The following is a 50,321-nucleotide window of genomic DNA, read 5'->3' as shown; positions in this document are numbered from 1 at the left end:
TGGCGGCGACGGACGCGTGCGCGCCGTCTTCGGCGAGCACGTCGCGGGCGGCCTGGAGCAACGTGCGGTCGTTGCGTTCGGCGATGTCTTTGCGTGTGGTCATCGCCGCACACTTTAGCAGTTGCGGAGCGATTCGCTCCGGCGTAGTCTCATGGCGGAGCGAATCGCTCCGCAAATTGAGGAGATACGACATGAACCCCGATATCGAGGCGATCGAGCAGGTCGTCCGCGACGCCGAAGATCTGCAGAGCGACGTGGCCGGTTTCACCGGGTTGCTGACCGATGAGGTGGCCCTGGTCAATTTCACCGGGATCCGGCTGCGCGGCCGCGACCAGGTCAGGGAGGTCATGGCCAAGGCGCTGCGCACCCCGCTCAAGGACGTCCTGACCAGGAACGAGCTTCTCGACATCACGTTCCTGCGACCGGACGTCGCGCTGGTCGACCTGATCAAGCACGTCCACGACGGCCGCACGGGAGCGCTGACCTTCGTGCTGGTCAAAGACGACGGCCCCTGGCGGATCGCGCTGGCCCAGACCACCCCGGTGGTGACGGCATGAGCGTGGCCCTGGTCATCGGCGCCACCGGCCAGCAGGGCGGCGCCACCGCGCGTCACCTGTTGAGGCGTGGCTGGCAGGTCCGTGCCTTGGTCCGCGACCCGAGCAGCCCGGCCGCCGCCCGGCTGACCGGTGCCGAACTCGTGGTCGGCGACCTGGATGATCCCGCGTCCCTGGAGCGGGCCATGCGAGGCGCGGACGCCGTGTTCAGCATGCAGGCACTGGCGTATGAGCCGGAAACCCTCAAGGCCGAGGTACGGCAGGGCATGCGCGTCGCCGACGTCGCACTGGACGCCGAGGTCGGGCACCTGGTCTACAGCTCGGTCGGCGGTGCCGAGCGGCACACCGGGATCGAGCACTTCGAGAGCAAGGCGGCGATCGAGGCGTACATCCGCGCCCTGGGGCTGCCCGCGACCATCCTGCGGCCGGTGTTCTTCATGGACAACCTGCTGCACTACGCCGACGCCGACGCCGACGCCGGAGGGGAACGGCTGATGGAGCTCCCGGTGCTCCCCTACCGGCCGATGCAGCTGATCGCCACCGACGACATCGGCCGAATCGCCGCGCAGGTCATCGACCACCGGGACGACTACCTGGGCGTGGAACTAGAGATCGCCGGCGACGAGCTGACCTTCGCCGAGGTGGCCGGAATCTACGAGAGGGTCACCGGAGTGCCGACGCGCCTCGTCCCCTTGCCGCTCAAGGAAAGGCTGTTCGAATGGTTCGCCGAGAGCGGCTACCATGCCGACCTCGCCAAGCTGCGCAAGGACTTTCCTGGCCTGCTCACCTTCCAGGACTGGCTCGGCGAGCAGGTCCGCTAGACGTCACTGACACTCACCACCGAAGGAATGGCGTCAAGGTGATCGGTTCTGGTCGCGTTATTGGCGCGAGAGCGCGCGAGTGAGGCCTGCCAGGATGGTCGTCGCGAGGATCCACCCCGCAGCGATCATCGCCGCGGCGAGCCACTGTTGTGCGCCGCGCGGGCCGAAGGCGCTCTCCTGCCCGAAGCCGATGATCGGGAGGAGCAGGTCCAGGGTGTAGAGGAAGGCGTTGAAGGGGGGAGCCTCGCCTGGCTTGAAGGCCGGCGGCTGGTGGGCGGTGAAAACGACCGTGCCGATCAGGAGAAGGGCGGCGAGCCAGAGCGCGGCGCGGAAGGGGCGGTAGCCGTACCCGACGGTCCAGTCCTGCACACTTCCCCACAGCCGTGCCCCGAGCCGCCGCCCCGAGCGGCGGCGACGCTGTTTGGCCAGCAGCACGTCGCGAGCGGCCTCATCGTGCCCCTGCCAGCGGTAGACGGCGGCCAATTGCTCATAGGGCTGAGGCTGGTAGTCCTCCCCGGCCAGCCAGTCGAGTCGCTCCTGGACAGGCAGGGGAGCCTCCAGGCTGTCATAGGTGAAGCCGTTCATCAGGACGTGAGCAGGCCACCGGCTGGGAGCGTCATCCAGTACGCCGACCCGGCTGTGGCGAAGGTCGACGGCCCGCAGCAGTTGCGTCTGGGGCCCGATCTTCAGCGAAGCCGCCTCTACACCACGAAGGTGCAGGTCACCGTCGATGGTGGTCTCCGCGAGGCACAGTGTGGCGGCGATCTGGGAGTTCCTGATCGAGACGTCTCCCGTGGCCGCGAAGCCTTCGCAGCAGTCGATGCCCCCGCCCGCGATCACCTCCCACAGGGACAGAACCCGCCCGCCGGGATTACTGAGGGCGGCACCGTGAAACGCCAAACCGCCCTCGATTCGGGCGTTGATGAGCACGATCTCCCCGTCGGCACGGAAGCCTTCGCCGCAGCTGAGCCTGCCGGTGACCCCCAGCCGACGCAGGGAAAGCGCCGTCGCACCCGGGTTGGACAACGTCCCGCCGTCGAGGTTGACCGATCCGCGGACCTGGGTGGAGTCCAGGAAGACCTCTCCGTTCGCCGCGAAACCTGGTGTGAGCCGAAGTCCGCTGCCGATCTCCATCAGTGGCGCGTTCAGCGCGCGTCTTCCCGGATTGGCGAGGCTCGCCTGCGCGAAACGGAGCGACCCGGCCACGCGGGCTCCGCGCAGCAGGACTTCACCTTCGGCCGAGAAGCCATCATCGATGCGCAGCCCGCCCTCGACACTGAGTCTCTCCGCGTTCAGGGCGATGCCGTCCGGGTTGGACAGCCGGGCTCCGCTGAAGACGCATCGGCGCCCTATCCGGGCCTCCTGCACGCTCAGCTCCCCCCAGGAACGGAAACCTCGGGCACACGACAACCCGCCGTCGATGACGACCCCCTCGGCGGTGAGGCCGAAGCCGCCTGACCGCCCGACCCGTGCGCCGTCGAGGTTCATCGTCCCGCCGATCCTGGCGCCGACGACGCGTAACTCACCGTCGAGGACGGCGTTCGCGCACAGAAGATCACGGTCGACGATCAGGCCGTCGGCGTGGATGGCCTGAAGTGCGTGGGTCACTGCGCCGCTGAGATCCAGCGTCCCGGACACATGGGCCCCGGCGAGCTGGATCGGGCCGGCCATCTCGCAGCCTTCCAGGCGCAGTGCCCCGCCGATCACAGCGTCCACAGCCTGCAGTCCGGGTGCCCGGGAGGCCGCGAGGTCCACCAGACCGGTGCGGGCTCCGGTGAAGACCGGTGCTTCCTCGAACTCGCACGCGGTCAAGATCAGAGGGTGCTGTACTTCGGCGTACGACAGGTCCAATCGGCCCGTGATCCGGGCGCCGGACAGGTGCATGCCGGGCGTCTGCCCGGCAACGCGTTCCTGGGCGCCGAGCAACATCCTTGCGATGATCGCGGCCCGAACGGGAGTGCCCGGAAGATCCACGGGACGCGCTGCGGGAAACGCCTCCCAGAGGGCGAGTTCCGGCTCGGACAGGTCCTCGATGATCACAGGGCACTCCTGGAAGGTCGCACGCCTCGGTAAGGAGAGCCTCCAAGGTCACAACCTGTCGTGGCAACCTTCATCCCCGGCCCATCCCTTGAATCGCAAAGCGCGCGATCCGCAGAAACATTCAATTCTGCGGGACCGGAGCCCGTTCGCGTGGACGTGACCGCCGCGTTCGCGCAGGTGGCTGTCCTACCGGTCTACCGGCGGGCCGCCACAGGCGCGATTGCGACGCGACGCGCCAGAGACATAGCGCTTCGCTGCCTTGCGGCCGGACTCACGGAGAAACCCATGGTCAAGGCACGCACGGCCAGTTACACAGCGTTATTTTGCGTCTGGTGGCATGGATCCTTGCGACATGAGGTCGCGCGTGGCGAGTGACTGCGTTGAAGGAAGATCGATCATGTCGGGAACGTAGTCCAGGTCAGTGTTCGAGACCTGTCCTCACTCTGACGTGCGTCGCGGGTAACTGCGGGGTGCGAAGCTCAGGGGAAAGCCCAAGGGCCGCCGTCCGTCCGGTGGCCACAGGTGAGAGGAAGGCTGGGAGGGGCGAATGATCGTGAATCCTCGCTGATGCCTCGTTATGTCAACGCTCCGGGACGGAAGGCCAGACCGGAGTGCCAGGGACCAGCCGTTGAGAGACGGCAGGCGGCGGTCGGAGAGGGTCTCCGGCCGTGGGAACACCGCCGTCCCCGGGGTGCAGAGGACGCCCGGCCCCAGCCGTGTCTCGCGCGCGCGGAACATGGAAACCCCGTCGGGGTCCGCGCCCGGATGGTCGGGCGTGGTAGGCCGACCGCAAGGAGAGCTGAACTCCCCGGCGGGAACAGGATGCCCAAGAAGCGAACGCCGGTGGCCGAAAGGCAGCGGGAAACCGAGACGGTTAGAGTCGCTCCTCCAGCGGATGGTCTCGGATAACCGGCCGGATACCGGGCCTGGTGCCCGGCCCGAAAGGGAGCTGACGTGGGCAGGTGAGCCTTTGACGACCAAGCGCCGGATCCGCCGGCACCGAGGGACAAGTTGGACGCCGCATGGTGAACGGACCCGAGGGCCTGCCCCTGGACATGGACGCCGATCGATGGGAACGCATCGACTGGCGCAACCAGGAGGGGCAGGTACGACGGCTGCGGAGCAGAATCTTCAAGGCGGTTCAAGAAGGGGACTGGCCCAAGGCCAGGAACCTGCAGAAGCTGATGCTGCGCAGCCGAGCCAACACGCTCATCAGCGTGCGCCAGGTGACGCAGCGCAATGCTGGCCGCATGACCGCGGGCATCGACGGGGAGGTCGCGCTGACCTCCGGGGCCAGGGCCGAGGTGGCGATGCGCGTGCACGCCACGATGGGCTCCTGGAACCCGCGCGCGGTCAGGCGGGTACACATCCCGAAAGCCGGTAACGCGGCGAAGCTGCGCCCGCTCGGCATCCCGGTGGTCATGGACCGGTGTCATCAGGCACGGATCCGTAACGCGCTGGAACCCGAGTGGGAGGCCCGGTTCGAGCCCCGATCCTATGGGTTCAGACCGGGCCGGAGCTGCCAGGACGCGATCGAATCCATCTTCCAGGCCACTAGCCAGAAGCTGGCGAAACGGCTCTGGGTGCTGGACGCGGACCTGGCGGCGGCATTCGATCACATCGACCACTCCCGACTGCTGGAGGCCATCGGATCCTTCCCCGCCAGGGACATGATCCGGGACTGGCTGAAGGCCGGGATGTTCGAGGCAGGCAAGGGATTCTCACCCACTGACGAGGGGACACCCCAGGGTGGCGTGATCTCACCGTGTCTGCTGAACATCGCGTTACACGGGTTGGAGGAGGCCGCCGGGGTCCGCTACCGCACCGGCTCACGGGCCGGGGAAACGGTGGCGGGCTGCCCGATCGTGGTCAGATACGCCGACGACATGATCGTGCTCTGCCACAGCCAGCAGCAGGCCCACCAGGTCAAGGCGCGACTTGCCGAGTGGCTGGAGCCCAGGGGTCTGGTCTTCAACGAGGACAAGACCCGCATCGTCCACCTCCGCGAAGGGATGGAGTTTCTGGGCTTCCACATCCGCCGCTACCCCAACGGTAAGACACTGACCATGCCGAGCAGCACGGCGGTCAGGCGGCTGAAGCTGCGGCTGGCGACCGAGACGCGTAGCCTGCGCGGCTCGAATGTCAAGGCGGTCATCGCCCGGCTCGACCCCATCGTGCGGGGCTGGGCCGCCTACTACCGCAGCGTGGTGTCGTCCAGGACGTTCGCCGCCCTGGACCACTACGTGTGGCAGCTCACTTTCAAGTGGGCCACTTACAACCACCCGAACAAGCCGACGCGCTGGATCGTCGACCGGCATTTCGGCAGGTTCAACAAGTTCAGGAACGACCGGTGGGTGTTCGGCGACCCGGACACGGGCGCCTACCTGCCCAAGTTCGCCTGGACCAGCATCGTCCGGCACACCCTCGTCCTGGGCCGGGCATCCCCCGATGATCCCGCCCTGGCCGAGTACTGGGCCAAACGGCGCACGCGGGTCGAGCCTCCGCTCGATCGGTATACGTTGCGCCTGCTCACCAGGCAGGACGCGCGCTGCCCGCTCTGCGGAGACCACCTGCTGACCGCCGACCAGCCGCCCGAGTCCCCCGATCAATGGACGCGATGGTGGCTGCACGTCGTCCGCCGCGCGATAGCCGCCGACCATCTCGTGCATCACGGGCGACCCGGCTCGCCGGACGGTGACCAGACCCGCCTTGTTCACGCCTCCTGCCACCGGAGCTACCTCGCCCGGCGTCGCAGGAGCCCAGCACAGCGAATCTGAACCGCCCTTCGGGGCTTGCTTGAGCCGTGTGCCGCGATGAGTGGCCCGCACGGTTCTGAGGGGGCCTCGGTCCAGCAATGCACCGGGGCTACCCGGCGAGCGGGAAGCCGCGAAGGCCCGGTTCTCGCGAACTGAAGGTTCTTCAGCGGGAACTCACGTGGGTTCGGCGTCTCAACGCCTGTTCGCCTCGTGAGTTCAGCGCATTGAACATCGCCAAGAGGGTGTCTCTGATCCCTCTGGCTTTGATCCTTTTCGTGCATGGGCCGGAGCTGGGACACCAAGATCCAGTCCTTGATCTTGCCGGGATGGCCTGGCTCCCAGCGTCGGCCCGTCCCCCGGGGCGGTCGAACCTCGCCGCCGACCTTCCGGCCGGCCGGTCGTCGGACAACGTGTCGGCTATGTCAATCGGTTGTGCCGGCGTGCACGGCGATGATTCGCCAGCCGTGGGTGTCGTCGTACAGCCAAGTACGGGTGTAGCGCATCCTGGCCGCGAACGGCGCACCGGAGACGGTCCCTTCGACGGTGCCGAGAAACCACGTCACCCCGGTGCGCCCATCGGCGAGCACGGTCAACTCCTCCTCGGCCACCCTCGTCATCACCTGCGTCCGAGTGCGGTGCAGCTCCAGGTCGTCCGCCTTGGTCGCAACGTTCGCACCGAAGGTAAAGATCAGCCGATCATCCAGCAGCCGATCCAGCGCCTCGACATCTCCAGCGAGCTGCGCGGCCTGGAGCCGGCGCTCGGCGTCCCTCAAGTCTTCCATCATGAGGTCCACCCTCCCAGCCGGCGCCGTACCCGCGCCAGGACGTTCACGCTCGGCTGAGCCTCGCAGTCCGATCCAGGGACTCCGATCGTGGGTGGGTGTCGGGTTTAGCAGGCTTCCCGACAGGGCGTTGAAGTGCTGCGCGGCGGCCCGCGCCAGGAAAGGGGCGTCAGAGCGCAGCGCGGCCCACTGGGCGTGCGTCAGCGCGGCCACCCGGCCGAAGGGCGGAGCACCGGCCCGGAGAACGGGGCCGGTGGTGGTGCGTCCGGGGCGATGGCGCGGTCGCCTTGCCGAAGGGCGGGGGCTTCTGGCCGGTGCTGGAGCGGTGGGATGGGGGTGCGCTCGGTGGGTGCGGCACGGGGAGGTGGCCGGCACACGGGCGGGTGGAGGGGGCTTGCCCTACCTGGTCGGGGGACCCGGGCGGGTCCCCCGACCAAGGTGATCAGGCTCCCAGGCAGGCCGGGCCCAGGAGTTGTTTGAGGTCGCCCATCAGGGCCGGGGACGGCGAGACGCGCAGCCGGTCGTCGAGGCGCAGGACGGTGGTCTTGGGGCCGTTGTGGACCTGGAGGTGGATCTCTGTCGTGCCCGGGTGGGTGGACAGGACCTCCTTGAGGCGTCCGACCAGCGGCGGGGTGCAGCGGGCCAGGGCCAGGCTCACCAGCAGGGGGCCGCCCGCCTCCTGGGTGAGGTCGGGGGCGGTCACCTCCATCGCGATGATCTTCGCGACGTCTTCCCGCTTGTCCAGGCGGCCCTTGACGAAGACGATGGCGTCTTCGGCCAGGATCGTCGAGCAGAGCTGGTAGGACGACGGGAAGATCATTACCTCGATCGAGCCCTCAAGGTCCTCAAGCTGGGTGAGCACCCACGTGTCACCCTTCTTGGTGACCTTGCGCTGCAGGCCGGACAGGATGCCGCCGACCGTGATGACCTGGCCCTCCGGGCGTTCGTCGGCCTGCAGGGCGGCGATCGAGCAGTCGGCTCCCTGCGACAGGATGTGCTCCACGCCCAGGAGCGGGTGGTCGGAGACGTACAGGCCCAGCATCTCCCGCTCGAAGGCCAGCACCGTGCTCTTGTCCCACTCCCCCGGCGGGATCTGCACGTCGAAGGTCTGGTCCTCGACGCCCTCGACCGCCCCGAACAGGGAGTCCTGGCCGATCGCCTCGTTCTTCTTGATGTCGATGATGGCGTCCACCGACTGCTCGTGCACCATGACCAGGCCCTTGCGGACGTGGCCGAAGGAGTCGAACGCCCCCGCCTTGATCAGCGACTCGATGACCCGCTTGTTGCAGACCGTGGCCGGGACCTTGCGCAGGAAGTCCTTGTAGTCGGTGAACCGGGTCTTGTCGCGGCGGGCGGAGATGATGCCGTCCACCACGTTGCCGCCCACGTTGCGGATGGCCGACAGTCCGAACCGGACGTCGGTGCCGCGCGGGGTGAAGTCGAAGTCGGAGTCGTTGACGTCCGGTGGGAGGACCTTGATGCCCATCCGGCGGCACTCGTTGAGGTAGAGGGCGGACTTGTCCTTGTCGTCCTTCACCGACGTGAGCAGCGCGGCCATGTACTCGGCGGGGTAGTTGGCCTTGAGATAGGCGGTCCAGTAGGAGACCAGGCCGTACGCGGCGCTGTGCGCCTTGTTGAAGGCGTAGTCGGAGAAGGGCAGCAGGATGTCCCACAGCGTCTTGATCGCCACGCCGCTGTAGCCGTTGTCCTTCATGCCCTGCTCGAAGGAGGCGAACTGCTTGTCCAGTTCGGCCTTCTTCTTCTTGCCCATCGCGCGGCGCAGCAGGTCGGCTTTGCCGAGCGAGAACCCGGCGACCTTCTGCGCGATGGCCATGACCTGCTCCTGATAGACGATCAGGCCGTAGGTGGTGCCGAGGATCTCGGCCAGCGACTCCTCGAACTCGGGGTGGATCGGCTCGATCTTCTGCTGGCCGTTCTTGCGCAGCGCGTAGTTGGTGTGCGAGTTGGCGCCCATCGGACCCGGCCGGTAGAGCGCGCCCACGGCGGAGATGTCCTCGAAGTTGTCGGGCTTCATCAGCCGCAGCAGCGAGCGCATGCCGCCGCCGTCGAGCTGGAACACTCCCAGGGTGTCGCCCCTGCCCAACAGCTCGTACGTCTTGCGGTCGTCGAGCGGGAGCTTGAGCAGGTCGATCATCTCGCCGGTGTTGCCCTCGACCATCTTCAGGCAGTCGTCGATGATCGTCAGGTTGCGCAGGCCCAGGAAGTCCATCTTCAGCAGGCCGAGCGTCTCGCAGGTCGGGTAGTCGAACTGCGTGATGATCGCGCCGTCGGAGTCGCGGCGCATGATCGGGATATGGTCGGTGATCACCTCGGCGGACATGATGACGCCCGCCGCGTGCACGCCGGTCTGCCTGATCAGCCCTTCCAGGCCCTTGCCGAGGTCGATCGCGGACTTGACGTCCACATCCTCCTCGTAGAGCTTGCGCAGCTCGCCCGCCTCGTTGTAGCGGGGATGGTCTGCGTCGAAGATGCCCGACAGCGGGATGTCCTTGCCCATGACGGCGGGCGGGAACGCCTTGGACACCTTGTCACCGAGCGCGTACGGGTAGCCCAGGACGCGTGCGGCGTCCTTGATGGCGGCCTTCGCCTTGATGGTGCCGAAGGTGGCGATCATGGCGACCTTGTCGGCGCCCCACTTCTCGGTCACGTACCGGATGACGTCGCCGCGCCGACGCTCGTCGAAGTCGATGTCGACGTCGGGCATGGACACGCGGTCCGGGTTGAGGAACCGCTCGAAGATCAGTCCGTGCGGGAGCGGGTCGAGGTCGGTGATGCCGAGCGCGTAGGCCACCAGCGAGCCCGCCGCCGACCCTCGCCCCGGCCCGACCCGGATGCCGTTCTCCTTGGCCCACATGATGAAGTCGGCGACCACGAGGAAGTAGGACGGGAAGCCCATCTGCTCGATGATCCCGATCTCGTACTCCGCCTGGGTGCGGTGCGTCTCGTCGAAGCCCTCCGGCCAGCGGCGGGACATGCCCTCCCAGACCTGGGAGCGGAAGAACTCCACCTCGCTCATGCCGTCCGGGATCGGATAGGTGGGCATGAGGTTCCGGAACCCGAAGAACCCCTCCGGATCGACCCGCTCGGCGACCAGGAGGGTGTTGCGGCAGCCCTCCTGCCACAGCTCCTCGTTCGGGTGGATCGCCCGCATCTCGTCGGCGGTCTTGATGTAGTAGCCGCTGCCGTCGAAGCGGAACCGGTCGGGGTCGGCGAGCTGCTTGCCGGTCTGGATGCACAGCAACGCGTCGTGGCCGGTGGCGTCGGACTCGTAGGTGTAGTGCGAGTCGTTGGTCACCAGCGGCGGGATGTCCAGGTCGGCGCTGACCCGGGTCAGGCCGTCACGAACCCGGCGCTCGATGTCGAGGCCGTGGTCCATGACCTCCAGGAAGTAGTTCTCCTTGCCGAAGATCTCCTGGAACTTCGCCGCCGCGCGGACCGCCTCGTCGTACTGGCCGAGGCGCAGGCGGGTCTGCACCTCGCCGGAGGGGCAGCCGGTGGTGGCCATCAGGCCGTCGGCGTGCTCGGCGAGCACCTCGGCGTCCATCCGCGCCCACTTGCGGACGAAGCCCTCGGTGTAGGCGCGCGAGCTGAGCTTCATCAGGTTGTGCAGGCCCGTACGGTTACGGGCCCAGATCGTCATGTGGGTGTAGTAGCCACCGGCGGAGACGTCGTCCTTCTTCTGATGCGGCTCGCCCCACAGGACCGGCTTCTTGTTCTGCCGCGCCTCGGGCGCCACGTACGCCTCGATGCCGATGATCGGCTTGATCCCGGCGGCGGTGGCCTGCTTGTAGAAGTCGTAGGCGCCGTGCATGTTGCCGTGGTCGGTGATCGCGATCGCGGGCATGCCCAGATCACCCACCTGTTTGAACATCTGCTTCAACCGGGCCGCACCGTCGAGCATGGAGTACTCGGTGTGGACGTGCAGATGGACAAACGACTCGCTCATGCGGCTCCCTCGATCACCCTCGCGAAAGGCGGCGGACAAGAGCCTACGCGCGTTCGAGCCCCCATGTGCCCACCCCGTGCCCGCCATTCGGACACCCGGCGGCCCCCGCCCCGCCACCTGCGCGAAAGCTCGGTTTCGGGCCGACACGCCGCCGGAATCCGAAGTCTCAGCCGCTCGCGGCCCCGCGCCGCTCCTCGGCCAGGAGCAGGCCGGCCTCGATCACCGCGTTCATCACCGGGGCGAGGCGGTCGGCGCCCAGGGACGGCGCGCGCCGCGCCATGGCCGCCACGAGAGCGCGCTCGCGGTCCATGTCGCGCCCGGCGAACCCGCCCACCGGCTTCAGCCGCTGCACGATCCCGGCCAGCTCCGCCCGCCGTTCCAGCAAGGTGGCGAGGGCCGCGTCCACGCGGTCGATCACCGACCGCGCGCCGGCCACGGAATCCGGCGCCTCGCGCCGCACCAGCGCGCCGACGACCGTCGCCGCCTCACAGGCCGCCGCCACCGCGTCACGTCCCGCGCCGGACGCGAGCATCAGCCCGTCCGCCCCGGACGCGATCGCCGCCGCGGCCAGCGAGGCGTCGTCGCCGAGGGCGACCAGCACCGGCCGCCCCGTGCGCTCCCCCGCCTCCGCCGCCATCCCCAGGTCCAGGGTGGTGGTGCCGCCGGGCAGGCTGGGACGGCCGCCGCACTCGCACAGCACCACCTGGTCGTTGCCCTCGGCGGCGCAGTAGTCGGCGATCGCCAGCCACTCCTGGAGGGTCGCCGCCGGGCCGCGCTGCACGACCACGGGCAGTCCGAGCCGGGCGACGGCCCGCACGAGCTGGTAGTCCTGCATCCAGGCCGCGCCCACGATCACGCCGTCGGCCATGGCCGCCACGTCGGCGAGGTCCGCCGCCGAGAACGGCTCGACCAGGAGCGGACCGCCGCACTGCGCGCGAGCCTCGGCGATCACCTCCGCCGCCGGACGGCGCCCGTGGTGACCGCGCAGGCTGATCCACCGCGCGTCCGGCTCACCGCCGGTCGCCTCGCCCTGGGCCGCCTCCACCGGCGCTCCCCCGACGACCACCGCGGGCACGTCCCGCCCCAGCGGCACCTCACCGACCCGTACGGCCCGACCGGCCCGGGGACCGGAAACTTCAACACTCACGAGTCGGACCTTCCCTGCGGGGCATTCGACGACATCTCGGCTCCTGTATCAGTAGGCCGGCCGCCCTTTCCCGCGAGCCGGCAGGTGAGAGTTGGGGGTAAAACAAAAGGCAGAGACGTGATGTCTCTGCCTTCGCCGGCTCCGGTCGATCGCTAGTTCACGCAGGTGCGACCGGCCCTTCCGGAGCCGGCTCGATAAACGCGAAGTAACGGACCACGTCCCCGACGATAGGCCATCACCTCGACCGCACGCCACTTCACGAAAGATCCGTCTCGCCATGTGGACATCGATCACACGCGGCCGAGCCGCTTCCGGTCGCTCCGGATCCCCCGCTATGGGAGGATTTTTAGCTCCGAGAGGGGGTTCAATTCGGTGATGTCGGAGGGGCAGCGCGGCGATCGTGTGGTAGCGAACCGTTACCACCTGCTCGAACCCATCGGCCGGGGTGGCATGGGCGTGGTCTGGAGCGCCCACGACAAGGTCCTGGACCGGAAGGTGGCCGTAAAGGAGGTCCGCTACGCCAGCGTGCTCGGCGATGAGGTGCAGCAGCTCAACCGGCGCACCATGCGCGAGGCGCGGGCCGCGGCGCGGCTGGATCACCCCAACGTCGTGGTCGTCCATGACGTGATCGAAGAGGACGGTCGTCCCTGGATCGTCATGCAGCTCGTCCCTTCCAGGTCCCTCGGGCAGGTCATCAAGCAGGAGGGGCGGCTGCTCTCGCAGCGGGTCGCCAAGATCGGCCTGGAGGTCGTCAGCGCCCTGCGCAGCGCGCACAAGGCCGGGGTCCTGCACCGTGACGTGAAGCCGGAGAACGTGCTGCTGGCCGACGACGGCCGGGTCGTCCTCACCGACTTCGGCATCGCCACGCTGGAGGCCGAGACCGCGCTGACCATGACCGGGCTGGCGGGCACCCCCGCGTTCATCGCGCCCGAGCGCCTGCGGGGGCGTCCGGCCCGCCGGGAGTCCGACCTGTGGTCGCTCGGCGCCACGCTGTACGCGGCGGTCGAGGGCCGGTCCCCGCACGACCGAGGTACGGCGATGGCCACCATGCACTCGGTGCTGATGGACCCGCCCGACCCGGCGCCGCACGCCGGAGCGCTACTGCCCGTGATCGAGGGGCTGCTGGTCAAGGAGCCGGTACAGCGCCTCGACCACGACGAGGCCACGCGCATGCTGCGGCAGGTCCTCGACGGCCGCAGTCCGACGCGCATAATGCCCGCCATCCGGCCGGTACGGCGTGACCCGCAGGGGCCGGTCCAGGGCGGACCACCGGCCGGGCCCGGCGTGGCACAGGGGCCGGGCCACCAGAATCCGCAGCGTCCGGCACCGCGACAGCAGCAACCGCCGCCGCCTGCGGCACGGCCGCAGGCCGTACCGGGGCCGGTCTCACGGGAGGCGCCGCGCCCGCCCGCGCCGGGACAGAGCCCGCCGTACGGCGGCGCCCCCCGGCCCCCAGCCGCGCAGAACCCGGCTCGCAACCCGGCCCAGAACCCGGGCCAGAACCCGGGGCAGGCGGGCCCGCGCCCACCTGTTCCGCCGGTTCAGGGCCCGCCCCGGCCCCAGGCCGCCTCCCGGCAGCGGCCCCCGACCGCGCAGAGCCCCGCCGTCCAGGGGCCACCACGCCAGCCGACGGCACAGACCCCTGCGGCACAGCCCCCCGCCCCGCAGAGATCGCCCCAGCAGCCACCACCGGCCCAGGGAACACCAGGCCAGCCGATGGCACAGACCCCTGCGGCGCAGGGATCGCCGCAGCCCTCGACCGGGCAGAGCCCTGCCGCGCAGGCTCCCGCCGGGCAGGGGGCGGACGTCGGGAAGGCGGCGAGTCCGCCGCCGAGGCGGATGAACGCGTTCCAGGAGGGGGCACGGCTGCCCGGTGCGCCCGCCGATCTGCCGCCGCTTCCGGCTTCCGGCCCGGAGGCGGGGCGGCCGATCGTGCCTACGGCGAGCAAGCAGCCTCCCCCGCCGTCGCCCGAGCCGAAGTCCGAGCCGCCCCAGCCCCGTGTCCCGCAGGCGGGCACGCCGTCCGGCGCTCCGGCGGACGCGGCCCTCGCGCCGCCTTCAGCACCGCCCACGCCGAAGATCGCGCCGCGTCCGAGTTCGGCCGCGAAGGACGAAGCCCCTCCGCCGCCCTCTCCCGACGCGACCGCACTGCATCCGGCCCGCGCGACGAGCCCCTTGCCACAGGCGGGAGACGCTCCCCCCTCTCCGCGCCGCCGTCCGCCCTACGCCCGGACGGCGACGCCGAAGCCCGCCGTCTCACCAGAGACGGCCGAGAAGCCCGCAGAGCCGCAGCCCGAGGCCGACCGGCCCGACCCGACGGCCACCACGAAGGTCGCCACCCCCGCCCAGAAGGGCAAGAAGCCCGCCGCACCCGCGAAGGCGAAGAAGGCGCCCGCCAAGCCGAAGAAGGGCGCGGCGGCGAAGGCGGCCGACGCCGACCCGGAGACGCCCGCACAGCCTGCCGAGAAGAGCGGCAAAGAGGCGGCCGGCAAGCCGGGTGAGAAGGCCAGCGGCACAGGCGGGGCGACGGCGGCGTCCGCGAAAATCCGGGCCACGAGCGACGTAAAGACAGCAGGGAGCGCCGGCGCGACGGACGAGACTCCCGCGCCGGATGAGGAGAAGCGCGGCGGTACCAGCGCGTCAGCGGGGGACGGGGAGAAGGACGACGGCACCAGCCTGCTGCGGTCCAGCGCGCGCCCGGCAATGGATGACAGCCCTACGCCGACTGAGGGGAAGAGCGGCAGTGCGGGTGCGTCTGCGGCAGCCGACAGTGCCCCCGTGCCGGCTGCCGACGACGGCCCCGAGCAGGGTGGCAATGAGAACGCCGGTCCGAGCGCGTCTGCGGTGGCCGCCGCGTCGCAGGATGGGCACGAGAGCGACGGTACGAGCGCCTCCGCAGCCCAGGGCACGGCGGTAGCGGACGACGAGACGGACGGCGGTGCCTCGCTCGGTCCGGTGGCGAGCAAGGAGAAGGACGGCGGCACCAGCGACCTCGGCACGACGGCGAGCACGGGGAAGGACGGCGGCACCAGCGACCTCGGTACAGCGGCGGGCAGCGGGAAAGACGGCGGCGCCAGCGGCCTCGGTTCGGCGGTGGGCGGCACCGGTGCCCAAGGTTCCGGGGCGGCTTCGGTGGGAGGCGATGACGACACCGATCCCGGGCTTGTCGCCGTGACCGACCAGGACGGGCGGATCGGCGCACTCCCGGCGGCCGACGGGGACGAGAGCGACGGGACCGTCGCGATCGGTTCAGCGCCCGGGGGCGAGCGGGGCGACGGCGGTGGCGCGGCAGGCGAGGACAGGACCGCCGCGCTGATCCCCGCTCGCGACGAGAAGCCGCCCGCCCCGAAGAAGGGCGCGGCCAAGGGGCCCGGCGGTGGCGGTAGGACGCCCGCCGCGCGGAAACCCGCTCCCCTGAGCATCGATGAGGAGCTGGAGGGCTGGTTCAGGAAGGACCCGCCCAAGAGGACGCCGGTGGCGCGGGAGCCCGCGCAGCCGACGCAGGTGGGGATGCCCGTGTCGTTCGACGCCGGGCGGCTGCCGCCCGCGGGGCCTCCGGCCGAGCGTCCGGGGCAGTTCTCCATGGGGCAGGTCAAGAAGGCGCTGCCGCTGCTGGTGCTGGCCGTGGTGATCGTGGCGCTGGTCGCCTGGTGGCTCGGGATACGGAGCGCCGGGGGCGGCGGCACCGGGGTCGCCGAGGTTACGAGCCGCCCGACGCCCGCCGTCACCGCGTCTCACACGAAGTCCGACGACAAGGACAGCGAGAGGGACAAGGAAGACAAGACGGAGCCGAGTACGTCGGCCGGGCCGAGCCAGCCTGCCGAGTCCGCGCCCGCCAAGTCCGAGGAGGCCGCCCCGCCGCCCCAGACGACGGCCCCCGAGGAGTCGAAGCCCCCGAAGGAGGAGGACGAGGCGCTGCCCGAAGGCTGGTTCACCCACAAGGACGGCCGGGGCTTCTCCATCGCCCTCCCCAAGGGATGGTCGGTCTTCAAGCAGCAGGACCGCTCCGTCTGGTTCCACGGCCCCGGCGCCGCCAAGGGGAGCTACCTGCTGGTGGAGGAGGCGTCCGATCCCCGCTCCGACCCGCTGGAGGACTGGTACCAGCAGGAGAAGGCCGTCAAGGGGAACTTCAACGACTACAAGCGGGTGAAGATCGAGAAGGTGGACTACATGAAGGCCGCGGCCGACTGGGAGTTCACCTGGCGGATGAGCTCCGGCAAGGCGCACGTGCGCAACCGCGGGTTCGTCACCGACGGCGGCCGGGGCTACGCGCTCTACTGGCACACCCTCGCCGACGCCTGGGACAAGGACCTGCACTACTTCGACACCTTCGCCAAGACCTTCAAGCCCGCCAAGTGACCCCCTGGGGAACCGCCGGATCATCCTTCGCATGCCCGCCGGTTCCCTGGGTAGCCGATGCCCCATGTCGGATTCGCAGGAGCGGGGCCTCTTGGTCGGGGGGCGCTATCGACTGCTCGAAGCCATCGGCCGGGGCGGCATGGGCACCGTCTGGCGGGCGCACGACGAGGTGCTCGGCAGGGACATCGCGATCAAGGAGATCACCCCTCCGCCTGACATGGTGGGACAGGAGCGGGAGGAGTTCCTCCAGCGCACGTTCCGTGAGGCCCGGGCCGCCGGGCGGGTGAGCCATCCGGGGGTGGCCGCCGTCTATGACGTGCTGGAGGAGCGCGGCCATCCGTGGATCGTCATGGAGCTGGTGGAGTCCAAGACGCTGGGCGCGGCGATCAGGGAGCGCGGGGCGCTGCCGGTGAGCGAGGTGGCGGAGATCGGCACGCAGGTGATCGCCGCGCTGCGGGCGGCGCACCAGGCGGGCGTGCTGCACCGTGACGTCAAGCCGGACAACGTGCTGCTGACCCCGGACGGCCGGGCCGTGCTGACCGACTTCGGCATCGCCACCATGGAAGACGACTCCCCGATGACGCGGACCGGGATCCTGGTCGGCACTCCGGCGTTCATCGCGCCTGAGCGGGCGGCGGGGGGCGGCGCCGTCCGGGCGTCGGACATGTGGTCGCTCGGCGTGACGCTGTATCTGGCCGTCGAGGGCCGTTCGCCGTTCCACCGGGGTCATCCGCTCGCGACGCTCGGCGCCGTGATGCACGACGAGCCCGCCCCGGTGAGCCGGGCGGGGGCGCTCGCCCCGCTGATCGCCGCGCTGCTGCGCAAGGACCCTGGCACGCGTCCGTCGCCCGATGAGACGGCGGGCGTGCTGCAGGCCGTCGCGGACGGCGTGGCCCCCGAGCCGACGGCCACGATTCCCGTCGCGGGTGTGGTGCCGGTGACGGGTGTGGCGTCCCGGCCGGCCGTCCAGGGGGCGGGGTGCGGGCACGCGAGGCCGGCGAACACCCGCACCACCCGTCCCGTCCATACGACGGGCCGCCCGCGTGACCCTCGCACCAGCCGCTCCGGGCACGGGTACCACGGACGTTCCGGGAACACGGACCCCGGCCGCCCACACCCACCCGTCGTCCCGCCGCCGGAGCCCGTGCCCGCTCCGGCGTCTGGGGAGCGACGTCCCACGGGCAGGAAGGCGATGGCCGTCGGGGGGCTCACCGGGCTCGCCGTGGTCGTGGCGATGGTCAGCGGCGGCGCCGCCTGGCTGTCGGCCCAGCCGGACCCGCAGCGCCGTCCCCCGGCGCACGGGTCGGTGACCACGACGACCACGGTGCGGTCCACCGTGCCGAAGACCCCTGACCCCCAGGTCTCCGTGCAGGCCCCGGCCCCTTCGCCGACGGAGCGCGGGGAGACCGAGCCTCAGGAGACGGGGCCTGAGGAGACCGGGCCCGCGCCCACTGACGAGCCGACCGAGCGCCCGCAGGACGACAAGACCGGCGACAAGACGCCGAAGAAGTCGCCCTCCCCCGACGATTCCGGCAAGAAGCAAGAGAAGACGCCCTCACCCGAAGAGTCGGAGCCCCAGGACGACGGCGACGGCGAGGTCGGGGGGCCCGATCAGCGGAACGAGGGCCAGGACGACCCCTACGACGCCGATTCCTACGACCCGGAGGACGGTCAGCTCTCGCCGCGCACCAGTTCGACCGCCTGAGCGAGGTCGGCCGGGTACTCGCTGGTGAAGGACACCCACTCCCCCGTGCCCGGGTGCTCGAAGGCCAGGGACACGGCGTGCAGCCACTGGCGGGTCACGCCGAGCCGGGCGGCCAGCGTCGGGTCGGCCCCGTAGAGGAGGTCGCCGACGCACGGGTGGCGCAGCGCCGCCATGTGCACGCGGATCTGGTGGGTGCGGCCCGTCTCCAGCCTGATGTCGAGCAGCGAGGCGGCGCGGAACGCCTCGATGGTGTCGTAGTGCGTGACGGACGGCTTGCCCCCCGCCACGACGGCGAATCGCCCGTCGCCCGAGGGGTGGCGGTCGATCGGCGCGTCCACGGTGCCGCGAAGCGGATCGGGATGTCCTTGGACGAGGGCGTGGTACCGCTTCTCAACGGTTCGTTCCTTGAACGCCCGCTTCAGCAGGGAATACGCGGATTCGCTCTTGGCCACGACCATGGCCCCGGTCGTGTTGGCGTCCAGGCGGTGCACGATGCCCTGGCGCTCGGCCGCCCCGCTGGTGGCCACCCGGTGCCCCGCGCCGAGCAGCCCGCCGAGGACGGTCGGGCCGGTCCAGCCGACGGTGGGGTGGGCGGCGACGCCGATCGGCTTGTCCACGACCACGATGTCGTCGTCCTCGTAGATGACGCGCATGCCGGGGACGGGCTCGGCGACCGGGACGGGCGCGCCGGGCGGCGGGGGCAGCGTGACGTCGAGCCACGAGCCCGCCTGGACGCGGTCGGACTTGGCCGCGGCCATGCCGTCGACCAGGACGTCGCCCACGCCGATCAGTTCGGCCGCGCGGGTGCGGGAGAGCCCGAACAGACGGGAGATCGCGGCGTCGAGGCGCTCGCCCTCCAGCCCGTCGGGAACCGGGAGACCACGCTGTTCGCTCATTTGCCGGAGCCTTCGTGCCGGGTGCCGTCGATCTGGTATCCACGCCAGGCGAGCAGCACGGCCAGGACGCCGCCGCAGACGATGGAGGAGTCGGCGACGTTGAAGATGGGGAAGCCGGTCGCGGGGAAGACCTGCACGAAGTCGACCACGTGGCCATGCAGCGGGGCGGGCGAGCGGAAGACCCGGTCGGTCAGGTTGCCGAACGCGCCGCCGAGGAGCAGGCCGAGGGTGATCGCCCAGGGCAGGCTGCGCAGGTTGCGGGCGGTGCGCAGGATGGCGATGACCACGCCGGTGGCGATCAGTGTGAGGACGAGGGTGAGGCCGGTGCCGATGCTGAACGCGGCCCCGGGGTTGCGGATCACCTGGAACACCAGGACGTCGGGGATCAGCACCATCGGGTCGCGGCCTTCGAGGTAGCGCACGACGAGGGTCTTGGTGATCAGGTCGAGCACGTAGATCACCGCGGCGAGCCCGATCAGGAGGCCGACGCGGCGTCGCCCGGCCGCGGGGGGAGCCCCGGCCGTCTCACCCCCGGTGCTGCCGGAGCCTGCCCGGGAATCGGTGTCGTGGCCGGGCGTCTCGGAGACCGGATCGGGCGCGGGGGGAGTGCCCGTGGGAGGTTCGGCCTCGCCGTCCGGACGGCGGGCGTCCGGGTCGTCCGGGCCGTCCGTCAGCGGCGCTCCTCCCTCTGCTTGCAGGCCACGCAAAGCGTCGCCCTCGGGAACGCCCGCAGCCGTTCCTTTCCGATCGGCTTGTGGCACGATTCGCACTCTCCGTAGGTCCCCGCGTCGATCCTGGCGATCGCCCGCTCGTTCTGCGCGAGCAGGTCGCGCGAGTTCAGGGTAAGGGCGATCTCACGCTCCCGCTCATACGTCTTGGCCCCGGCGTCGGCCTGATCGTCGCCCGCGCCCTCGGTGATGTCCCCAGAGGCTATCTCCGACTCCGATCGCGTGATGACGACGCGAAGCTCCTCCATCTCCCGGAACAGGTTGTCGCGGACCTCCGCGAGTTCCCCTTCCGTCCAGGCCCCGTTACCGCGTACGGCGGTGCCCTTGCCTGCCCGTGCGGTTGCCCCCATAGCAGCCTCCTCGCTGATCGAACACCCCAAACGACGTGGGAAATCCTGGTCTATGACCAACACCTCGGCTAATGACCTGCTTGGACATTCGCCGCGCTCGTTTGCATCCCACCCCGATCCGCCACGTCCTTCCCATTGCGCCGCACCTCTACGCCTGGTTTGGCAGAGCACAGAGCACCAGGCGTGGAAACCGGGAAGCGACCTGTGCCCTCGGTGCGTTATCTTTCTAAGCGGGAGTGCGTCCCCCCACCGGCGGGCGCGCGACCGACCGCCCTGCAAGGCGATGATGGGGACGAGTAGCTCCCGGCACCCCTCGCGCGAGCGACCCGGAGACGGTGTGAGTCCGGGGCGAGAGCCGGAGTGAACATCACCCCTGAGCCGCCGGAAGAACGACCCGCCACGCGCCGGGTCAAGTAGACCCGGCAGCGGGCACGACGAGAGGGTTCCCGGGTCCCGGGGGCCAAGGAGGGTGGTACCGCGGAGCGCCCCGGCGGCGGCTTCGTCCCTCCACGCACAGGCAGAGCACCATCGAGGCCATTTTCCGCGTGGAGGCACCATCCGATGTCGTCACACCATTTCCGATCCCTGCCCGCGCAGGTAGACCTGCCCGCCCTGGAACACGAGGTCCTGGACCGCTGGCGCGACGGCAAGGTCTTCGAGCGCTCGGTCGAGCAGACCGCGACCGGCCCCTCCTGGGTCTTCTACGAGGGCCCGCCCACCGCCAACGGCAAGCCCGGCGTCCACCACGTCGAGGCCCGCGTGTTCAAGGACGTCTTTCCCCGCTACCGCTCGATGCTCGGCTACAACGTGCCCCGCAGGGCCGGCTGGGACTGCCACGGGCTGCCGGTCGAGGTGGCGGTCGAGCGTGAGCTGGGCCTGTCCGGAAAGCCGGAGATCGAGGCGTACGGCATCGCCGAGTTCAACGCCCGCTGCCGCGACTCGGTGCAGCGGCACGTGGACGCCTTCGAGCAGATGACCGAGCGGATGGGCTTCTGGGTGGACACCTCCCAGGCGTACCGCACGATGGACTCCTCCTATATCGAGTCCGTGTGGTGGTCGCTCAAGACCATCTGGGACAAGGACCTGCTGTTCCGCGACTTCCGCATCACGCCGTACTGCCCGCGCTGCGGCACCGGCCTGTCCGACCACGAGCTCGGCCAGCCCGGCGGGTACGAAACGGTCAGCAGCCCGTCGGTGTACGTACGGCTGCCCGCCACCTCCGGGCCGCTGGCCGAGCTGGGGGCGTCCCTGCTGATCTGGACGACCACCCCGTGGACCCTGGTGTCCAACACGGCGGTGGCCGTACGGCCCGACGTCACCTACGTGGCCGCCCGCCCGGCGGGCGGTGACGAGACGCTGGTGGTGGCCGAGCCGCTGGCCGCGTCCGTGCTCGGCGAGGACGCCGAGGTCGTGGCCACCTTCACCGGCGCCGACCTGGAGCACACCACCTACGCCCGGCCGTTCGAGCTGGTCGACATCCCCGGCGCGCACTACGTGGTGCTGGCCGACTACGTGACCGTCGAGGACGGCACCGGCCTGGTCCACCAGGCCCCCGCCTTCGGCGCCGACGACCTGACCATCTGCAAGCGGTACGGCCTGCCCGTGGTCAACCCGATCGGCCCCGACGGGCGGTTCCTGCCCGACGTGCCGATGGTCGGCGGCGAGTTCTTCAAGGACGCCGACGAGGCCCTCACCCAGGACCTCCACGAGCGCGGCCTGCTGTTCCGCGGCGGCCACTTCGAGCACAGCTACCCGCACTGCTGGCGCTGCCACACGCCCCTGCTCTACTACGCGCTCCCCTCCTGGTACATCCGCACCACCGCGATCAAGGACCGTCTGCTCGCCGAGAACGAGAAGACGAACTGGTACCCCGAGACGATCAAGTGGGGCCGGTTCGGCGAGTGGCTGCGCAACAACGTGGACTGGGCGCTGTCCAGGTCGCGCTACTGGGGCACCCCGCTGCCGCTGTGGACGTGCACGGCCGACGAGTCGCACGTGACGTGCGTTGGCTCGCTGGCCGAGCTGGGCAGGCACGCGGGCCGCGACCTGTCCGCGCTGGACCCGCACCGCCCCTACGTGGACGACGTGACCTTCGACTGCCCGACCTGCGGCGCGGAGGCGCGGCGGGTGCCCGACGTGATCGACGCCTGGTACGACTCGGGCTCGATGCCGTTCGCGCAGTGGGGCGCGCCGCACGTCAACGAGGAGGAGTTCCGGCGCACCTACCCGGCGCAGTTCATCTGCGAGGCCACCGACCAGACGCGCGGGTGGTTCTACTCGATGATGGCGGTCGGCACGCTGGTCTTCGGCCGGTCGTCCTACGAGAACGTGCTGTGCCTGGGGCTGATCCTGGCCGAGGACGGCCGCAAGATGAGCAAGCACCTGGGCAACGTGCTGGAGCCCATCCCGCTGATGGACCAGCACGGCGCCGACGCGCTGCGCTGGTTCATGGCCTGCTCGGGCTCGCCGTGGGCGGCCAGGCGGGTGGGGCACGCGGCGCTTGAGGAGATCGTCCGCAAGGTCCTGCTCACCTACTGGAACACGGCGTCGTTCTTCGTGTTGTACGCCAACGCCGAGTCCTGGTCCCCTGCGGCGCTCGCGGACGCCCCGCCCGCGGCCGAGCGCCCGCTGCTGGACCGCTGGGCGCTGGCCGAGCTGCATCGCACGGTCGCCGAGGTCACCGCGGCACTAGACGCCTACGACACCGCCCGCGCCGGGCGCAGGCTGGCGGCCTTCCTGGACGACCTGTCCAACTGGTACGTCCGCCGGTCGCGGCGCCGGTTCTGGGCTGGCGAGGCGGCGGCGTTCGCCACGCTGTACGAGTGCCTGGAGACGGTGACGCGGCTGATGGCCCCGATCACGCCGTTCGTGACCGACCACGTGTGGGACGTGCTGCGCGCCCCCGACGCCCCCTCGTCCGTGCACCTGGCGACTTGGCCGCAGGCCGACGAGAAGCTGCTCGACACGGCCCTGAGCGAGCGTATGGCGCTCGTGCGACGCCTGGTGGAACTGGGACGCTCGGCACGCGCTTCGTCCGGTGTGAAGACGCGTCAGCCCCTCGGACGCGCACTCGTGGGCGCGCCCGGCTGGTCGGCGCTGCCCGGCGAGCTGCGCGACCTGATCGCCGACGAGCTGAACGTCCAGGCGCTGGAAGACCTCTCGGGCTTCTCCGCCGATCTGGTCTCCTTCAGCGTCAAGCCCAACTTCCGCGCGCTGGGCAAGCGGTTCGGCGGGCAGACCAAGCTGGTCGCCGCCGCGATCTCGGCGGCCGACCCGGTGGGTCTCGCCGGGGCGCTGCGCGGCGGCGGGACGGTCACCGTCCAGGCGGCCGAGGCGGGCGAAGTGGAGCTCGGGCCGGACGATGTGATCATCACCGAGCAGCCCCGCTCCGGCTGGGCGGTCGAGTCCGGGGCCATCGAGACCGGCACCGGCGAGACCGTGGCCCTCGACCTGGCCATCACCGACGAGCTGCGGCTGGCCGGGACCGCGCGCGAGGCCGTCCGTCTCATCCAGGAGGCCCGCAAGTCCTCCGGCCTGTCCATCACCGACCGGATCGACCTGTGGTGGACGGCGGGCTCCCCCGACGTCGCCGAGGCGCTGCGCGCCCACGCCGGAACCGTCTCCGACGAGGTGCTCGCCGCCTCCTTCACCGAGGGAGACACCTCCGGCCTGCCCACCCACCGGGACGACGACCTGGGACTGACCTTCCAGCTCCGCCGCACCGGCTGACCGCGAGAACCGCCTGACGCGAAAGGGGAGGCCCCGGATTCCGGGGCCTCCCCTTTCGGTGGTTCGTACGGCTCAGGAGCCCTTCGAGGTGGGGCGTCCGGGATCGGAACGTTCCTCGTCCACGGTGACGACGATCCGCGTGCGGTCGTCGTCACGCGCGTCGGACGGCCCCGAACCGGCGGACTCGCCGGACTCGGCGGGATCCTGCTGGTCGGTCCGGGAGAACCACGAGCCCGGGGCCCCGGACGACGCCGGGGCGGACTCGGCCGGCGCGGACGAAGGCTTGCGGCCCTCCGCGCGCTCCTCGGGCACCGGCGCGCTCAGCGGGGCGGCGGACGAGGAGACCGGTCTGGTCGCGGAGGACTCCGGCGGCTGCCCGGGGGCCTTGGACTCCCGGCCGGAGCCGGAGGGCCTGGCGGACTCGCCTTCGGAACGATCCTTGGGAGCGGCGGGAGACGCCGGGGATTCGGCGCCCGGACGCGCGGCCGGCTCCGTGGGAGCGCGCGGCGGCGGAGGCGTCGTGCCCGGCCGGGAGGCGGGGCGCTCCACGTCGGCGGGCGTCATCCACGCCGGGAGGACCGGGCGGGCCGGTTCGGAGCGCGGGGGCTCAGGAAGATCTGGGGCCGCCGGGGACGAGCCCTGGCGGGGTGCCGGAGGAGCCGGGGAGGGGGGCTCGCCGGTGGCACGTGCGGTTCCGGACGGCGCGGGCGCGTCCTGACGGGTGCCGGCGGAAGAAGGAGTGCCGACGGCGCCGACTGTGTCGTCCTTGGCGGCGGCCTCACGGCCGGCGGGCTCGGCGGGCTCACGCCCGGCAGGCTCGGGGGTCACGCGGCCGGTGGGCGCGGCGCCAGGGTGGGGATCGGAACCCGAGCCTGCGCGCGGGGCGCGGACCGGGCTGGTCGTGGGCTCCGTGAACGCGAACCCCTCTGCGCGAGAGGTCAGGGTTTCGGGAGTGGGGGGTGTCTGGACTCCGCCCAGGGCGGTGTCGGGGAAGCAGGCGGTGCAGGGCGTGAAGCCCTCCTCCCGCGCCTCCACGTACGTGAGCTCCTCAAGCCCGCGTCCGGCGAGGTGCCGGCAGCCGGCCACGTGGTAGCGCCGGCGTCCGGGGATGACCAGGACGATCGCGTCCGGCGAGACGCCGGTCCGCGCTCCGGTGCCGGCCGGGGAGCCCCCCGCGGCCATCGGATGGACACGGGGCTGGGCGGACATCTGGGCGGGCATCGTGGACGGGTGCTGGACATGCGGTGGTGGCGACGCCATCGTCGGCGGCGTCATCGGACCGGCCGTGGGCGGCGCGGACGGAGGCATCGGTGGCATCGGGGGCACCGGTGGCACCGTCGCCTTGGCGTACGCACGCCCCCCGCGGGGGAACAGATCGTGCCTGCGCAGCATCACCGCGATCAGCAGGAAGACCGCGGACAGCACGCTGAGCACGATCGACCACATCACGAGTTCCGGCTGAGCGAGCACGACGCCCGCGATCAGCAGGACGATCGCGGCGAGCACCAATCCAGCACTTACAAAGATCACAGAGAAACTCCCGCATGCGGGTCAGGGAGGGAGACTCGTCCCGGAGTTTACCTGCGGTCGTTGTGCGGGCCGTCCGCCGTCTGGAACGCGCCCTGGTGCTGTCCGGCGTCGGGGCCGAACGAACCGGGGCCGGGCTGCAACGGCTGCTGACCGGGGCCACGGGACATGGCGGGACTGGCCGGCATCTGGCCGCCGACGATCGGGAATGCTCCGCTCCCGTCGCCCGCGATGTCCAGCTTGGACAGCTGGTCCTCCAGATACAGCTTCAGGCGGCTGCGGTACTCGCGCTCGAAGCTGCGCAGCTCCTCGACCTTGCGCTCCAGCTCGTCGCGCGTCTGCACCAGAGAGCCCATGGCCTGGCGGTGCCGCTCCTGCGCGTCACGCTCCAGCGTCTCCGCGCGGGCACGGGCGTCGCCGATGACCTGCTCGGCCTGACGGCGGGCCTTGCCGAGGATCTCGTCGGCCTCACGCCGGGCCCGGGTCACGGTCTCGTCCGCCTCCCGGCGGGCGTCCGCGATGGCCTGGTCGGCGGTCTGCTGAGCGAGCGCCAGAACGCGGGCGGCCGTGTCCATGTTGTCCTCGGCGGGCGGCATGCCCATGCCGACGGGGACCGGCTGCTGCTGCGGCTGCTGCGGCTCCGGAGGCTTCATGGGCTCCGGCTGCGGAGCCATCATCTCCGGCTTGGGCTCGGCCACAGGAGCGGGCGCCATGCCCACGCCCATGCCGCCGGGCACCTTGCCGCGCAGGCATTCGGCCAGCTTGGCGCGCAGTTCCTCGTTCTCCTGGATCAGGCGGTCGAGCTCTGCCTCCACTTCGTCGAGGAAGGCGTCTACCTCTTCCTCGTCGTAGCCCGGCCGCAGCCGGGTCGTACTGAACTGCTTGTTCCGCACATCGGCGGGCGTCAGCGGCATTTCGGTCTCCTTGGCGCGCTTGGAGTCTGTCCGGAGGGACGGTACCCGTCAACGAAGCGCGGACACGATCTGGATCAAGACCAAGACCACAATGAAGAGCACTGTGAAGCTTAGGTCAAAGGCCACCGTACCCAACCGGAGCGGCGGAATGAAACGGCGGAGGAACTTGAGCGGTGGGTCGGTGACCGTGTACGTGGCCTCGGCCAGCACCAACACCAAACCCGTAGGGCGCCACTGGCGTGCGAACGCCTGCACCGTCTCGAAGATCATTCTGCCGATGAGGAGCACCAGATAGATCGACAGGACAACGACCAAGATCTCACTAACGATCCCCACAGTGTCGCCCTGCCTCCATTCCGGTACGCCGCCATCCCCATCCCCGCACTCCCAGGGAACCGATGGGCCGGTCTGTCACGTCCATACTGGAACTCTAACTCTGGTTGAAGAACCCGCGTTCCGCGATTCGGGCCTTGTCCTCGGCGGTCACCTCGACATTGGCGGGGGACAACAGGAACACCTTGTTGGTAACACGTTCAATGCTGCCATGTAGGCCAAAGACGAGACCTGCCGCGAAATCGACCAGTCGCTTCGCGTCGCTGTCCACCATCTCGGTGAGGTTCATGATCACCGGCGTGCCGTCACGGAAGTGCTCTCCGATGGTCCGCGCCTCGTTGTAGGTGCGGGGATGCAGCGTGGTGATCCGCGCGAGGTCGGTCGTGCGGCGTTCCAGGACCGCCGTCGCGGGCCTGGGCGCGGGCAGCCCGGGGTCGGTGTCGTCGTCGCGCTCGTGGACCGCGCCCTGGCGCTCATCCGCGGGACGCCTCGACTCGTCGTAGTCGTCGTAGTCGTCCTCGGGATAGCTGTCGTACCTCTCGTAGCGGTCGTCCTCCACGAGACCGAGGTAGACCGCCATCTTGCGCATCGCGCCGGCCATCGCTACGTCTTCCTCCGTCGCACTTACAGGTCGGTTACGGCCGCCGTACCCCCCTTTGAGCCGACCGCTGTTTGACCTCTCCTGGAGCGTGGACGTCAAGGCCCACTTGAGTGGACATTACCTGACGAAGGGCTTCCGACGACCGAGCAACGCCGTACCGATCCGCAGGTGTGTCGCGCCGTTTGCTATCGCCTCACCCAGGTCACCGCTCATCCCCGCGGAGATGATCGTCGCCTCGGGGTGGTCCGCGCGCACGGCCAGCGCGATCGCGTGGAGCCGGGCGAACGCCGCGCCCGGCTCCTCCCCCAGCGGCGCCACGGCCATCACCCCGCCCAGGCGCAGCCCCTCGGCCTTCGCGATCGCCTCGGCCACGGCGGGGACGTCGGCGGTCCTGGCTCCCCCGCGCTCGGGATGGTCGTCCAGGGCCACCTGCACCAGGCAACGAAGCTCGCGTTCCTCGTGCGCCGCCGCCGCGCTCAGGGCCGTGACCAGGCGCGGGCGGTCCACGGAGTGGATCACGGAGGCGTGTGCGGCCACCAGGCGCGCCTTGTTGGTCTGCAACTGACCGACGAAGTGCCAGGTCAGTGGAAGGCCGGCGCATTCCTCGGCCTTCCCCGCCGCCTCCTGCGCGCGGTTCTCCGCGACGTCGAGCACCCCGAGGCCGGCGAGGATGCGCACGTCGGAGGCGGGGTAGGTCTTGGTGACCGCGATCAGCGCGACCTCCGACCTGTTCCTGCCCGCCGTACGGCACGCCTCGGAGACGCGCTCCTCGACCGCCCTCAGCCCCTCGGCGATCTCCTCGCCCCGTGTCAGCCCGCTCACTTACCGCCGCCCACCTGTCGCCTGCTCAGCCAGCGGCACCATCGTGCACCCTCCCCGGCCCGCCGCCGTAGAGAGGGTGAGCGAGATCACTTCAGGAAGTCGGGAACGTCGAGTTCCTCTTCGTCCTCGAAGACCACGCGCGGACGGCCCTGGTCGGGCATCCGGGAGCTGATCGGCGTGGGCGGGGTCGGCGCGGCGGACTCGACCGGCGTGCGGGGCAGCGCGATCGGGCCCGACGGCTCGTCGGCCGCAGGATCGGGCTGGCTCGCCAGCGGGCGGACCGGCGCCGGCGGCTCCGGGCGCGTCTCGGGCCTGGGCTGCGGCCGGGGCTCGATCCTGGGCTCGGGACGCGGCTCGGGCCTGGGCGCCTCGTGGCGGTGCGGCTCGGACCTCGGCGGGTCGAACCGCGAGGACTCGTGACGCGAGGGCTCATGACGAGACGGCTCGTGACGCGGCGACTCGGACCTGGACGGCTCCGGGCGGTACTCGGCGGCCTTCACGCTCGGCGGGCCGGACTGCGACCGGGCCGGCCCGTGGGCCGGGGACGACGCCGGGCGCTGCTGACGCGCGGCGGGCTGCTGGACCGGCGGGCTGGAGACCGGGCGCTCCGGCTCGTCGAACCCGGCGGCGATCACCGTGACCCTGACCTCGTCGCCGAGGGCGTCGTCGATCACCGTGCCGAAGATGATGTTGGCCTCGTGCGCGGCGGCGTTGGAGACGAGCTGCGCGGCCTCGTTGATCTCGAACAGGCCCAGGTCGGAGCCGCCCGCGATGGACAGCAGCACGCCGTGCGCGCCGTCGATGCTCGCTTCGAGCAGCGGGCTGGAGACGGCCATCTCGGCGGCGGCGACCGAGCGGTCGTCGCCCCTGGCGTGGCCGATGCCCATCAGCGCGGAGCCCGCGCCGGACATGACGGACTTCACATCGGCGAAGTCGAGGTTGATCAGACCGGGCGTGGTGATCAGATCGGTGATGCCCTGGACACCGGAGAGCAGCACCTGGTCGGCCGCCTTGAAGGCGTCGAGCACGCTCACCTGCCGGTCGGAGATCGACAGCAGCCGGTCGTTGGGGATCACGATGAGGGTGTCGACCTCGTCGCGCAGGGTCTCGATCCCGGCCTCGGCCTGGGAGGCGCGCCGCCGTCCCTCGAAGCTGAACGGCCGGGTCACGACGCCGATGGTGAGCGCCCCCAGAGAGCGGGCGATGCTCGCCACCACGGGCGCGCCACCGGTTCCGGTGCCGCCGCCCTCCCCCGCGGTCACGAACACCATGTCCGCGCCCTTGAGGACCTCCTCGATCTCTTCCCGGTGGTCCTCCGCCGCCTTGCGGCCGACCTCCGGGTTGGCGCCCGCGCCGAGGCCGCGGGTGAGTTCTCTGCCGACGTCGAGCTTGACGTCGGCGTCGCTCATCAGCAGCGCCTGGGCGTCGGTGTTGATGGCGATGAACTCGACGCCCTTGAGTCCCTCCTCGATCATTCGGTTGACGGCGTTGACGCCGCCGCCGCCGATGCCGACGACCTTGATGACCGCGAGGTAGTTCTGCGGTGCTGCCACGACGAGGGGCCTTTCCGCTCGTTGACTTGCGATATTTCCAGTGACTTACGGTGTTCGTGCGGGACGGCGCAGCCGTGCCCGCGATTCCCAAAACCCTCACCCTCAAGTTGAGATTTAGATTTATGTCAACCTGAGGATTGATACGGACAGTAGGAGTTGCGCTCTACGCGGGTCAACTAACCGCGCCGCAAGCGCGCCCGGCGTGTCGCGGCCTGTCCTTTTCGCACGACGCGCACGGCGCCCGCCGCGACCCACCAGATGATCTCACTCTACGGTGACGACCTCGGGCGAGCTCACGTCGTAGGTGTCGGCGGGTCGCTTGAGCAGCGTCGTGAGGATCCGCGCCTTGTCCTCGGCCCGGTCCGTGCCGCCCCACACGACCGTCCTGCCGTCTCCCAGGCGCAGCGAGACGTTCTCCGGCGTGGTGGCGCGCACCTCGATCACCCGGGCGGCCAGCTCGGCGGGCAGCGAGAGGATCACACCGAGCGCCGCCCTGGTCGCGAGGTCGTCGGGGCCCGGACGGGCGACCCGCAGCAGCGGCAGCCTCGGCGAGGCCACCGGGCGGACCTCGATGACCACGCCGTACCGGTCCACCAGGGCGACCTTGCCCGACACCGGGACCACCGCGACCGGCTTGCGCTCCAGCACGGCGATCCGCAGCGTGCCGGGCCAGGCCCGTTCGACCTCCGCCGACCCGACCTGCCGGATCCCGAGGACCCGGGCCCGCACCCCGTCCACGTCGACCGTGGCCAGGGGGTGTCCGGTGGGCACCGCGGCGGCGTTCTGGATCTGCTCCGCGGGCACGGTGAGATTTCCCACAACCTCGATCTCCCGCACGCCGAGCACGGAAGAGAAGAAGACGGTCCAGGTGGCGGCCCCGACCACGGCGGCGAAGAGCCCGATCACCAGGACCGCCCGCCAGCCGGTCCAGCGGCCCCGCGCCCCGGCGTCGTCGCCCTCTCCCGGCGGCGCGGGAGGCCCCGGGCTGCCCGGTTCTCCCGGCACGCCCTCGGGCGCGCGCGTGGAACCGGCCTCGATCGTCCCGGCCCCGCCGCCCGCCGTCGTCCCGGCGCCGCCCGGCTCTCCCCTGGAGACGGTCGCGGCCCGCTCCGCGTGCGGACGGCGCCGCCGCGCGAGCCGCGAAGGCGGCGCCCCGGCGATCGGACGCCGGAGCCGTGACGCGGGCGCCTGTGTCGTGGTTCGGTTTCCCCTCTGCACGGCCATGCGGATGTCCGGTTCCCTCCGATAGGTACTGCGTGTTAATGGGGGGAGGGTCAACGGCCGGACAGCTCGGCCACGATGAGGGGACCGAGTTCGGTGACGTCGCCTGCGCCCATGGTCAGCACGATGTCGCCGGGACGGGCACGCGCGGCGACCAGGGCGGGTATCTCGGCGCGATCGGTGACGTAGGCGACCTGGGCGGCCGGGAGGGGGATCTTGCCCGCGACCAGCGCGCCGGAGACGCCAGGCTCGGGGTCTTCCCTCGCGCCGTAGACGTCCATCACCACGGCCTCGTCGGCCAGGCCCAGGGCGGTGCCGAACTCGTCGGCGAAGAACCTGGTGCGGGAGTACAGGTGCGGCTGGAAGACGGCGATGACCCGGCCCTCGCCAGAGGAGAAGGAGGCCACCACGTCGCGCGCGGCGCGCAGGTCGGCGGCCAGCTCGGTCGGGTGATGGGCGTAGCTGTCGAAGACGGCGACGCCGCCCGCCTCGCCCTTGGACTCGAAGCGGCGCTTGGCCCCGGTGAAGGCGGCCAGGCCGTCGCGTATCTCGTCGAACGGCAGGCCCAGTTCGAGGGCCACGGCGATGACGGCGGTGGCGTTGAGCGCGTTGTGCGCGCCGGGGACCGACAACCGGACCGGTCCATGGCCCTCGACCTCGAAGGCCACGCCGAAGCCGTCAGGGCGCACGTTGAGGACGCGCAGATCGGCCCCCTCGGTCTCGCCGTAGGTGCGAACTCGGAGCCCGCGCTCCAGCGCCGCGGGCAGCAGCGCCGTCGCGCCGGGGTCGTCCAGGCAGACGACCATGGAGGTGCCGATCCGTTCCACGAAGCGAGCGAAGCTGTCGTACACGGCGTCGGGGTCGCCGTAGTTGTCGAGGTGGTCGGCCTCGACGTTGGTGATCACCGCGATGCCGGGCGTGAGCATCAGGAAGGAGCCGTCGCTCTCGTCGGCCTCGGCCACGAAGACCTCGCCGGTGCCCTCGTCGGCCCCCAGGCCGGTGGTGACGAGCTGGCCGCCGACGCAGTACGACGGGTCGGCCCCGCACTTCTGCAGGGCGACGGTGAGCATGGAGGTCGTGGTGGTCTTGCCGTGGGTGCCCGCGACGGCCACGGCGGTGCGGCCCGCCATCACGGCGGCCAGCGCCGCGGCCCTGGGGATGATCCGCAGGCCCTGCCGCAGGGCCTCGCCCAGCTCCGGGTTGGAGTCGCGGATCGCGGTGGAGACCACCACGGTGTCGATGTCCTTGATGTGGGAGGCGGCGTGGCCGATGTGGACCGTGGCGCCCAGCTCGCGCAGTTCGGTGACCAGCGCCGAGCCGCGCGTGTCACTGCCGCTGACCGTCACCCCCCGCTTGAGGAGGATGCGCGCGATGCCCGACATGCCCGCTCCGCCGATGCCGACGAAGTGGACCCTGCCGAGTTCTCCGGCCGCCACCGGATCGACGAGTTTCACCAGGCTCATCTCGGGGTCACCGCCTCTCCCGGCCGGCGGCGATCTCCAGCACCCGCTGGGCCAGCGCCAGGTCGGCGTCTCTGCGGCCCAGTTTGGCGGCCGCCTCCGACATCATGGCGACCCGCTCGGGGTCGAGCAGGATCGGCAGCAGGTTTCGCACGATCCATTCCGGGGTGAGCTCGGCGTCGTCGACCATCAGGCCGCCGCCGCCCTGGGCGATCGGGGTGGCGTTGATCCGCTGCTCGCCGTTGCCGTGCGGCAGCGGGACGTAGGCGGCCGGCAGGCCGACCGCGGTCAGCTCGGCGCACGTCAGCGCGCCGCTGCGGCACAGCGCGAAGTCGGCCGCGGCGTAGGCGAGGTCCATCCGGTCGATGTAGGGCAGCACGACGTACTGTGGGTCGCCGGGCGGGGGCTCCTCCTCGACGGTGTTCTTCGGCCCGAGCACGTGCAGCACCTGGATGCCCGCGCGGCGCAGCTCGGCGCCGGAGGCGAGCGCCGCCCGGTTCAGCGAGCGGGCGCCCTGGGATCCGCCGAAGACCAGCAGCGTGGGCAGGTCGGCCTCCAGGCCGAACCAGGCCCGCGCCTTGTCGCCGGTGGACAGGCGGTCGAGGTTGGAGATGTCGCGGCGCAGCGGGATGCCGAGGTACTGCGCGTGCGGCAGGGACGTCTCGGGATGACCGGTGAACACGTGCTCGGTCAGCCGCGCGCCCAGCCGGTTGGCCAGGCCGGGCCGGGGATTCGCCTCATGGACGACGATCGGCACGCCTCTTCGGCGCGCGGCCAGGTAGCCGGGAGTCGCCACATAGCCGCCGAACCCCACCACCACGTCGGCCTGCGCCCGGTCGAGCACCCCGGCCGCGGAGTTGATCGCCCCGGCCAGGCGTCCCGGCACGGTGAGGAGCTGCGGCGTGATCGCCCGTGGCAGGGGTACCGCGGGGATGAGCTGCAACTCGTAGCCTCGCTGCGGGACCAGGCGGGTTTCCAGGCCGCGCTCGGTGCCCAGGCAGGTGATACCGGTGTCCGGGGCGAGCTGGCGCAGAGCGTCGGCAAGGGCGAGTGCCGGCTCGATGTGCCCGGCCGTCCCGCCGCCCGCGAGGACCACCCTCATGTCGGTCCTTTCACTTCACCTATCGATTGACCCGTCCTGCACGGCCCACACGGCGACGAATCGCCCCGGGACCGCCCAGGCCAAGCCAGCTTAGGCCCCTTGCCGCCGGTCCGGGGCCGCGTGCGGCCAGAGCTTCGCGGGCTCCGGGCTCGCGTCTGGCGAATGACAACAACATGCCAAGCGCGGCGAGTGTCGGCAACAGTGCCGAACCACCATAAGACACCAGCGGCAGCGGGATGCCGGTGATCGGCAGAACGCCGATCACCGCGCCGATGTTCACGATCGCCTGACCGACCACCCAGGCGGTCGTCGCGGCGGCGGCGAGCCTGATGAACGGGTCGTTGACCCGCGAGGCAACCCGCAACCCGGCGTATCCGAGCAGGCCGAAAAGAGTCACGACGGCAAGTGTGCCCGCGAGCCCGAGTTCCTCACCGAGAATCGCGAAGATGAAGTCACTTTCGGAATGAGGCAGCCAGCTCCACTTCTGACGGCTGCTGCCGAGCCCGAGGCCGAACCACCCTCCCGACCCCATCGCGATCTGTCCCTGGACCGCCTGATATCCCGCGCCCTGGGCGTCGTCCCACGGCTGCAGGTAGGAGGTGACGCGGGCCATCCGGTACGGCTCGACAGTGATCATGATCACAGCGGCCAGCACCGCAACCGACAGGATCGCCGCGAACAGGCGGATCGGCGCGCCGACCACCCACAGCAGCGACAGGAAGATCAGCAACAGCACCAGCGTGGTGCCCAGGTCTCGGCCGAGCATCACCATCACGGCCAGGATGGCCGTGCCCGGCATCAGCGGGATCAGGAGCTGCCGCCACTCGATCCGCCCGGCCCTGGCCTTACGGGCCAGCAGGTCGGCCCCCCACAGGGCGATGCCCAGCTTGGCGGGCTCGGAGGGCTGGAGGTAGATCGGGCCGAGGTCGATCCAGCGCTGGGCGCCGAGCTGCGACTCGCCGACGAAGATCACCAGGATCAGCCCGATGATGGACAGCGCCATCAGCGGATACCCGGCGAATCTGAAGAACCGCAGCGGCAGCCGCGAGCACACCCACATCAGCGGAACGCCGAGCGTCGCGGAGAACGACTGCCGAAGGAACCAGCTGAACGGGCTCCCGGTCTCCTGCAGCGCCTCGATGCTGGAGGCCGACAGCACCATCATCAGCCCGAGGGCCAGCAACAGCGCGCTGCACCCGAGCACCAGGTAGTAGGAGGTCAGCGGGCGGTCGAGCAGCTCCAGCAGGGCCGTGACGCGCTCGCGGGCCCACCCGCCCCGCCGGTCTCCCGCCCCGGCGCCGGCGGTCATTCCTCAGCCCCGCCGGACCGGACGGCCAGCCTGCGCACCGCCCGCGCGAACGCCTCCCCCCGCGCCAGATAGTTGTCGAAGATGTCCATCGAAGCCCCGGCGGGGGCGAGCAGCACGGTGTCTCCGGGGGTCGCCAGCCCCGCGGCCTCGGTGACGACGCGGTCCATGACCCCAGTGTCTTGCCCCGGCACCTCGACCACGGGGACATTCACCGCGTGTCGCGTGAGCGCGGCGTGGATTCGGTCACGGTCGGCGCCCAGCAGCACGGCCGCGCGCAGCCGGGGGGCCGCGCAGCGCACCAGGTCGTCCACGTCGGCGCCCTTGAGCAGCCCTCCGGCGACCCACACGATCGAGGGGTAGGCGGCCAGCGAGGCGGCGGCGGCGTGGGCGTTGGTGGCCTTGGAGTCGTTGACGTAGGTCACGCCGCCGACGTCGGCGACGGTCTCCATGCGGTGCGGGTCGGGCACGAAGTCGGCCAGGCCCTGGCGCACCGCGCCCGGCGGCACGCCGTACGAGCGGGCCAGCGCGGCGGCGGCCAGCGCGTTGGCCACGTTGTGCGGCGCGAAGGGCCGCACGTCGGACAGCACCGCCAGCTCCTCGGCGTTGTCGGCGGGGTTCGCCACGAACGCGCGGTCGACCAGCAGGTCCTCGACGACGCCGAGCTGTCCCGGCCGGGGCACCCGCAGGGTGAATCCCACGGCCCCGGAGTACGGCTCGGCCAGGCGCGTGACCGCCTCGTCGTCGGCGTTGTAGACCACCGTGCCCGCGCGTTCGAACAGGGTGCCCTTGACCCGCGTGTACTCCTCCATCGAGCCGTGCCAGTCGAGGTGGTCGGGCGCGACGTTGAGCACGGCGGCGGTGTGCGGGGCCAGGCTGCGGGCCCAGTGGAGCTGGAAGCTCGACAGCTCGACGGCCAGCACGTCGCTGGTGCCGGAGACCGCCTCCACGATGGGGGTGCCCACGTTGCCCACCGCGAGCGCCTTGTGCCCGGCGGCCATCAGCATCGCGGTGAGCATCCGGACCACGGTGGTCTTGCCGTCGGTGCCGGTCAGGGCCAGCCATGGCGCCGCTCCCGGCCGCCGCAGCCGCCAGGCCAGCTCGACCTCGCCGATCACCTCCACGCCCGCCTCGGCCGCCGCCACGAGCAGCGGGTGGCCGGGCCGCCAGCCGGGCGAGGTGACCAGCATGGTCGTGCCGTCGGGCGGGCGGGCCGCCTCGCCGAATCGGACCTCCACCCCCAGCCCGGCCAGCTCCGCCGCGACGGCGCGCAGCCGATGGTCGTCCTTGGCCTCCAGGACGACGACGCGCTCGCCGCGGGCGGCCAGCGCCCGCGCCGCCGCCCGCCCGGAGACGCCGAGTCCGGCCACCGTGATCATGCCTTGGGCATCCATTCCACGTAGAACAGGCCGAGCCCGGCCGCCGCGCACAGCCCGGCGATCAGCCAGAACCGGACCACGATGGTGGTCTCCGCCCAGCCCGCCAGCTCGAAGTGGTGCTGCAGCGGCGCCATCCGGAACACTCGTCTTCTGGTCATCTTGAAGAACCCGACCTGGATGATCACCGAGAGGGTGATGATGACGCACATCCCGGCCAGGATGACCAGCAGGAGCTGGGTGCGGGTGGTGACGGCCAGCCCGGCTATCACGCCGCCCAGGGCCAGCGACCCGGTGTCGCCCATGAAGATCTTGGCGGGCGGGGCGTTCCACCACAGGAAGCCGATCAGCGCGCCGAGCACGGCGGCGGCGACCACCGCCAGGTCGAGGGGATCTCGCACCCAGTAGCAGTTCGGCCCGAGCTGGTTGACGCAACTGTTGCGGAGCTGCCAGTTGCCGATCAGCACGTAGGAGCCGAGCACCACGCCGGTCGCGCCGGAGGCCAGGCCGTCGAGGCCGTCGGTGAGGTTCACCGCGTTGGAGAACCCGACGATCATGATCAGCACCCAGATGATGAACGGGATCAGGCTGATCGAGGGGCCGAAGTCGCGCAGGAAGGACAGGCGGGTCTCGGCGGGGGTGATGTCGTAGGCGTTGGGGAACCGCACCACCAGCACCGCGAAGATCGCGCCCACCACGAGCTGGCCGAACGCCTTGGCGCCGCTGCGCAGGCCCAGGCTGCGCTGCTTGTAGATCTTGATGAAGTCGTCCAGGAAGCCGACCGCGGCCAGGCCGGTCATCAGGAACAGCACCAGCAGGCCCGAGATCGTCGGGGAGGTCAGCGTGGCCGCGTGAGAGGCCGCGTAGCCGAGCAGCGCGGCGATCACGATGACGGTGCCGCCCATGGTCGGCGTGCCCCGTTTGTCGTAGTGCCCCGAAGGGCCCTCCTCGCGGATGTTCTGGCCGTAGCCGCGGCGGGCGAAGATGCGCATCGCCAGCGGGGTGCCGATCATGGAGAGCAGCAGCCCGACGGCGGCGGCGACGAGGATGTCCCTCACTGGTCGGCACCCCCGAGCAGGATCTCGGCCGTGCGTTCCAGTCCGGTGGCCCGCGACCCCTTGATCAGCACCACGTCTCCCGGCGCGAGCATCGGCGCCAGCGCCTGGGCCGCCGCCTGCGGGTCGGGCACGTGCAGCACCGGGGCGCCCGCCGCGCCGACCACGATGGGCCGCGCGTCGGCGCCGCCCACCACGATCAGGCCGGCCAGGCCGGCGGCGGCGGCCGTCCGCCCCGCCTGCTCGTTCAGCATCGGGCCCTCCTCGCCCAGCTCCAGCATCGGGGCGATCACCGCGAACCTGCGGCGGTGTCGCCCTAGGTCGCCCAGGGTCGCGAATGCCGCCCGCATGGAATCGGGGTTGGCGTTGTAGGCGTCGTTCATCACTGTGACGCCGTCCGGGCGGTCCTTGACCTCCATTCGCCAGCGGCTGCGCGGCTCGGCCTCGGACAGCTCCCTGGCGATGGTGGCCACCGGGAGGCCGAGCTCGTAGACCGCGGCGGCGGCGGCGAGGGCGTTCTCCACGGCGTGCCCGCCGTACAGGCGCAGGGTGACCTTGGCCGACCCGGACGGCGTGCTCAGCGTGAAGCTCGCCCGCCCCCGGTCGTCCATGGCCACGTCGGTGGCGCGGACCGCGGCCTCCGGCGAGCGCCCGAACAGGGTCACGCGGGCGGCCGTGCGGTCGGCCATGGCCCGCACGAGGGGGTCGTCGGCGTTGAGCACCGCGACGCCGCCCCTGGCGGGCAGCGACTCGACCAGCTCGCCCTTGGCCTTGGCGATGACGTCACGGCCGCCGAAGACCCCGAGGTGGGCGGTGCCCACATTGAGCACCACCCCGATCTTGGGCGGAGCGATGCGGACCAGGTCGGCGATGTGCCCCACGTTGCGGGCGCTCAGTTCGAGCACCATGAAGCGGGTGGACTCGTCGGCCCGCAGCACCGTCAGCGGGTGGCCGATCTCGTTGTTGAACGATCCGACCGGGGCGACGGTGGGGCCGATCAGCGCGGTGAGCCCGGCCAGCAGGTCTTTCGTCGAGGTCTTGCCCGAGGAGCCGGTCACCCCGATCACCGTGGCCTGCGGAAGCTCCCGGCAGACCGCGGTGGCCAGGGAGGCCAGCGCGGCCACCACGTCTCCCACGATCACGGTGGGCGCCTCGGTGGGGCGCGCGGCGAGCACGGCGACGGCCCCGGCCTGGTGGGCCCCCTCGGCGAAGTCGTGGCCGTCCACGCGGGCGCCCTTGATCGCCACGAACAGGGATCCCGGCGCGGCGGCGCGCGAGTCGATCACGACGGGGCCGCGCACCACCGCACGAGGATCGGCGGTGCCCGTGAGGGCGCCGGATGTTATCTCCGCGACCCGGGCCAGCGGCATCGGGATCATGCGTCTTCCCTACTCTCCATATGTTCTCGGCGGCGGACGGCCTGCGCGGCCACCTGCCGGTCGTCGAAGGGGACCACCTCGCCGGCGATGTACTGGCCCTGCTCATGGCCCTTGCCGGCGATCAGGACGACGTCGCCGGGCTCGGCGCGTCGCACGGCGAGGCCGATGGCCTCCGCGCGGTCCGGTTCCATGATCACATGTGCGCGGTCGCGGGGCGGCACGTCGAGCGCCCCTTCGAGCATGGCGGCCAGGATGGCCAGCGGATCCTCGGAGCGGGGGTTGTCGCTCGTCAGGATCGCCACGTCGGCCAGCCGTGCGGCGGCGAGGCCCATCAGCGGGCGCTTGCCACGGTCGCGGTCGCCGCCGCAGCCGAGCACGACGGTGAGCGAGCCCGCCGTAACAGTGCGCAACGACCGCAGCACCGACTCGACGGCGCCGGGTTTGTGCGAGTAGTCCACGATCACCTGGTAGTCGCCGCCGGTCTCGACCCGCTCCATCCGGCCGGGGACCCCCCGCAGGGAGCCCACGCCGTGGACCGCGGTCTGCAACGGCACGCCCGCCTCCACCAGCGCCACGACGGCGCCGAGCGAGTTGGCGACGTTGAACGGCCCCGGCAGCGACACCGCGACGTCGGCCTCGACGCCGCCCGGCCCCACGATCCGGAAGGTGCTGCCGTCGCCTCCGTACCTGACGTCGGTCGCCCGCCACTCGGCGTTCGCGGCGCCCTCGGCGGAGAACGTGGTCAGCGGGATCTTCGCCACGTGCAGCAGCTCGCGGCCGTGGGGGTCGTCCACGTTGACCGCGCCGGTGCGGCTCAGCTCCGGGGTGAACAGGCGGGCCTTGGTGGCGAAGTAGTCGTCCATGTCGCGGTGGAAGTCGAGGTGGTCCTGCGACAGGTTGGTGAACAGGGCCACGTCGTAGAAGACGCCGTCGACCCGGTCGAGGGCGAGGGCGTGGCTGGAGACCTCCATCGCGGCGGCCGTCACGCCCTCCTCGCGCATCAGCGCCAGCAGGCCGTGCACCTCGCTGGCCTCGGGCGTGGTGAGCCGGGCGGGCATGGTGCGCTCGCCCACGCGGATCTCGACGCCGCCGATCAGGCCGGTGCGGTGCCCGGCGGCGCGCAGCCCGGCCTCCAGCAGGAAGGTGCTGGTGGACTTTCCGCTGGTGCCGGTGACGCCGATGACGGTGACCGCCGACGACGGGTCGCCGTAGATCCACGAGGCGACCCGGCCGAGCACGGCCCTCGGGTCGGGCACCACGAGCACCGGCAGGCCGGTCGCCGCCGCGGCGTCGTGGCCGCGCGGGTCGGTGAGGACGGCGGCGGCCCCGGCGGACAGCGCCTGCGCGGCGAAGCTCGACCCGTGGAAGTTGGCCCCCGGCAGCGCGGCGTAGAGGTCTCCGCGCCTCACCTGGCGGGAGTCGTGGGTGATACCGGTCACCGCGGCGCGAGGTCCTTCACAGGGCACGCCGAGCAGAGCCGCGAGCCCCGAGAGCGGGCGCGGGCTGGTCGTTGGACGCATAGACGGGGGACGCACGGCGAGAGCGTACCGTCACTCGTCACCCATCGGCGCGTATCCGCACCGATGGCGGAGTAGTACCGGTAGGCGGAATCTTCCTGCTCTTTAAGGCGAAGGTCATGACGTCCTTGAACACCGGCGCGGCGATCTGCCCGCCGTAGTGCCCGTTGCGAGGGTCCTGGAGCACGGCGAGCGCGACGATCCTCGGATCGTCGGCCGGGGTGAACCCGACGAACGTCGCCGTGTAACCACAGTAGCCCTGGCACTCCTCGTCATAACGCATGGCCGTGCCGGTCTTGCCCGCCACCCGGTAGCCCGGGATGGCGGCCAGGGTGCCGGTGCCGTCCTCCCCGACGGCGGCCTCCAGCATTCCGGCGATCTCCTCGGCGGTCCGGGTGCCGACCACGCGGGTGCGCTTGCCGGGCTTGGAGGGCACGATCTTGCCGTCCTCGCCGGCCACGCCCGCCACGATCTGCGGTGTGATCCGGACCCCGCCGTTGGCGATCGTCTGGTAGACGCTGGCCATCTGCAGCGCGGTGACCGACACGCCCTGGCCGTAGGCGACCGTGCAGCCCTGGCTGCCCGACCAGCTCTGCCAGGCCGGCAGCAGCCCGGCCTCCTCGCCGGGCAGCCCGCTGCCCGGCCTGACGCCGAACCCGAACGCCCGGAGCTTCTGGTGCAGGGCCTCGTTGCCGATCTTCTGCGCGGCCATGATCGTGCCGACGTTGCTGGAGGTCGCCACGATGCCGGAGAAGGTCAGGCGTTCCGGCTTGTGGGCGTGGGAGTCGCGCAGCACGCGGTCGGCGCAGCGGATGTTGTCGCGGACGTTGAACACCGTCTCCGGGCGCACCGCGCCCGCCTCCAGCGCGGCGGCGGCGGTGATGACCTTGTTCGTGCTGCCCGGTTCGTAGACCTCGGCGACCGCCCGGTTGATCCAGTCCTTCTGCGGGGTCTTCTCCCAGTTGTTCAGGTCGAGTTCGGGGGCGTTGGCCATGCCCAGGACGTGGCCGTTGCGCACGTCCATGATGATCACGCTGCCGCTGCGCGCCCCGGTGGCCGTGACCTGGCGGGCGATCGCCCGCTGCGCCGCCCACTGGATGTCGCGGTCGATGGTCAGGCGGACCTCGCGGCCGGGCACGGGGGCCTTGCTGCTCTCCCTGGTCATCGGGATGCGCTGACCGTCACGGCCCATCTCGATGCTCTGCTCGCCGTCGCGGCCGGCGAGGACCTTGTCGTAGACGCGCTCCAGCCCGGCCAGGCCGCCGCCGTCGAAGCCGACGAACCCGATCAGGCTGCCCGCGAGATCGTCGCCCGGATAGACCCGGCGGTAATGGGACTTGCTGGCGACGCCCCGGTAGTCGTGGTCGATCACCCGCTGGGCGACGACCGGATCGACGCCCCTGGCGATGAGCTGGTAGCGGGTGTCGGTCTTGGCGAGCTTTGCGGCGATCTCGGTCTGCGGCCTGGCGAGCTCCTTGGCCAGCATGGCCGCGACGGCCCCGCGCGCGGTCTCGCTGACGCGCGCGGGATCGACGGAGATCTCCCGCGCCTCGACGGTGATGGCCAGCTCGTGGCCGCCCGCGTCGGTGATGGGCCCGCGCCTGGCGGGCAGGATCTCCGGCTGCACCCGCTGCTCGGCGGCCCGCGCCTCGTAGACCTTGGAGTCGAGGCCTTGGAGCTGGACCAGCCGGCCCGACAGGATCGACAGCACGAAGGTCATCGCGAGCAGGCCGATGCTGATGCGACGGCGTGGATTGCCCAGTCGCAGCACGGTCGGCGGCTTGGGCGGGCGCGGCGGTCTCGGAGGGCCCGGCGGTCTGGGCGGCCTCGGGACTCCCGGCCGGGGAGTACGGCCCTCGCCGCCGGAACGCAGCGGCTTGGTGTGCTCCTCGGTGGGATGAGGCGGGCCGTCGCCGCCGGGTCTGGCGGGACGGACGTTGCGGGCGCCGGGGTCACCCCGCCCGGTCTTCGGCGGCGGCCCGTCGTACGGCGCGCGGCCCTCCCCTTGTGCCCCCTGCGCCGGGCCGTCTCTGCCCGGCCTGCGCGGGCCCTTGGGCACACGACGCCCGGCGCCGGGCCCCCCAGGGGCGCCGGCGCCGGATCCGCCGCGACCGGGCCCCGAACCCCGGCCACCGCCGTTCATCACCTGCTCGGGTCCTCCGCTTCCTTGGCCGGAAGGTCTTCATCGGATGTCAACGGGTTGAAGGAGGGGTCGGGGCGCGAGCCGTGCCGCGCGGCGCGCTCCGCCAGCGCCGCCGCGGTGTCCTGCTTGACGTTCTCCAGCCGCTGGCGCTCGGTCTCCAGTTTGATCCGCTTGTTGTCGCTGCGCAGCTTGTCGGCCTCGACGGAGTCCTGGGCCAGCACGGTGGTCAGCAGCAGCAGGCTGACCAGGCCGCCGCACAGCAGGCCGACCAGGAGCAGCACGAACGGCGCCCGCGGCGCGCGCCCGCCGGTACGGCGCCGGGCCATGCGGGACACCTGGGCGCTCGGCTGACCGGCCGGCTTGGGAGACACGGTCTCCTCCTGGCGCGGCCGGGGACTCTTCGGACGCACGGGCTCCTGCCGCGGGCGCGCCGGGGCCACCCTCGTCGCGGTGGCGCGGGGCTGACGGGGCATGCGGGAGCGGACTCCACGCTGGAGCTCACGCTCGGTCTTCGTCAACTGGCTCACGGATCCTCTCTGCGGCCCGCAGGCGGGCCGAGGCCGCGCGCGGGTTGCGCGTGACCTCCTCCTCGTCGGGGAGCTCGGCTCCCCTCGTCACCAGGCGGAACCTCGGCTGGTGCTCGGGCAGCGGCACCGGCATGCCGGGCGGGCCCGTCTCCTTGGTTCGCGCCGCGAGGACCTGCTTGGCGAGCCGGTCCTCAAGGGAGTGGTAGGCGAGCACGACTACCCGCCCACCAAGGGTCAACGCGTCGAGTGCGGCGGGAAGTGCCGTCTCAAGGGCGGACAGCTCCCCGTTCACCTCGATGCGCAACGCTTGGAAAGTCCTCTTCGCCGGGTTGCCGCCGGTACGGCGGGTCGCGGCGGGGATCGCCGTCCGCACGATGTCGGCGAGCCGTTTCGTCGAGACGATGGGCTCGCGGGAGCGTTCCTCGGCGATCAGGCGGGCGATGCGCGCGGCGAACCGCTCCTCGCCGTAGTCGCGCAGCACCCTGGCCAGGTCGCCGGGCGAATAGGTGTTGACCACCCGCTCCGCCGTCAGCGGCTGGTCGCGGTCCATCCGCATGTCGAGCGGCGCGTCGTAGGAGTAGGCGAACCCCCGCTCGGACTCGTCGAGCTGCGGGGAGGAGACGCCCAGGTCGAACAGCGCGGCGTCGACGCGCGGGCAGCCGGCCTCGGCGAGCACCGAGGACAGCTCGCTGGAGACCGCGCGGACCAGGGTGGCACGCTCGGCGTAAGGCGCCAGGCGCTCGGTGGAACGCTCTATGGCCACCGGGTCGCGGTCGATCCCGATCAGCCTGAGGGAAGGGTGGGCCGCGAGCAGCGCCTCGGCGTGGCCGCCCAGCCCCAGATTGGCGTCGACCACCACAGGGGCCGGCCGCTCCAGTGCGGGCGCCAGGAGGTCGAGCACACGTGACAGCATCACCGGCACATGACCGCTCCGGCCCACGTGGCCGTCGATGGCGTGCTGACCGTTCTCATCGGTCGAGCGCATGATCGTAAACCCCCCTCTCGCCGCTCGTGCTCGCGGATGTTCGCGGCTTCCGCCGAGCCGCCGGTGTATCCCGATCTTCACGGGCCCCCACCCGGCCGCCCGGCCAGGTCCCCATCCGCAACCGGTTGAAGATGCCCACCACCTGACACCGGGGAAGGTGCATCAGCTGGCGGGCCGGTGGGTGCGGGTGGAGACCTCGCCGAACGACTTGTCTCACCGACGTCTCGACCGTTGTCTCTACAGAATCCCTGGCAGCACCTCCTCCGACAGATCGGCGAATGCCTGCTCTTGATCGGACAGGTAGGTCTCCCAGGCACGCGCGTCCCAGATCTCCAGCCGCGTGTTGGCCCCGATGACCACGCAATCGCGGGTCAGCCCGGCATACTGGCGAAGGGGCTGCGGAATCGTGATCCGACCCTGTTTGTCAGGGGCCTCGTCGGACGCGCTCGCGAAGAGAACACGGCTGTAGTCGCGGACCGCCTTGGCGGTCACCGGCGCGGCGCGCAGAGCCTCGGTGATGCGCTGGAACTCCTCTACGGGAAAAACGTAGAGGCAGCGCTCCTGGCCTTTGGTGATCACCAGACCCTCCGCCAGCTCCTCACGGTACTTCGCCGGCAGGAACAGCCGTCCCTTGTCGTCCAGGCGTGGTTGGTGTGTGCCGAGGAACACCGGCCTCACCTCCCGCGCCCAGCAGAGCGCTCGGTACTAGATCACCGGCCCTCCACTGCGCACCACCATACTCCACTTCTCCCCACCGTCAACTAATCGTCGCCGTGTGTCCTCGCCATTTCTCTGACGTTTTCGCAGTTCAAAGCGGTGGAGCGGAGTGGAGCGGGGGTGCGGCGCCCCCGCGTGTCGGCGTGGCGTGTCGCGCGCCGGAATAACCCTTCACACGGCGAATGCGGGCCGCGGTGGAGGGCGGTGGTGGAGAGAGGTGGGGAAGCCGTCGACAAAGCCGCAATAGCCGTTGAAACCGGTAAAAGTCGCCGGGGAACCCCTGGCAACGTAGTGTCTGTACACACAATGGAAAAGAAACGCAAGGCCCTCGCAAAAGCGCCCGCGCGGGGGCATGCCGTACCACCCTCATGGAGGCCCGGTGGCAGTCAGCCATGACGTCGGACATCAACTCGGGGATCTGGTGAACACGGCGCACCGGATCCGCCAGTCGATCGAATCGGTGATCGAGGGCAAGGGTGATGTCGTACGGCTCACATTGACCGTGCTGCTGGCCGAGGGCCACCTCCTCATCGAGGATGTGCCGGGCGTCGGCAAGACCATGCTGGCCAAGGCCTTGGCGCGGTCCATCGACTGCCCGGTCCGCCGGGTCCAGTTCACCCCGGACCTGCTGCCCAGCGACATCACCGGAGTGAGCGCCTACAACCAGCAGACCCGGGAGTTCGAGTTCAAGCCCGGCCCGGTCTTCGCCAACATCGTGGTGGGCGACGAGATCAACCGCGCTTCCCCCAAGACGCAGTCGGCGCTGCTGGAGTGCATGGAGGAGCACCAGGTCACGGTGGACGGCACCACCTACCAACTGGACAGCCCCTTCATGGTGATCGCCACGCAGAACCCGATCGAGATGGAGGGCACCTATCCCCTGCCCGAGGCTCAGCGCGACCGCTTCACCGCGCGGATCGCGATGGGGTACCCCGAGCCCGCCGCCGAGCTGGAGATGCTCGACGTGCACGGCGCGGCCTCCCCGCTTGACAAGCTGGAGCCGGTGGCCACCACCGCCGAGGTCCAGGCGCTGATCGAGGCCGTGCGGGCGGTCTTCGTCTCGCCGCCGATCAAGCGCTACGCGATCGACCTGGCCACCGCCACCCGGCACACGCCCGAACTGCGCCTCGGGGCCTCGCCCCGCTCCACCCTGCAGCTCGTCCGGGCCGCTCGCGCGCACGCCGCCCTGGCCGGCCGCGACTACGTCATCCCCGACGACCTGCAGGACCTCGCGATCCCCGTGCTGGCGCACCGGCTGCTGCCGAGCGTCGAGGCGCAGGGCCAGCGGCGGCATCCCGAGCAGGTCGTCGCCGACCTGGTGCGCCGCGTGCCCGTGCCCGACGCCCCGGGCCGGCCGCCGGGCGGGGCGGGAACGGGTCGGTGAGGGCCGGACTCGCCGCGCTGACCTCGCGGGGCAGGTCGTTCCTCGCCTCGGGGATCGCGGCGCTGCTGTGCGCCGTCCTGCTCGGCGAGCACGATCTGCTGCGCATCGGCATCCTGATCGTCACGCTGCCGCTGCTCGCCGCGCTGGTCGTCGCCCGCACGCGTTACCGGCTGAGCTGCGCGCGCCGTCTGGACCCGAACCGGGCCGAGGTCGGCGCGGAGGCCACGGTCACGCTGCGGCTGGAGAACGTGACGCGGCTGCCGACCGGGCTGCTGCTGATCGAGGACACCGTGCCCTACGCGCTGGGCGCGCGGCCCAGGTTCGTGCTCGACCGGGTCGAGCCGCACGGGGTTCGCGAGATCGACTACCGGGTGCGCTCAGACCTGCGGGGCAGGTTCCCGATCGGGCCGCTGTCGGTACGGATCACCGACCCCTTCGGGCTGGTCGAACTGGCCAGGGGGTTCACCATCAGCGACACGCTGGTGGTCATGCCGCAGGTGGTGCCGCTCCCCCACGTCCGGCTGTCCGGCGAGTGGACGGGCGGCGGCGACAGCCGTACCAGGAGCGTGGCCGCGGCCGGCGACGACGACGTCGCGCCGCGCGAGTACCGCCAGGGCGACGACCTGCGCAGGGTGCACTGGCGCTCCACCGCCAGGTACGGCGAGCTGATGGTGCGCCGTGAGGAACAGCAGTGGCAGAGCCGGGGCGCGCTGCTGCTCGACACCCGCAGGATCGCCCACCGGGGCGAAGGCCCCCGGTCCTCGTTCGAGATCGCCGTCTCGGCCGCCGCCTCCATCGGGGTCCACCTTGCCCACGAAGGGCTGGGCCTGCGGCTGGTCACCGACCAGGGGGCCGAGCACCTCACCGACACGGGGTTGAGCCACGCGCTGCTCGACACCCTGGCCGTGGTGCGCCAGAGCCAGACCCGCACTCTGGACTTCGGGATCAACGCGCTGCGCCAGGGCGGCGGCGACGGCCTGATCGTCGCGGTGCTCGGCGGCCTGCGGCCGGAGGAGGTCACCCCGCTCGCCCGGCTGCGGCACGGCAGCGTCACCGGCGTCGCCGTGCTGCTCGACACCGCCGTGTGGGAGGACCCCGGCGCACCGGAGAGCGAGCAGTACCAGCAGACCAGGGCCGTGCTCGCCGGGTACGGCTGGCGGGTCGCGCGCCTGCCCGCCGGAACGTCCATCGCCTCGGTCTGGCCGGAGGCCGCCGCCCGCGCGGGCCGGGCGCACGTGGGAGGCGTGTCATGAGACTGCCGATCGCCGCCGGGCTGTCCACCCTGGCCGTGGCCACCACGCTCTACCAGCTCTTCGACGGCGGCCAGTGGCTGCTGAGCACCATCGGCGCGGTGATCGTCATCGTGGCCGTGGGCGTGGGCGCCTCCTCGCTCGCCCTTCCCGTGTGGCTCGCCACCGCGGCCCAGGTCGCCGGGCTGTGGATCTACCTCACCACGACCTTCACCGGAGACGAGGCGTGGGCGCGGGTCTTCCCCACCATCGACTCCGTGGCCGCGCTGGCGAAACTGATCTCCACCGGTTACTCCGACATCCAGCGTTTCGCGCCCCCGGTGCCCGCCAACGAGTCGATCGTGCTGTTCACCACCGTGGGCATCGGGCTGATCACGATCCTGGTGGACCTGCTCGCCGTACGGCTGCGGCGCGCCGCGCTGGCCGGGCTGCCCCTGCTGGCGCTGTTCGTGGTGCCCGCCGAGATCATCACCGATCAGTTGCCCTGGCCCGCGTTCATCCTGGCCGCCCTCGGCTTCACCGGGCTGCTGCTGGCCGACGGGCGTGAGCGGATCGGGCACTGGGGCCGGGCCGTGCTGGTCCGCAGGACCCGGGGCGCGGTACGCCCTGCGGGGCCCGGCGGGCCGCTGCGGCTGTCCGGCAAGCGGATCGGGGTGACCGCGATCGCGCTGGCCGTCCTGGTGCCCGCGCTGCTGCCCACCCTCGACCCGAATCCGCTGTTCACCTTCGGGATCGGCTCGGGCGACGGCAAGGGCGAGGGCAACACGATCAGCATCCCCAACCCCATCGTGGGACTGAAGGGGCAGCTCACGCTGCCGGAGAACGCCACCGTGCTGACCTACGTCAACAACGACGACGTCCCGCGCTACCTGCGGATGTGGTCGCTGGACACGTTCGACGGCGACGTGTGGACCATGTCGAACCCGTCGGGAAGCCCGGACAACAGGGTGGACCGGGGCACGCTCCCCGAGCCGCCAGGGCAGGGGCCGACCGTGCCGGTGACGGAGTCGTGGACCGACATCCGGATCAGCGAGGAGATCGACGACGAACTGCAGTTCCTGCCGCTGCCGTACCCGGCGGTGCGGGTGACCGCCGAGGGCGACTGGCGCGCCGACAAGTCGACCCTCATGGTCTTCTCCACGCGCGACTACGCCAGCGGCCTCTCCTACCGGGTGGTGAGCAGGCAGCCCCGGCCCAGCCCGGAGACGCTGAAGGCCGCGCCCGCGCCGGACCCCGAGGTCGCCGACCGCTACCTGCGGCTGCCCGAGTCGCTGCCGCCGGAGGTGCGCAGGCAGGCCGAGATGGTCACCGACGGCAAGCGCAGCGACTACGAGAAGGCGGTGCGGCTCCAGGAGTGGTTCACCGGCGACGGCGACTTCACCTACAACCTCTCCACCCAGAGCGGGCACAGCAACTCCGCGCTGCTCGACTTCATCACGGTCAGCAGGGTCGGCTACTGCGAGCAGTTCGCCGCCGCGATGGCGGTGATGGCCCGCACCCTCGGCATCCCCGCCCGCGTGGCGACCGGCTACACCGGCGGCACCTCGCTGGGCGGCGGGAGATGGCAGGTGGGCACCCACGACATGCACGCATGGCCGGAGCTGTACTTCGAAGGGGTGGGCTGGCTCGCCTTCGAGCCCACGCCCTCGGGCAGCGGCGGGCAAGGCACGGCACGGGTGCCCGACTACACCCGCCCGCCGGCCGACGAACCCGGCCCGACGACCTCCTCCCCCGGGCCGACCGGCAGCGAGACCGACCCGGCAGGCACCCCCAGCGGCGGGCCGAACACGCCTCGTAACCCGGCGCTGATCGACCGGGAGGGCACCATCGGCCCGCTGCCCGCCGAGGAGCAGAGCACCCCGCTCGCCGTCAGGCTCGGCCTGGGCGCGCTGGTGCTGGCGCTGATCGTGCTGATCCCGGCCGCCCTGCGGGTGGTCCTGCGCAGGCGCAGGCTGCGGGTGGTGGCCAGGCCGGCCACCGAGGCCGCGTCCGGTGACGGCGGTGGGGGTCCGGGCGGCGCCCCGGCCGAGGTCAGGACCGGGCGGCGGCAGGTCTCCCCGGTGGCGGCGGCGTGGGCGGAGTTCGACGACGCCCTGCTCGACTACGGGCTGAGCCGCGAGCCGAGCGAGACGCCCAGGGCGCTGACCCGCAGGCTGGTCCGCGAATACGGGTTCGACGCGCTGTCCACGGCGGCGATCGAGCGGATCTCCGGGGCCGCCGAGCGGATGATGTTCGCCAGGGATCCCGGCGAGCAGCGCCCGCTGGGCGAGGACCTGCACCGGGTGCGCCGGGCGCTGGCCGCCAAGGTCTCCCGGGGGCGGCGGATCAGGGCGGTGCTGCTGCCGCCGTCCACCCTGCGCCGGCTGCGCGCGCTGGGCGGGCGGGTGATGGACGGCTTCGACCGGCTGGAGAACCTCCGGGTCCGCCGGACGAGCTGAGCGAACGACGCGGATGGCCGCTCCCGGGAAGGGGGGCGGCCATCGGTGTGCTCGCGGGTCTCCGCAGGATTCCATGGGGTTCTCTACGGAGGTTTCAAGGTCGAACAGGGGTGAGCGCCCGTACGCGCGCACGCCGGAGAGCGCATCGGACCCGAGGGGCGAATCGCCCGCTCGGGTCTCGGAAAGCGCTCAGATGCCCGGCTCCGCGTGCCGGGCGGGACCGCTCAGCGATCGTCGTGACGACGACGCCAGCGCTCCTCCATGCGCTCCATGAAACCGGGCCGCTGCCCGCCGCGCCGCCCGGCCGCCCCGCCTGGGGGCGCCGCCCCCGGCTGGCCGGCCTGTGGCGCCGTGGCGTCACCGAACCCGTTCATCTTCTTCCAACTGGACAGGCCCCATAGACACGCCAGGAGCATGACCACGAAGCCGCCGACACCGAGCAGGATGATTTGCGAAACCACGCCGACCATCAGCAGGACCACGCCGAGAAGGAACCCGATGGATGCCTTCACCAGGCGGCGCTTGTAGTGGTTGCGTGGATCGCGGATTCGAACGGTATTGGCCCACTTCGGGTCCTCGGCGTAGAGGGCCTGCTCGATCTGTTCGAGCAGGCGCTGCTCGTGCTCAGAGAGCGGCACGGCGCCTCCCAAGGACGGCCCCAGGACGGGGAAGACGGCAACGGACGACACGGGGTGTCCGAACCTCGCGGTCGGTTATCCCCAGAATACGAGGCTGTAGACGCGGGCGAAAGAAAACGTCCAACGTAGACCAAACCGGAGGTGACGTCATAGATCCATTCCATCAAACTTTGGCCGCACCAGCGAGGCCGGGCGCACGGCCCCCGGTCCGAACCTCGCGACCGCCCTGTCCATCGCGC

The 50,321-nt window shown here is 71.3% G+C and carries 36 protein-coding genes (1 of these 36 running past the window's edge); 9 read left to right on the top strand and 27 right to left on the bottom strand.

All coding sequences use genetic code 11. The features are described from left to right. Nucleotides 1–191: 191 nt before the first annotated feature. Nucleotides 192–557 (top strand): SgcJ/EcaC family oxidoreductase, encoded by a 366-nt coding sequence (locus tag P3X83_RS30185; protein ID WP_277308661.1) that lies wholly within the window; start codon nucleotides 192–194, stop codon nucleotides 555–557. Continuing rightward, nucleotides 554–1,375: an NmrA/HSCARG family protein gene (locus tag P3X83_RS30180; protein WP_277308660.1), complete on the top strand. Its 822-nt coding sequence runs from the start codon at nucleotides 554–556 to the stop codon at nucleotides 1,373–1,375. Before P3X83_RS30185 ends, P3X83_RS30180 begins: the two co-directional genes overlap by 4 nt. A 57-nt stretch (nucleotides 1,376–1,432) precedes the next feature. Here P3X83_RS30180 and P3X83_RS30175 read toward each other — a convergent pair whose 3' ends face one another. Further along, a complete protein-coding gene (locus P3X83_RS30175; protein ID WP_277308659.1) occupies nucleotides 1,433–3,415 on the bottom strand; it encodes a hypothetical protein in 1,983 nt (660 codons plus the stop codon). Between the two features lie 1,022 nt (nucleotides 3,416–4,437). Between P3X83_RS30175 and ltrA the strand changes: the two genes are divergently transcribed. Further along, nucleotides 4,438–6,192: a group II intron reverse transcriptase/maturase gene (gene ltrA / locus P3X83_RS30170; RefSeq protein WP_277308658.1), complete on the top strand. Its 1,755-nt coding sequence runs from the start codon at nucleotides 4,438–4,440 to the stop codon at nucleotides 6,190–6,192. A gap of 401 nt (nucleotides 6,193–6,593) precedes the next feature. On the opposite strand, the gene P3X83_RS30165 is transcribed toward ltrA, so the two are convergent. The 3 genes from P3X83_RS30165 to P3X83_RS43375 all read right to left on the bottom strand — a co-directional run bounded on the left by P3X83_RS30165 (nucleotide 6,594) and on the right by P3X83_RS43375 (nucleotide 12,067). Next, entirely contained in the window at nucleotides 6,594–6,956 is a 363-nt protein-coding gene (locus P3X83_RS30165) for a nuclear transport factor 2 family protein (RefSeq protein ID WP_277308657.1), read from the bottom strand. A 439-nt stretch (nucleotides 6,957–7,395) separates the two neighbouring features. Beyond that, nucleotides 7,396–10,920 carry a DNA polymerase III subunit alpha gene (dnaE, locus tag P3X83_RS30160; RefSeq protein WP_277308656.1) on the bottom strand — a complete coding sequence of 1,175 codons (3,525 nt, stop codon included), beginning with the start codon at nucleotides 10,918–10,920 and terminating at the stop codon, nucleotides 7,396–7,398. A 166-nt stretch (nucleotides 10,921–11,086) separates the two neighbouring features. Further along, nucleotides 11,087–12,067 (bottom strand): chorismate mutase, encoded by a 981-nt coding sequence (locus P3X83_RS43375; protein WP_346742761.1) that lies wholly within the window; start codon nucleotides 12,065–12,067, stop codon nucleotides 11,087–11,089. A 402-nt stretch (nucleotides 12,068–12,469) separates the two neighbouring features. Here P3X83_RS43375 and P3X83_RS30145 point away from each other — a divergent pair, with 402 nt between their 5' ends. Both P3X83_RS30145 and P3X83_RS30140 read left to right on the top strand, forming a co-directional pair. Then, nucleotides 12,470–16,426, top strand: coding sequence for a protein kinase (locus tag P3X83_RS30145; protein WP_277308655.1), 3,957 nt, complete (start codon nucleotides 12,470–12,472; stop codon nucleotides 16,424–16,426). A 64-nt stretch (nucleotides 16,427–16,490) separates the two neighbouring features. Continuing rightward, entirely contained in the window at nucleotides 16,491–18,131 is a 1,641-nt protein-coding gene (locus P3X83_RS30140; protein WP_277308654.1) for a protein kinase, read from the top strand. Here P3X83_RS30140 and P3X83_RS30135 read toward each other — a convergent pair. From P3X83_RS30135 to P3X83_RS30125, 3 genes are read right to left on the bottom strand one after another with little or no spacing between them, the layout of a single operon-like run. Then, entirely contained in the window at nucleotides 18,098–19,027 is a 930-nt protein-coding gene (locus P3X83_RS30135; RefSeq protein WP_277308653.1) for an RluA family pseudouridine synthase, read from the bottom strand. The genes P3X83_RS30140 and P3X83_RS30135 overlap by 34 nt on opposite strands. Next, the gene (lspA, locus tag P3X83_RS30130) at nucleotides 19,024–19,734 is read right to left on the bottom strand and encodes a signal peptidase II (RefSeq protein ID WP_277308652.1); all 711 of its coding nucleotides are present in this window, start codon (nucleotides 19,732–19,734) and stop codon (nucleotides 19,024–19,026) included. The genes P3X83_RS30135 and lspA overlap by 4 nt, the downstream gene beginning before the upstream one ends. Continuing rightward, nucleotides 19,698–20,105 carry a TraR/DksA C4-type zinc finger protein gene (locus P3X83_RS30125; protein WP_277308651.1) on the bottom strand — a complete coding sequence of 136 codons (408 nt, stop codon included), beginning with the start codon at nucleotides 20,103–20,105 and terminating at the stop codon, nucleotides 19,698–19,700. The genes lspA and P3X83_RS30125 overlap by 37 nt, the downstream gene beginning before the upstream one ends. A gap of 561 nt (nucleotides 20,106–20,666) precedes the next feature. Here P3X83_RS30125 and ileS point away from each other — a divergent pair. Further along, nucleotides 20,667–23,834: an isoleucine--tRNA ligase gene (ileS, locus tag P3X83_RS30120; RefSeq protein ID WP_277308650.1), complete on the top strand. Its 3,168-nt coding sequence runs from the start codon at nucleotides 20,667–20,669 to the stop codon at nucleotides 23,832–23,834. A 72-nt stretch (nucleotides 23,835–23,906) separates the two neighbouring features. On the opposite strand, the gene P3X83_RS30115 is transcribed toward ileS, so the two are convergent. The 18 genes from P3X83_RS30115 to mraZ all read right to left on the bottom strand — a co-directional run bounded on the left by P3X83_RS30115 (nucleotide 23,907) and on the right by mraZ (nucleotide 44,324). After that, nucleotides 23,907–25,364, bottom strand: a complete 1,458-nt coding sequence (locus P3X83_RS30115; RefSeq protein WP_277308649.1) for a hypothetical protein — start codon at nucleotides 25,362–25,364, stop codon at nucleotides 23,907–23,909. Nucleotides 25,365–25,411: 47 nt separating this feature from the next. Then, complete coding sequence (locus P3X83_RS30110) at nucleotides 25,412–26,275, bottom strand: DivIVA domain-containing protein (protein ID WP_277308648.1); 864 nt, start codon at nucleotides 26,273–26,275, stop codon at nucleotides 25,412–25,414. 48 nt (nucleotides 26,276–26,323) lie between these two features. Beyond that, a complete protein-coding gene (locus P3X83_RS30105) occupies nucleotides 26,324–26,611 on the bottom strand; it encodes a YggT family protein (RefSeq protein ID WP_277308647.1) in 288 nt (95 codons plus the stop codon). A gap of 94 nt (nucleotides 26,612–26,705) precedes the next feature. After that, complete coding sequence (gene sepF / locus P3X83_RS30100; RefSeq protein WP_277308646.1) at nucleotides 26,706–27,209, bottom strand: cell division protein SepF; 504 nt, start codon at nucleotides 27,207–27,209, stop codon at nucleotides 26,706–26,708. A 117-nt stretch (nucleotides 27,210–27,326) separates the two neighbouring features. After that, nucleotides 27,327–28,031, bottom strand: coding sequence for a YggS family pyridoxal phosphate-dependent enzyme (locus tag P3X83_RS30095; RefSeq protein ID WP_277308645.1), 705 nt, complete (start codon nucleotides 28,029–28,031; stop codon nucleotides 27,327–27,329). Nucleotides 28,032–28,117: 86 nt separating this feature from the next. Next, the gene (gene ftsZ, locus P3X83_RS30090) at nucleotides 28,118–29,584 is read right to left on the bottom strand and encodes a cell division protein FtsZ (protein ID WP_277308644.1); all 1,467 of its coding nucleotides are present in this window, start codon (nucleotides 29,582–29,584) and stop codon (nucleotides 28,118–28,120) included. 264 nt (nucleotides 29,585–29,848) lie between these two features. Continuing rightward, nucleotides 29,849–30,808, bottom strand: a complete 960-nt coding sequence (locus tag P3X83_RS30085) for an FtsQ-type POTRA domain-containing protein (protein ID WP_277308643.1) — start codon at nucleotides 30,806–30,808, stop codon at nucleotides 29,849–29,851. A 50-nt stretch (nucleotides 30,809–30,858) separates the two neighbouring features. Continuing rightward, nucleotides 30,859–32,268: a UDP-N-acetylmuramate--L-alanine ligase gene (gene murC, locus P3X83_RS30080; protein ID WP_277308642.1), complete on the bottom strand. Its 1,410-nt coding sequence runs from the start codon at nucleotides 32,266–32,268 to the stop codon at nucleotides 30,859–30,861. A 7-nt stretch (nucleotides 32,269–32,275) separates the two neighbouring features. Further along, nucleotides 32,276–33,367: an undecaprenyldiphospho-muramoylpentapeptide beta-N-acetylglucosaminyltransferase gene (gene murG, locus P3X83_RS30075; protein ID WP_277308641.1), complete on the bottom strand. Its 1,092-nt coding sequence runs from the start codon at nucleotides 33,365–33,367 to the stop codon at nucleotides 32,276–32,278. Between the two features lie 19 nt (nucleotides 33,368–33,386). Next, complete coding sequence (gene ftsW / locus P3X83_RS30070) at nucleotides 33,387–34,676, bottom strand: putative lipid II flippase FtsW (protein WP_277308640.1); 1,290 nt, start codon at nucleotides 34,674–34,676, stop codon at nucleotides 33,387–33,389. After that, nucleotides 34,673–36,052: a UDP-N-acetylmuramoyl-L-alanine--D-glutamate ligase gene (gene murD, locus P3X83_RS30065; protein WP_277308639.1), complete on the bottom strand. Its 1,380-nt coding sequence runs from the start codon at nucleotides 36,050–36,052 to the stop codon at nucleotides 34,673–34,675. Before murD ends, ftsW begins: the two co-directional genes overlap by 4 nt. Then, complete coding sequence (gene mraY, locus P3X83_RS30060; RefSeq protein WP_277308638.1) at nucleotides 36,049–37,107, bottom strand: phospho-N-acetylmuramoyl-pentapeptide-transferase; 1,059 nt, start codon at nucleotides 37,105–37,107, stop codon at nucleotides 36,049–36,051. Before mraY ends, murD begins: the two co-directional genes overlap by 4 nt. Further along, the gene (gene murF, locus P3X83_RS30055) at nucleotides 37,104–38,483 is read right to left on the bottom strand and encodes a UDP-N-acetylmuramoyl-tripeptide--D-alanyl-D-alanine ligase (protein WP_277308637.1); all 1,380 of its coding nucleotides are present in this window, start codon (nucleotides 38,481–38,483) and stop codon (nucleotides 37,104–37,106) included. Before murF ends, mraY begins: the two co-directional genes overlap by 4 nt. Beyond that, nucleotides 38,480–40,003: a UDP-N-acetylmuramoyl-L-alanyl-D-glutamate--2,6-diaminopimelate ligase gene (locus P3X83_RS30050; RefSeq protein WP_277308669.1), complete on the bottom strand. Its 1,524-nt coding sequence runs from the start codon at nucleotides 40,001–40,003 to the stop codon at nucleotides 38,480–38,482. The genes murF and P3X83_RS30050 overlap by 4 nt, the downstream gene beginning before the upstream one ends. A gap of 37 nt (nucleotides 40,004–40,040) precedes the next feature. Next, complete coding sequence (locus P3X83_RS30045) at nucleotides 40,041–42,059, bottom strand: penicillin-binding protein 2 (RefSeq protein WP_277308636.1); 2,019 nt, start codon at nucleotides 42,057–42,059, stop codon at nucleotides 40,041–40,043. 83 nt (nucleotides 42,060–42,142) lie between these two features. Beyond that, complete coding sequence (locus P3X83_RS30040; RefSeq protein WP_277308635.1) at nucleotides 42,143–42,514, bottom strand: hypothetical protein; 372 nt, start codon at nucleotides 42,512–42,514, stop codon at nucleotides 42,143–42,145. Nucleotides 42,515–42,641: 127 nt separating this feature from the next. Further along, a complete protein-coding gene (gene rsmH / locus P3X83_RS30035) occupies nucleotides 42,642–43,655 on the bottom strand; it encodes a 16S rRNA (cytosine(1402)-N(4))-methyltransferase RsmH (RefSeq protein ID WP_277308634.1) in 1,014 nt (337 codons plus the stop codon). Nucleotides 43,656–43,892: 237 nt separating this feature from the next. Beyond that, complete coding sequence (gene mraZ / locus P3X83_RS30030; RefSeq protein ID WP_277308633.1) at nucleotides 43,893–44,324, bottom strand: division/cell wall cluster transcriptional repressor MraZ; 432 nt, start codon at nucleotides 44,322–44,324, stop codon at nucleotides 43,893–43,895. Between the two features lie 427 nt (nucleotides 44,325–44,751). On the opposite strand from mraZ, the gene P3X83_RS30025 reads away from it, so the two are divergent. The 3 genes from P3X83_RS30025 to P3X83_RS30015 are packed head-to-tail and all read left to right on the top strand — an operon-like array spanning nucleotide 44,752 to nucleotide 49,444. Next, complete coding sequence (locus P3X83_RS30025) at nucleotides 44,752–45,756, top strand: MoxR family ATPase (RefSeq protein WP_277308632.1); 1,005 nt, start codon at nucleotides 44,752–44,754, stop codon at nucleotides 45,754–45,756. Then, the gene (locus P3X83_RS30020) at nucleotides 45,753–47,009 is read left to right on the top strand and encodes a DUF58 domain-containing protein (protein WP_277308631.1); all 1,257 of its coding nucleotides are present in this window, start codon (nucleotides 45,753–45,755) and stop codon (nucleotides 47,007–47,009) included. Before P3X83_RS30025 ends, P3X83_RS30020 begins: the two co-directional genes overlap by 4 nt. Beyond that, complete coding sequence (locus P3X83_RS30015; RefSeq protein ID WP_277308630.1) at nucleotides 47,006–49,444, top strand: DUF3488 and transglutaminase-like domain-containing protein; 2,439 nt, start codon at nucleotides 47,006–47,008, stop codon at nucleotides 49,442–49,444. The genes P3X83_RS30020 and P3X83_RS30015 overlap by 4 nt, the downstream gene beginning before the upstream one ends. A 224-nt stretch (nucleotides 49,445–49,668) precedes the next feature. Here P3X83_RS30015 and P3X83_RS30010 read toward each other — a convergent pair whose 3' ends face one another. Beyond that, nucleotides 49,669–50,082 carry a DUF3040 domain-containing protein gene (locus P3X83_RS30010; protein WP_277308629.1) on the bottom strand — a complete coding sequence of 138 codons (414 nt, stop codon included), beginning with the start codon at nucleotides 50,080–50,082 and terminating at the stop codon, nucleotides 49,669–49,671. Between the two features lie 147 nt (nucleotides 50,083–50,229). After that, nucleotides 50,230–50,321: the 3' end of a DNA polymerase IV gene (gene dinB / locus P3X83_RS30005; protein ID WP_277308628.1), read on the bottom strand. 1,147 nt of this gene lie beyond the right edge of the window; 92 of the gene's 1,239 nt are visible here — the last part of the coding sequence; the start codon falls outside the window, past its right edge — the gene reads right to left on this strand; its stop codon occupies nucleotides 50,230–50,232.

It is taken from the genome of Spongiactinospora sp. TRM90649 (assembly GCF_029382225.1).
Classification (GTDB): domain Bacteria; phylum Actinomycetota; class Actinomycetes; order Streptosporangiales; family Streptosporangiaceae; genus Spongiactinospora.
The sequence above is the reverse complement of the archived record's forward strand: the minus strand, read 5'-3'. Positions and strand labels throughout refer to the sequence as shown.

Bases quoted from the DNA above. Each gene is read 5' to 3' on its own strand.
- ileS (WP_277308650.1), top strand. From the start codon at position 20,667: ATGTCGTCACACCATTTCCGATCCCTGCCCGCGCAGGTAGACCTGCCC.
- ltrA (WP_277308658.1), top strand. From the start codon at position 4,438: ATGGTGAACGGACCCGAGGGCCTGCCCCTGGACATGGACGCCGATCGA.
- P3X83_RS30015 (WP_277308630.1), top strand. From the start codon at position 47,006: ATGAGACTGCCGATCGCCGCCGGGCTGTCCACCCTGGCCGTGGCCACC.
- P3X83_RS30185 (WP_277308661.1), top strand. From the start codon at position 192: ATGAACCCCGATATCGAGGCGATCGAGCAGGTCGTCCGCGACGCCGAA.
- rsmH (WP_277308634.1), bottom strand. From the start codon at position 43,655: ATGCGCTCGACCGATGAGAACGGTCAGCACGCCATCGACGGCCACGTG.
- P3X83_RS30135 (WP_277308653.1), bottom strand. From the start codon at position 19,027: ATGAGCGAACAGCGTGGTCTCCCGGTTCCCGACGGGCTGGAGGGCGAG.
- murF (WP_277308637.1), bottom strand. From the start codon at position 38,483: ATGATCCCGATGCCGCTGGCCCGGGTCGCGGAGATAACATCCGGCGCC.
- P3X83_RS30085 (WP_277308643.1), bottom strand. From the start codon at position 30,808: ATGGCCGTGCAGAGGGGAAACCGAACCACGACACAGGCGCCCGCGTCA.
- murG (WP_277308641.1), bottom strand. From the start codon at position 33,367: ATGAGGGTGGTCCTCGCGGGCGGCGGGACGGCCGGGCACATCGAGCCG.
- murD (WP_277308639.1), bottom strand. From the start codon at position 36,052: ATGATCACGGTGGCCGGACTCGGCGTCTCCGGGCGGGCGGCGGCGCGG.
- P3X83_RS30050 (WP_277308669.1), bottom strand. From the start codon at position 40,003: ATGCGTCCAACGACCAGCCCGCGCCCGCTCTCGGGGCTCGCGGCTCTG.
- ftsW (WP_277308640.1), bottom strand. From the start codon at position 34,676: ATGACCGCCGGCGCCGGGGCGGGAGACCGGCGGGGCGGGTGGGCCCGC.
- P3X83_RS30110 (WP_277308648.1), bottom strand. From the start codon at position 26,275: ATGCCGCTGACGCCCGCCGATGTGCGGAACAAGCAGTTCAGTACGACC.
- murC (WP_277308642.1), bottom strand. From the start codon at position 32,268: ATGAGCCTGGTGAAACTCGTCGATCCGGTGGCGGCCGGAGAACTCGGC.
- P3X83_RS30140 (WP_277308654.1), top strand. From the start codon at position 16,491: ATGTCGGATTCGCAGGAGCGGGGCCTCTTGGTCGGGGGGCGCTATCGA.
- P3X83_RS30180 (WP_277308660.1), top strand. From the start codon at position 554: ATGAGCGTGGCCCTGGTCATCGGCGCCACCGGCCAGCAGGGCGGCGCC.
- dnaE (WP_277308656.1), bottom strand. From the start codon at position 10,920: ATGAGCGAGTCGTTTGTCCATCTGCACGTCCACACCGAGTACTCCATG.
- sepF (WP_277308646.1), bottom strand. From the start codon at position 27,209: ATGGCCGGCGCGATGCGCAAGATGGCGGTCTACCTCGGTCTCGTGGAG.
- P3X83_RS30125 (WP_277308651.1), bottom strand. From the start codon at position 20,105: ATGGGGGCAACCGCACGGGCAGGCAAGGGCACCGCCGTACGCGGTAAC.
- P3X83_RS30165 (WP_277308657.1), bottom strand. From the start codon at position 6,956: ATGATGGAAGACTTGAGGGACGCCGAGCGCCGGCTCCAGGCCGCGCAG.